This is a genomic window from Polaribacter sp. (assembly GCF_049276715.1).
Taxonomy (GTDB): domain Bacteria; phylum Bacteroidota; class Bacteroidia; order Flavobacteriales; family Flavobacteriaceae; genus Polaribacter.
The window spans coordinates 1-57671 of record NZ_JBASWY010000009.1 but is presented as its reverse complement, the minus strand read 5'-3'; the positions used below and the strand labels follow the sequence as shown (position 1 = coordinate 57671).

Here is a 57671-nt window from a genome sequence, read left to right as displayed (position 1 = left end):
AAGGCAGCATTTAGGCTAACAATAAGTTCTGGTGCAGAAGTTGCAAAAGAAACTACAGTTAAACCAATAACTGCTTTCGAAATATTTAGTTTTAATGATAAAGCAACTGCAGATTTCAAAAGCCAATTCCCTCCTAAAATCAACAAAATCAAACCTCCAATTATTAATAAATAATTCATTTATATATTTTGTGCAAAGATACGTTTTTATCAATTTAGAAATCAATAGAATGATGAAAACCGATTAAAAAGGGTTTTAAATAATGACTTTCCCTTTGCTTTTTAGAAATGATAAAAACAGGGTCTTTAATTGCTAACACAATTTAATATAAAATATAAAATAAGTTACATATAATAACATAAATTAAGATTTGTAGGTTATACATTATAACAAAAAGTATTTAATAGATTTATAATGTTAAATCAATTTAAAAAATAGGCTTTAAAGTATTTGGAAAGTAGAATTCAAAAATTATATATTCAAAAAATATTTTAAAAATGAATCTATTTATCAACCTATAAAACTAACTAATTATGATTATTATAGCTCTTAAAATCATCAAATTTATTTCAGGAATATTAGTTTTAATATTTACCTAAAAAGAAAAAAATGAACGAAATAGTGGATTCTATAAAGTTAGATTTCATTAACAAACAAAATATAAATTGATGCTAAACTTGCAGTATTAAATTTTAACCAAATAAAGAATTTAGAAGAAGGAAAAGTAGTTTTTAATAACAGCTCATTCTTAAAAGAGTGAGTTGTTATTTTTTATTAAATTTGACAAACAATCAAACTATAATGAAAAAACAATTTTTTAAAACTTTGGCAAAAATTAATAAAGTTTTACTACCTTCTTACACTAAAAAAAAGTTGGATGTTTCTAAAGCTTCTAAATATCAATTGGCAATAATTGGTTGGAAGGCTTTTGTAACTATCAATTCTCTAGACTAAAAAAAACAAAATGATGAATAACGAGTATATCAAATTATTTACTGATAGTAATATTATTATTAATGGCTTAAAAGTTCTTTTAGAAAAAGAACAAATTCATTATATAATTAAAGATCGATTTGAATCTGCAAGATTAGGAGGTTTTGGAGAGCAGTCTACTTCTGTAGAAATACATGTATTAGAAAATGATTTAGAAAAAGCTGAAGATATTTTAGCAACCTATGAAAAAGAAATAAACTCATAAAAAGGGTTATCCTCTTTCTAATTAGAAAAAATGCTATTATATTTGCAACCGCAAAAAGGCCATGTGGCGCAACTGAATAGCGCACTTGATTACGGCTCAAGAGGTTACAGGTTTGAATCCTGTCATGGTCACCAATAAAATCAGCACTTTACAACGTTTTTGTAAATGCTGGTTTTTTTATTTTCACACGATTTGCCTATTATTTCCTCATTTTTTTTCTTTTTATACTAGTATGCTCCAATCTAAAAGATTTCTCTGCAAATACGCAATGATTTACTAGTTCTCTACTATTGCAATTCCCTCTTCTGTGAACCCATACAACTTAGAAACCATAGTGTCTATTTCTTTGTCTGTTTGGTTTATTTGGGTTTAAAATAGAAGATGGCTTTGTACTATTTTATTTTTGTTACAACCGGAGAATAACATTTATTTTAAAGGATTTTGTGATGCATGTAAAAATATTTTTTTAGTAAATAGCCTAAAATAGTATCTTTAAATAAAAAATTATGTGTTTTCATATTTCATTAACTAAAGAAGAAAACGAAATAACCCAAGTTTTTGATGCAGTTTATAATTCGCCACTTTTGTTTGAATCGTATTATCATTTTAATGGTTGGGAAACTAAAAACTTATCAATTATAAAACAAGATGATGAAACCTTAATAGATTTAGCAACTTGGGGGATTTTACCAACCCATTACAACTTGTCTAAAAGAACCAATTTTTTGGCTAAAAATAACACCTTAAACGCAACTAAAGAACGTTTATTTGATAGTAATTTATTTAGTAAGTTTATAAAATTTAAAAAGTGTATTATTATTGCAGATGGTTTTTTTGAACCTTATACAGCTGCAGGAACCAATGAAAAAATCCCTTATTATTTTAAAGAGAAAAATAATAAACTATTTGCTTTTGCTGGCATCTATTCTGTTATTGAAGATAAAGTTACAAAGCCAAGGTATTCAGCTTCATTAATTACAACAGAAGCAAATTCTTTTTTTAAAGAAATACACAATAAACCAAATAAATTGGGTAGCTATAGAATGCCGCTAATTTTAGATCCGAATGATTATTGGGAATGGTTGCACACCTCAGATGAAGATTCGATTAAAACATTACTGCATACATTTACAAAGCAAGAACTAATTGCTTACCCAGTATCTAAAGATCTTTTTAAAACTTCTGTCGATACAAATACGGCTAGTATTTTACATAAGGTAGAATTTCAAAAGGGATTGTTTTAAAAATAAAAAAGAAAACATCCAATTGTTTTGTAAACGAGATGGTTACAAAAACTTATTATTTTAGGTGAGTTTTTTTTGCATTTTAATTTATTTAGCAATAATTTTAAAAAAAAAGTGAAAAAATATTTGTGAGTTAAAAATGTTATATATACTTTAGCAGAAGTAAAACAAGTATAATCCTAAATCCCCCCAAGAATGGATACTTTAAAAAATAAAGTCTTTGGACTTACCCCAAAAATCATTAGAAATCTATTTTCTAATATAAGAGTTTCTTACTTTACAGTACTTTACAAAGTAGAAATTTTAAAATTTACATCAACCTTATTTCATAAACAATTTCATAGCCAATTTAACTTGCGTTAATTTTATTTTAAATTAATTCAGTTTAAATGAATGATGATTTGCTATTTATAATAGTGAGCATTAAAAACATAGTTTTATACCCCTAAGTGTAAAATAATTTTATATCCCTAATATAAAATTGAAAGGACTCTTAACAATACTGTTAAGGGTCTTCTTCATTATAAAAAAATAGTTAGAAGTTTAGACATCAATTTTAAAAACGATATAAAATAATAAACTCGAGAATTTCTCGAGTTTAATTTAAATATTGCTTAATTAATAGTCTGTGTTCTGGGATACTTTTATCGTAATTTTTAGTAAGAAGTTCTAGTATTTCAGGTGGATTAACACCTATATCTTTTTTTTGAAGATATTTAGAAACATACAAATTGTAAGTGTTCTCAGATTTTTCAAAAATTAAATAGTGTTGGGAATTTAATTCTGAAAAAGAGATTTCATTTCCATTAAAAGTATTAGAGTTATCTTTTTTAAACCCAGAAAACTCATAGTATTTTAAAACATTTTCCATCTTTTAAACCAATTCTGCAGATAAACCTAAATGTAATAATTTAGAGCATCTTGGCTCTAAATCTTTAAATTCTCCCGATTTTACAGTACATTTTCCTTTATAATGAACTAGCATTGCACACTGTTCTGCTTGTTCTAAAGTGTGTTCGCAGACATCTATTAAAGAATCTATCACAAAATCGAAAGTGTTTACGTCATCATTATGCAAAACAATTTCATGCTGATTTGTTTCTTGTTCAAGAACGTCTATTTCTTCTTGTATTTTTTCTTTTGTGCTCATAATAACAAAATTACAATTTATTGTATTTTAATGCAACCCAATTATTTCTTTCTATAAACGATTCTAATTTTAAGTCATATTTAGAAACTTCTGCATTTATAATTGGAATATCTTGTTCGTAAAACCCACTTAATAGAAGAATTCCTTTATCATTTAAACAGTCTGTGTATATTTTCATGTCCATTAATAAAATATTTCTATTTATATTGGCAATGATAATGTCGTATTTTTTATTGATTAAAATTGAGGAGTCTCCTTCTAATACGGTTATATTTTTACAGTTATTTCTCTCTACATTTTCGATAGAATTTTCATAACACCAATTATCTATGTCTATGGCATCTATTGGGTTTGCTTTTTTCATTTCAGCAAAAATTGCTAAAATACCAGTTCCACAGCCCATATCTAAAACCTTTTTATTTTCTAATTCTAGTTTTAGTAAATGCTGAATCATCATGTGTGTAGTTTCATGATGCCCAGTACCAAAGCTCATTTTTGGTTCTATAACTATATCATATTTTAAACCAGGATTTTTATGAAAAGGAGCTCTAATACTCACTAAATCATCAACTTGAATAGGTGTGAAATTTTTTTCCCACTCTTCATTCCAATTGGTTTGTGCAACTTCTTCTAGATTGTATTTAATGGAAAATTCATTGGATTTTAAAACAAAAACATCATCAAGAATGGTAGAATACCAATCTGTTTTTTGAATGTAAGCAGTTACTCCATTTTCGTTTTCTACAAAACTCTCAAAACCTGTAAAACCTAATTCAGCAATTAGAATTTCTGTGGCAGGTTCTTTGGGCGTAATTTCGAAATTATATTCTATGTATATATTATCCTTCATAAAAAAAGCATCAAGAGTTTTAAATCTTGATGCAAATTTATTGGTTTTTATAAGAAGTTTTACAAAATAACTATTTTAAATAGCTTTTATAATTGCAGTAAAATCATTTGCTTTTAAAGATGCTCCACCAATTAAACCTCCATCTACATCTGCTTGAGAGAAGATTTCTTCTGCGTTCGAAGGTTTTACGCTTCCACCATATAAAATAGACACATTTGCGGCTAATTCTTTATTGTATTTTTTAGCAATTGCATTTCTAATAAAATAATGCATTTCTTGGGCTTGTTCTGGGCTAGCAGTTTCACCTGTACCAATTGCCCAAACTGGCTCGTAAGCAAGAATTATATTTTTCCAGTCTTTTGCTTCTAAATGAAATAAAGAGTTTTTTATTTGACTACCAACTTCTAGTAAATAGTTGTCCGTTTTTCTTTCTTCTAAATGTTCGCCAATACAAAAAATAACTTCTAAGTCGTTTGCTAAAGCTGTATCTATTTTTTTAGATAGTAATTCATCATCTTCATTAAAAAGAGATCTTCTTTCAGAATGACCTAAAATAATGGTTTTAATTCCCACAGATTTTAACATGTCTGCAGAAACTTCACCTGTAAAAGCACCACTAGTTGCTTCGTGCATGTTTTGCGCAGCAACTTCTATTTTAGAATTATCAGCATTTTTTACAGCTGAAGCTAAATTTATAAAAGACGGAGCTACAATAACTCTTGTATTTTCTAATGGTAAGTTTTGAATAGAATTCTTTATTTCTTGAATTAGTTCTGTAGATTCAACTTCATTAACATTCATTTTCCAATTTCCAGCTACTATTTTTGTTCTCATAAATTATGTATTTTGAATATGATTGTAAATTTAAGAAATGATAAGTAAATAATGTTAAGAAATATAAATAGTTACTAAAACGATGTATTAATTCGTTTTTAAAGCTTTGTAAATTTCTTTATCAGAGGTGTTTGTGGCTTTAAAAAGTGCAATTTCCCCTTCTTCATTAATAATTATATATCTAGGAATCCAATTTAAATTAATGAAATCTACAAAATCTCCATCATTCATTCCTTTTGGAAGATTATAATGTTCGCCAACTAAATTATACTTGTTAATAGCTCTTTTCCATGAAGGTTTGTCTAAATCTACCGATAAAAATAAAAATACAGCTTCAGGAAACTGTTTTTGCAATTCTTTTTCTTTCGGAAAACCTACAATACAATCTTTGCACCAAGAAGCCCAAACATTTATAAATATTTTTTTTCCTTTGTGTTGATACAAAACTTCTCTTAAAGTTATTTTAGAATTGTCTAAGCCGATTAACATTTCTAAATTTGCTTCTTCAGAAAACTGTTTTGGTTCATCTGAACAACTTATAAAAGCGAATACTACTAAAAGAATTATTTTTTTCATTTAAATTTTGTCCATTAAAAACTGAATAACTTACAAATGCAGAAAGTTAAAAATAGTACTTTTGTAAAAGTTTAAGTAAAAGTAATGACAACACAAGAATTAATATCACAAATAAATCAAAAAAAATCTTTTTTATGCATTGGTTTAGATGTAGATTTAACTAAAATTCCACCTCATTTATTAGCTTTAGAAGACCCCATTTTTGAGTTTAATAAAGCAATTATTGATGCTACTCATCACTTGTGTGTGGCTTATAAACCGAATACAGCTTTCTATGAAGCTTATGGTATTAAAGGATGGAAATCTTTAGAAAAAACGATAGAATATATCAATAAAAAGTATCCAGAAATTTTTACAATTGCAGATGCAAAAAGAGGAGATATTGGCAATACTTCTAGTATGTATGCCAAAGCTTTTTTTGAAGATTTAGGGTTTGATTCTGTTACTGTTGCTCCTTATATGGGTAAAGATTCTATTGAGCCTTTTTTGGCATTTAAAGACAAACATACTATTATGTTAGCTTTAACTTCTAATCAGGGTGCTTTTGATTTTCAAACGAAAGAAATTGGAGACAGGGAATTATATAAACACGTTTTGGAAACTTCTAAAAACTGGAGAAATTCAGAAAACTTAATGTACGTTGTTGGAGCCACGAAAGCTGAATATTTTAAAGAAATTAGAAAGATTGTACCAGATTCTTTTCTTTTAGTTCCAGGAGTTGGTGCTCAAGGTGGCAATTTAAAAGATGTTTGTAAGTATGGTTTGTCTAAAAATATTGGCTTATTGGTTAATTCTTCTAGAGGTATTATTTATGCTTCCAATTCAAATGATTTTGCTGAAAAAGCAGCTAAGAAAGCAAAAGAGTTACAATTAGAAATGAAAGAGATATTAGAGAAATTTAAAAAGTAACTTCTCTATCTAAATAACGAACTTGATTAATTTTCTCTTGTATTTTCATTGCTTTATAGGCAGCTAAATCACTTTGGGCTTCATCCTCAAATCTATAATCGTTAGATTTTTCTATAAGTTCTGAATATCTTTTAATAAGATGGTTTTTGTAAATGTTAAATTGTCTTTTGTGGTACATGTAATAAAATAAAGAAAGGTTAAGAAAGTAAATATAATAAAAAAGAGGATGCGAAAAATCTTTTTTAAAATAAAATAATCTCCTAAAATTCTTAAAACAAATAACTTACCCTTTAATTATCTTTAGAGTTTTATGGGTATTTTGAGTAGCTATTTTTAAAAAGTAAATTCCTTTTTTTAAGAAAGAAATATCGTGGTTTTTAACATTGCTATTCTGTTTAAAAATATGTATTTTCTTTCCTGTAATGTCATAGAGAGTTAAATTTGAATTTGAGTCTATATTTCCCTTAATAGTTAAATTATCTATGACTGGGTTAGGATATGCGTAAATTGAATTTGTATCTATACTTTCATCATTAACGCTTAAATTACGAGATTGTTGGTAAACTCTTACATAATCAATTTCCATAGCACTTTCTGTAAAAGAAGATGTTATGTTTGGTAAAATAGCCACATTAAAAAGTAAGTATTGTGGTGCAAAATAAGGCCAATTCTGTATGTTTTTATTTGAAGGATTGTAAACATAGTGCACAATACCATCTACACTGAAAGTCATTTTAGTAGAGTTCCAATCTAAAGTATAAATATGAAATGTACTAGAAGCATTGCTTATAGTTCTTCCTCCTTTATTTATGGTTCCACCAAAACTAGATCTGTTATGCAGTGCACTTTGAACAAAATCCTGATTATCTCCCCAATGTTCTATGATGTCTATTTCTCCACAATCTGGCCATCCTGTAGTTCCATGAGTTGCTGCCCAGTAACCACCATTTTCTGTAATGTTTTGTCCTAGCATCCATAAAGCAGGAAAGGTACCAACCCCTATAGGCATTTTAGCCCTAATTTCTACTTTACCATAGGTGAATGCATATTTAGAATTCAATCTAGCTGAGGTGTAATTCTTTAGAACTGCATAGCTAGTGTAGGCTTCTTTTTTGGCTAAAATTTTTAATGTACCATTACTTACATAAGAATTATCTGTTCTATCTGTGTAATGTTGAATTTCACCATTTGCCCAATCCACACCATTAATAATTGGTCTAGTCTGCTGAAACCATTTATCTTTATCAATCTCTCCATTTCCATCAAACTCATCAGACCAAACTAAGTTATCAAAAACTGGATCTTCTGGGTCATTGCTTTCTTCTATGGTCCCATCATATAAAAAATCATCTAAATAGGCTATAACTTTATCATTATTATCCTCACCATTAACTTGTATTAAAACTCTATTAAAATCGGTTCTTTGTGTTGCATTTGTACCTATATTCTGATAAATAATTGTATCATCTTTATAATTAAAAGTAATAGTTTGCCATTGATTTAAAACTATAGTTTTTATAATTTCAGCTTGTGTTTGCCAAGGAGCTAAACCATTAGGATTGGAATTGTCTTGTAATTTAAATGAAATCTTATTTGTTTGACTGCCTGTAATCGAATTCGAAGGAACATATATTTTTAAAGAGAAGGTGTAATTTTCAGATAAATCAAATTTTTTATTGATGTCAAATCTTAGGTTGGCATATTGAGCTCCTCCATCATCATATTTTAGAACAGTGTTAGAATTATTGCTGTCATTTTTAAATGGGTTCGAAAAATTTGTATTTATTGATGTACCATCTCCAAACCAGCTGGAAATAGTTCCATTTCCTTCGAAATCGTCTTCTACTTTGACTTGAGAATAAAATGTATATGATACTAATAAACAATAAATAAGTAAAAGATTTTTCATTTTTATAATTTTAATCTGTTAAAAATAATATGGTCAGGTTAAGCTAGATGAAAAAACACCTATATAAAAACCATACACTATGTTAAAATAGGTGGATTATTTAACATCTTGCAAAGCAAATACTTGTTTTAGTAAAGCAGTAGTTCTCAAACCTACTTTTTCTCTAATACCTTTTTCTTCGATTTCTATCATAGTAAACACTCCTTTTAGAGCCTGGTTTGTTACATAAGCTGTTAAATCTGGATTTACTTTACTTACAAAAGGAATAGAATTGTATCTAGTTATTAGGTTGCTCCAAATTTTGTCTGCACCAACTTTAGAAAAAGAATCATTAATTACAGGGCTAAAACTGGCATATAAACTTTCGTTAGTTTTAGATTGCAAATAAGAGGTTGCTGCATTCTGCTCACCTAATAAAATGTTTTTTGCATCATTAAAAGTTATTTCTTTTACAGCATTCACAAAAATAGGTGTCGCAGTTTTTACTGCATCTTCTGCTGCTCTATTTAAAACCTTAATACCTTCGTCTGCCAAATTGCCTAAACCTATACTTCTTAATCCTTTATCTACAGCTTGTAATTCTTCTGGTAATAAAATTTTAACCAATTCATTTCTATAAAAACCATCTGTTGCAGTTAATTTAGTTACCTGATTTTTTACGCCATTATCTAAAGCTTGTCTTAAACCATTGCCTATTTGCTCTTGAGTTAAACCTACATTACTTGGTAAATTATTTACAACTTTTTGTAATTCTGCACAACCAGCAAATTGAATTGCAATTACTAAAACTAAAATTCTTTTTATCATTTTATGATGTTAAAATTATTTAAAACTATCTGTTTTTTTATCATAATTATAGGGGCAGTGTTTACAGCCACTTTTGCAACAATATCCTCTTTTTAAGTGATATTTTTCTGTAAAGACTTTGTAACCTTGTTCATTTAAGTAAAAATCCTCTTTATCTAGTTCTATTCTAGGTTTAAACATATTGCAAAAATAACACTTATTTAAAGACTAATCTTTTATCTTTTACAGTATTTAGCCTTAGAACCTTATAGTCTAAAATATAGTTTTGGTATAATCTCCAAGGAAATTTATCACCTTGTTTTGGCAAAATATCTTTCGCTCTGTGAATGTAACCCGAATCTAAATTAATAAGAGGAAGTTCTCCTAAATTTTTCTCAATCACTTTTGAATGGACAGACTTAAAATTATTTTTATCTAAATATTTTAAAACTCTAGAAATATATTCACTTGTTAAATCGCTTTTTAAGGTCCAAGAGGCATTTGTATAACCAGCAAAAACAAAGAAATTTGGTAGCTCACTTAGCATTAAACCTTTATAAATAAATTGCTTTGTAATATCGAAAGGTTGGTTATTTAAAGATATTTTAGCACCACCAAAAGGCAATAGCTTTAAACCTGTAGCACTTATAATGATGTCTGCTTCTAAAATTTTTCCAGATTTTAACAAGATTCCGTTTTCAATAAAAGTGTCTATGGTGTCTGTAACCACAGTTGCTTTGCCTTTGTTAATGGCTTTAAAAAAATCGCCATCTGGTACTAAACAAAAACGCTGTTCCCAAGGTCTGTAATTTGGTGAAAAATGGGGCTCAATAGGAAAATCAGCCAACTCTTTTTTAATCCCTTTTAAAATGAATTTCTTCATCGTTTTCGGATATTTTCTGCACAGATTGTAAAAAAGCATATCTGCTAAAATATTTTTAGCTCTAACTAAAGTGTGTGCAATTTTACTTGGTAATACCTTTTTAATAAATTTCGCAATTTTATCTTTGTTTGGTAAGGCTGCAATATAAGTGGGTGTTCTTTGTAGCATAGTTACTTTAGCAACCTGTTCAGCAATTTTAGGAACAATAGTAACAGCAGTTGCTCCACTGCCAATAACCACTACTTTTTTATATTTATAGTCTAAATTTGTATCCCATTTCTGTGGATGGATAAACTTTCCCTTAAAGTTTTCAAAACCTTTAAATATAGGAGTATATCCTGTATCATAATTATAATAACCACTAGCATTAAAAATAAATTGAGAGGTGTAATATTGTACTTCTTCTGTTTTTGGATTGATGGTTTTAATCGTCCATAAATTTTGAGAAGTATCAAAATTATAAGAAATTACTTTTTGATTAAAGGTGATTTTTTCTTTCACATGATATTCTTCTGAAGCTTCATTTAAGTATTTTAAAATGGATGGAGCGTCTGCAAAAGATTTATCGTCATTCCAAGTTTTAAAAGAATAGCCAAATGTATACATATCAGAATCTGAACGAATTCCTGGGTACTTAAACAAACTCCAAGTGCCACCAATTTCTTCTCTGGCTTCTAAAATTTTATATGTTTTATCCGGATTTTTTCTTTGTAAGTGACAAGCTGCTCCAATTCCAGATAAACCAGCTCCAATTATTATAATATCAACATCCATAAATAATTACTTGTTTTTCGCTTTTACTTCTCTTTTTCTCATGGGCATTCCATCAATCATAGTAACTAATTTTTCTAAAGATAAAAGGTCGTTTTGTTTCAATTTGATGCCACCATCCAAACCAATTAAAACTACTTTAAAATCTTCTGATTTTCTTTTGTATTTTTCTGTTTTTAACGCTGATGAAAGCCAAACTGTGCTGAAATCTGTTGTAAACTGATTTTCTGAAAACTGATAAATTTTTAACTTTCTTTCTTTCAAACCTTTTTTATCTTTCGATAAAATTTCGATTTGTTGTTGTAATTTCTTGTTATTCTTTGCATCAGAAAAAATTAATAAAACTCTTTTTTCCCATTGATAGCTCTCTATTTCTTGACTAAAAGACTTCATTCCACTAAAAAAGACGCAAAACAGCATAATTTTTTTCATATTACTTCAAAACTGAAAACTCAATACTAGAATCTGTAAAAACGGTATGCGTTTGTGTTTTAAAATCTTTTTCATCGGCTTTGTAAATGTTATCTACATAGGTTTGCGGATTCAAATCGATTAAAGGAAACCAAGTACTTTGCACTTGAATTTGCAACTTGTGTCCTTTTTTAAACGTATGAAAAACATCTTGCAATTTGATGTTTACATCAGTTTTTTTATTTGGTGTAAATGGTTCTGGAAATTCGAAACTATTTCTAAATCTGCCACGCATTACTTCACTTCTCACCATTAAATGATAATTGCTCATTTTTAAATGATCCTGTAAACCATCATTACTTTCTTCTATATCTGCAGGATGTACATCAATTACTTTTACAATCCAATCTGCTGCAGTTCCTGTAGTTGACACTTTTAATTTGGCTAAAATATCACCAGCCAAAGTATAATCTTCAGTTAAAACATCGGTTTCAAAAACCAAAACATCGGGTCTTCTTGCAGCAAAACGCTGATCATCTGTCATGTATTTTCTTGGCGTAAAAACTGTTTTTATATCTTCAGAATAAGGGACAGGCCTTTTTATATCACTTATAAATTTTATTTCTGATGATGATTTCATTTCAGAGGTTAATTCTTGATTTTCAGATAAAAACCAATCTTGTTTTACGACGTTTTCTGGTGGCCAAGCATCATACGATTTCCATTCTAATTTTCCAGAATCAAAAACATAGGCTTCTGGCAAACCAGAATTTTTATCGCCTTTTCCTTTTAAGAAATGATTAAAAAACTTGGTTTCTATTTCTGACTGAAATTTTAAAGAAATAGAATCTCCAAAATAATAATTTCCAACTGTGTTTTTTACACCAGAACTTGCCCATTTTCCATGATCCCAAGGTCCAAAAACCATTGTATTGTAATTATCTTTTCCATATTTTTCGATTCCTTTATAAGTCTCTAAAGGACCATATAAATCTTCTGCATCAAACCACCCACCAACAATCATAGTAGCCACAGAACTTGGTACTTTATCCATGTGCTGAATAATTCCTTTGCTTTTCCAAACAGAATCGTAATTAGGATGTTCTACAATTTCTTTCCAGAAAAAATCATCAATTTTATCTTTTGATGCTGCAGAGTTTACATCTAATTTATCATACTGAAAATATTCGTTTAAGTTTTTTAAAGGGCCTTTATCTAAGAAAAACTGATATTGATCTTGTGTTTTCATCTCTGGAAAAGAATACCAAGCAGAATCTGTTGGAGTGTCTTTGTAAGTTCCAAAAAGTGAAATCGCTCTAAAATAGCTTAATAAAAAAGCTCCATTATGATGAAAATCATCAAAGAAAAAATCGCCAATACAAGCTTGAGGAGAAGCTGCTTTTAATGCAGGATGTGCATCTATTGTAGAAATAGTTGCATAATGTCCAGGATACGAAATTCCCCAAGTTCCAACATTACCATTGTTATTTTCTATATTTTTTACGAGCCAGTCAATGGTGTCATACGTATCTGAAACTTCATCAGATTGATATTCTTTTTTATTGGGAATATAAGCACGCATATTGTCGTAAACACCTTCACTCATCCAACGTCCACGAACATCTTGGTACACCACAATATTGCCCTCTTTCATTAAATGAATATTAGGGCTAATTTTAGATTTCATTTTCCCTTCTCCATAAGGTGCTGAACTGTAGGGAGTTCTTTGCATTAAAATGGGATATTCTTTTGATGTGTCTTTTGGAGAATAAATGGTAGTATGCAGTTTTACACCATCTCTCATTACAATGTCAACTTCTTTTTTGGTGTAATTGTCAATTACAAAAGTGTCTTTTTTTTCTTCTTTTTCAGTTTTATCAGCAGTATTTTTACAAGCTGAAAATACAAGGGTGCTTGCGAAAAACAATAAGAAAATTTTCTTCATAATCTAGTTTTAGTAGTTTTTATAAAATTACAAAACAAAAAAGAGTTATTTTAAAAAACCATTGATAAAATAATTATTTTATTGAATTTATCAATTTTAAATTGATAGGCAGAAGTTGCAGAATTATTACTAGAGGTTTTTTAATTGATTGGCATTTAGAAAATGTTTCTCATTTAAATATCGATTAATCATTGTCATTCTGATGAAGAATGAGTAAGAATTTAAAGGTTGATTTTTCTATTTTGCGATTTCTCAATCGTTCATACTTCACTCATTTCGAAATGACATTTTTAATATTTAAAAAGTATTGGCTTACTGAAAGTTGGCAGATAAGTCTAGCCCTGATTGAACGGTTTGTTTGAGCTCTTTTTTTAGTTGTCAGTTCGAGTAAATTTGCTTTTTTGCAAATTTGTATCGAGAACAAAACTAAAAAAAAGCGAGTAGTGAAAGCAGGAAATAGCTTCAAAATAAAAGAAATTTTTTACTACAAGTTCTAAATTACTTTAACGAAATATGTGATTTTATAAATAAATTTTCTCGTAAATTTGCAAACTATGCAGGAAACGAATCAACATCAATTAACAGACTGGTTACCAACTACCAACAGAGAAGTGAAAATTCGAGGTTGGGAAGAATTGGACGTGATTTTATTCAGTGGAGATGCCTATGTAGATCATCCTTCTTTTGGACCAGCAGTCATTGGAAGAATTTTAGAAAGTTATGGTTTAAGAGTCGCAATTGTGCCTCAGCCAAATGTGAATGATAATTTACAAGATTTCGAGAAATTAGGAAAACCAAGATTGTTTTTTGGTTGCACAGGTGGTTGTATGGACCCAATGGTTTCGAATTATACTGCAAGTAAAAAAAGACGAGACAAAGATGCATACACACCTAATGGAGATAAAGGTTTTAGACCAGATTATGCAACTTCTGTTTACTCGAAAATATTAAAGGAAAAATATCCTGATGTGCCTATTTTAATAGGTGGAATTGAAGCTTCCTTAAGACGTGTAACACATTATGATTATTGGTCTGATAAGTTAATGCCAACCATTTTAGAAACCTCAAAAGCAGATATGCTAGTTTACGGAATGGGTGAGCAACCTTTGCGTGAAATTGTGACTTTGTTACAGAAAGGTGTGCCTTTTTCGAGTTTAAAAAACATTAAACAAACTGCAGTTTTAATTGATACAAATAAAGAGAAAATTCCTGTTGTAAATGATTGGGAAGATGTAACTATTAATTCTCACAAAGCCTGTTTAGCTGATAAAAAAACATTTGCTTCTAACTTTAAAGTGATTGAACAAGAATCGAATAAACTAAAAGCGAGAAGAATTTTACAAGAAGTAGAAGGAAAAACGTTGGTGATTAATCCACCTTTTCCAACAATGACAGAAGCAGAAATAGATGGTTCTTTCGATTTGCCTTACACACGTTTACCACATCCAAAATATGACAAACGTGGGCCAATTCCTGCCTTTGAAATGATAAAATTCTCTATAAATATTCACAGAGGATGTTTTGGAGGATGTAGTTTTTGTACAATTTCTGCACATCAAGGTAAATTTATTGCGAGCAGAAGTAAAGAATCTGTATTAAGAGAGGTTGATAAAGTGGCAAATATGCCAGACTTTAAAGGCTATTTATCTGATATTGGTGGACCTTCTGCAAACATGTATCAGATGAAAGGGAAAGTGCAAGAAATTTGTGATAAATGTGTTGCACCAAGTTGTATTTCGCCTGTAATTTGCTCTAATTTAGATACTTCACACAAACCATTAACTGAGTTATATCAAGCAGTTGATAAGCATCCAAAGATTAAAAAATCGTTTATTGGAAGTGGAATTCGACATGACATGTTAGTGCCAGAATTTAATAAAAATGCAGATCCAAAAGAGTTAGATGCGTATACAGAAGAGGTAATGACCAAACACGTATCTGGACGTTTAAAAGTAGCTCCAGAACATACTTCAGATAATGTATTAAAATTGATGCGTAAACCATCTTTCACCTATTTTCATAAGTTTAAAGAGCGTTTTGACAGAATTAATATCAAGAAGAAATTAAACCTACAGTTAATTCCTTACTTTATCTCAAGTCACCCAGCAAGTGAAGTGGAAGATATGGCTAACTTAGCTGCAGAAACCAAAGATATGGGCTTTCAATTAGAGCAAGTTCAAGGTTTTACACCAACTCCAATGACAGTTGCAACTGTTATTTATTATTCAGGATATCATCCTTACACCATGAAAGAGGTGAAAACCCCGAAAACTAAAAAGGAAAAAGATGACCAACATAAATTTTTCTTTTGGTACAAAAAAGAAAATAAAGATTGGATTAAAAACACGTTGAATAAAGTTGGAAGACAAGATTTACTAAACGTTTTATTGCCAGAAAATAATTCTTGGAAAAAGAATAAAAAAGCGCAAGAAACCAAAAATACCTTTGATGATGCTGTTCCTTTTAATCGAAGGAAAAAGAAGGTTAGTAGAGCTCCAAAAAAGAGGAGGTAGGTTTAGTTTGGCAAAACCGTCAAATAAATTTTTAAAATACTTTCGTTTGCATATTCTGATTCTGGCGTAAAAGCTTTCACAACCAACATGTTATTTTGCCCAATTAAGCTTTCGTCAATTTTAAAATTGAAACGATTTGATTCTTGATTAATTCTTAATTTTCCAGCAAAATGAAATAATTGGTAGCTTATTTTTCTATCTTTTGGATCGTTAGCTTCAACTAATAATTCGTATTCGTCACCCACTTTTAAAACAGGATTTTGTTGCTTTTCTGGATTTGAATTCAGCCAACTTGAACCTAGATTATCGGATATTTTTGAAATATTGATAAAATAGTCGTCTACTAAATTTTTCTTATTGTTATAGATTGTAATTGAATTTTTTAAATCCATTACAATTCCAGATAATAAATCTTCTTGACTTTTAATTAAAGAGTTTCCACTACCAATAATTTTTTTGTACTGAACAACTTCATTAAAAAAGACTAAAAAACGTTCTTTATCGCTTAAAATAGATGAAAATTTTTGCCAATTATTTTCAATAATCAATACTAAATCTTCAAAATTAGCATAGAAAACAATTCTCTTTTCGAATAAAAATCCATCGTTTTTATTTTGCTGAACAGTTCTTTTTTTAAACCATTTTTCAACAATTTCTTTCGATATTTTATAATCGCTGTTATCAGCATCACCAAGAACATCGATAATTAATTTTCTTAATGTATTTTCATATTGTTTTATCATTGGTTCAGAATAAGGGTAAAAATTAATGCGATTAATTAGCGAAGTTAATTTTTTAAAAGTTTAGAAACAAATTTTACTATTTTTCAATTCTTAAAATTTAAGTATCTTTAAAAAAACTATTCAATCTTTTACATGATGAAATTATTTAAACTACTAATTTTAATTTTATTTTTTTCTTCTTTTAATGGCTATTCTCAAGATGATTATTTGGGAGAGGGTCCTTTTAATCAGTTAATAATTAGAGGAGTTATGTTAATTAATGGAGATGGTTCACCTCCAAGAGGACCTGTAGATATTATAGTTGAAAATAATATAATTACACAAATTGAAGTTGTGGGTTATCCAGGAGTTGAAATTAAAGAAAATGAACGCCCAAAACTTAAAAAAGGAGGTAAAGAATTGGATGCAAATGGTATGTATTTATTGCCTGGTTTTATAGATATGCATGGTCATATAGGAGGAGATTCTCAAGGTGCGAGTCCTGAATATGTTTTTAAATTATGGATGGCACATGGCATTACAACTGTAAGACAGCCCAGTGGAATTAATGCAAAAGAGTTAAAACAATTAAGTGCTAAAAACAAAATTGTTGCACCTAGAATTTTCGATTATGTTGGTTTTGGCTCTGGTGCTAAAAACGGAATTAATACACCTGAAGAAGCTAGAGAATGGGTAAGAGAAAATGCTAAAAATGGGGCTGATGGAATTAAATTCTTTGGAGCAGAACCTAAAATTATGGCTGCTGCTTTAGATGAAAATAAAAAATTAGGTTTGGGTTCTGCTTGTCATCATGCACAATTAAGTGTGGCAAGATGGAATGTTTTACATTCTGCAAGAGCAGGTTTAACTTCTATGGAGCATTGGTATGGATTGCCAGAAGCTTTGTTTGATGATAGAACTGTGCAAAATTATCCTTTAGATTATAATTATCAAAATGAGCAACATCGTTTTGAAGAAGCTGGAAAATTATGGGCTCAAGCTGCAAAGCCTTATTCAGAACATTGGAATAATGTAATGAATGAATTACTAGAATTAGATTTTACTTTAGATCCAACGTTTAATATTTACGAAGCTAGTAGAGATTTACACAGAGCTAGAAGAGCTGAATGGCATGAAGATTATACATTGCCTTCTTTATGGAAATTTTACGAACCCAGTAAAATTTCTCATGGTTCTTATTGGCATGATTGGGGAACAGAACAAGAGGTTTCTTGGCGTAAGAATTATGAGTTATGGATGACGTTTATAAACGAATATAAAAATAGAGGAGGTAGAGTTACAGCTGGTTCAGACTCTGGATTTATTTATCAATTGTATGGTTTTGCTTATATACGTGAGCTGGAATTGTTGCGTGAGGCAGGTTTTCATCCTTTAGAAGTGATAAGAGCTGCCACTTTAAATGGTGCTGAAGCTTTAAAAATGGATGATAAAATTGGTTCTATTCAAGTTGGTAAATTTGCAGATTTTGTAATTGTTGATGAAAATCCTTTGCAAAATTTAAAGGTATTGTATGGAACAGGAGCAATAAAACTAACCAAAGAAAATGAAGTAATTAGAGCTGGGGGTGTACAATACACCATTAAAGATGGAATTATTTACGATGCAAAACGTTTATTGGCAGATGTAAAAGCCATGGTTGATGCTGAAAAAGCAAAAACAAATTGGAAGTTAGTGCAACCTGGAATGAGAGAGTAGTTTATTTTTTCACAGCAATCATCATATGTGGACTAAAAGGCAATAAATATTCATCGTTTTGAGTCAAGTTTTGCAAGGCTTTTAAAGTTTTAGATTTCTTTTTATCTAACATATTTGCAAAATATTCGTTGTCTAACCAAATCATTCCTTCTACAGCAAAAAGATTTATCAATTCTAAATCTTGTTCTAAAAATTCTGCCTTTAAATCTTGTGGTTTGTGATAAAAAGCATCTGCTAATAAAAAAGGAAAATCTTTGGGTGCATTATGGATTCCTGTTGTTAGTTCCTCTTTGCACATATCAAAAAATGAGTTTGCGTGAATCATTCCATTCATTAAACCTACAACAGTAGAGGCTGTTGCATTGATTGCAAAACCCAAAATAATCCCATCTTTTTTTAAAACTCTTTTTGCTTCTAAAATGGCTAAAACTCTATCTTCTCTTTTTTGAAGATGATATAAAGGTCCATGAAGAATTACCAAATCAGCAACATTATCTCCATAAGGTAATTTTTTAGCTTCACCAATTTGAACCGAAAACGGATTTTTTAATTTTTTAGCTCTTTTTTCTGCTAATTTAATATGTTTTAAAACAGGTTCTACTAGATGAACTTTATGACCTTTATTAGAAAGCCATTCAGCATATTTTCCTGTTCCTCCACCAACATCAATAATTGTTGCATTCTTTTTGTTAATATGAAGTTCAATCAATTCTTTGATTCGTTCAAATTCAAAAATTCCCATTCCTTTTTCAAGGCGTGTTTCTTCTGAAGCTTTGTTGTAAAAAGTTTCTAATTCTTTACTAATAAGAGGTTTGTAATTCAATTTACTAAGCTTCTTTTAAATGGGTGTTAAAAAAAGAAATGGTTCTTTCCCAAGATAAATTAGCTGCTTCTTCATCATATCTTGGAGTTGTATTATTATGGAAACCATGGTTTACTTCTGGATAAAAATGAGCTTCATGTGTAATATTATTTTCTTTCAACACTTTTTCAAATTCAGGCCAACCTGCATTTACTCTACTATCTAAAGCTGCATATTGCAATAACAAGGGAGTTTTAATTTTAGCTGCATCTTCATTTTCTGGTTGCCTTCCATAATAAGGAACTGCAGCTCCTAAATCTGGTATTCTAACAGCCATCATATTAGAAATCCATCCACCAAAACAAAAACCAACAACTCCAACTTTACCATTGCAATCTTTATGGTTTTTAAGGTGATTGTATGCTGCAATAAAATCTTCTAACATTTCTTGCTGGCTTCTTTTTCTTTGCATTTCTCTTCCTTTATCGTCATTTCCAGGGTAACCTCCTAAAGGTGATAAAGCATCTGGAGCTAAGGTTACAAAACCTTCCAAAGCTGCTCTTCTGCCAACATCTTCTATGTAAGGATTTAGGCCTCTGTTTTCGTGAACAACTATAATTCCTGGTAATTTTTCTGAAGTATCTTTTGGTATAGAAAATAAACCTTTTATTTTTTGCCCACCTTTTGGTGAATCGTAATTTATCATTTCTGATTTTAATCTTGGATCATCTTTATGAACCACAATAAAATCTTTGTAATTTGGCGAAATAAAACTTAACAAAGCTGGCAATGTAATAGCCCCAACTGCGTATAAAGAGAGTTTTTGTAAAAATTGTTTTCTATCTATTTTGTTGTGTGCATAATCATCATATAAGTCAAAAACCTCTTGACTAATATCTTCTTTGGTAAGCTGTTTCATAAAAGTAAATTTTAGAGTTGTATCTTTTTTTGCCTAAGATAGCTAAAAATTAATTTAAACATAATCAAAAAAAAGACGTTTAAGAATTTCTTAAACGTCTTTTTAAATCCAAAAAATAATTTGATTTGTAAATTACTTTTGTCCTTTTTTAAATCCGTATAAATTTTGATCTATAAAATTTTGAGGAAATTTATCATCGCCTTTAAAGCCAATTTCGATAGTTCCACTATCTTCAGGAATGTAATTTGTTTTAAAAATATAATCCCATAAGCTTAAGCTAATTCCATAATTCATTCCATATCTTCCTTCTGGTAAAATATAAGCATGATGATATAAATGCATAACAGGATTGTTTAAAACGTATTTAAAAACACCCCATGTAATTTTAATATTTGCATGATTAAAGTGACCAATAGCAATGGTTATAAAATGAACAATATAAGCTTGTTCAGGTTCGAAACCACCTAGAATCATTACTCCAAAAGTTTTTAAGGGCTTGTAAAAAATGTTTTCCATCCAATGATATCTTAAATGTGCTGCAAAGCCCATTTCTTTTACACTGTGATGTACTTTGTGAAATTTCCACAAGAACTCGTATTTATGTAATAATACATGCGTAAACCATTGCACAAAATCAAGAATTATAAAGAAAACAAGTAATTGTAACCAAGGAGACCATTGAGAAATATCAAACAGTGCCAAACTTTTTGCAGTAATATTAAATTCGCCAAATAGCAATCCTAAAATTTTATAAACTCCGCTGATAACAATTGAGAAAATAAAGAAGTTAAAGAACATGTAAAATGCATCTAACCAAAAATCTTTTCTAAAAATAGCCTGTTGTTTTCTCCATGGGAAAGCGATTTCTAAAATCCAAACAAAAAGTGAAATGGCAATAAGACCCCAAAAATAATTGGTGTACCAAGGCACTTCAAAAATAATCGATTTCCATGTCCAATTTACAGTTCCTGTAAAAGCATTTGCAAAAGCATCTAAATATTTTTCCATTATTAATTTTTAATTTATTGTTTTTAAGCTGTCATTAGTAAAGGGTAAATCGTTAAAATAGCTCCATTCTGTCCAAGAGCCATCATAATTTTTTACATTTTTATATCCTAATAATTGAGTAAGAACAAAAGTGGTATGTGCTGAACGCACTCCACTATGACAATACAAAATTATTAAATCATTCTTTGTTACATTTAATTTTTTAGCATAAAATTCTGCTAAAGTTTCTATGGGTTTTAGTTCTTGATTTCCATGAAAATTAATGGCTTCTGACCAATCAATATGAATACTGTTTGGAATTCTACCTGCTTTAGAAGCCCCTTTTTTTTGTTTTTTTCCTGAGAATTCGTCAAAAGATCTTGTATCTACAAGTACTATTTTTTTATTGATTGCATTCAACACTTCTTCTTTAGAAATGGCATATTTCATGCTTGGTTTTTCAGAAAAGGCGAATACAGTATTTATTTTTTCAGGAATTTCTTGAGTTACTTTTCCTTGGATTGCTTTCCAACTTTCAATACCACCTTGCAGCATTTTAATGTTTTTAAAATTATAGTTTTGTAAAATCCACCAAAATCTTGCTGCTTCACACAATCCATTTTTATCATAAACAATAAGTGTATCGTTATTTGAAATGCCTAAAGAACCAAATAATTTTTCAAGTTGTTTTGTGCTTGGCATCATACCATTGTAAGGATAAGAAGTATCTTCAATATCAGTTATCCAGACATGAATAGCATCAGCTATATGTTCTTTATCGTAAAATTCTTTTTTTCTAAAATCGATAATTTTTATATTTTTTTTATTGATGGTGGTCATCAATTCATTAGCATTAATTAGATAATTTATTTGATCTGAATCATCAGTATCAATCGTTGTTTTTTTACATCCTAATGTAAATAGTACCAATAGAAGAATGCTAATTTTTAAGTTCATACCAATCGATATCTGTTAAGTTCATTCTTCTGCCTTTTTTCAGTGGAGGATAATTTGTAGCTAAATAGTTTACTATAATTTCTTGATTTGCACCTAAATCCCAAAGGTTTTGGGTTTCTTGCATCCATTTTATAGTAGCATTCCAACGTTCAACATCCATTCTATTTTGTGTTACTAATTTTGCAGAATGGCAATTGGTACAATTGTTAACCACTGTCATTAAACCTTCTGCATCAATCAAACCTGTTCTTAAGTGAATTCCGTTTTCAATTTTATCTTCATCTTCTATAACCTCTGTGTAAACAGTTGTTACCTTTTTTTTTCCAAATACCGAAAAAGTTGGGTCATAAATGGAAAAAATAAGTAAAACTGAGGCTATAACAGAAAAAGCAGTAGCTATGTATGCCGTTTTTTCTGCCTTTTTTATTTTTTTTTCAAACTCATTCATAGCATTCATCACACAATTTTTACAGCAATTCTATGACAGGCATTATTTAAATATCCTTTTGGGTTCCAACCAGGAACTAACATTGGTTGCGAAACTCCTTTTGCGTCTGTTGCTTTTGCCCAAACTTCATAATATCCAGCTTTTGGAAAATTTATGGAAGCAGAAAAATGTTGCCAAGCCAAACGATTTGCGGGTTTTTCTATAGTACAAGATTTCCATGTTGCCCCAAAATCAATAGAATAGTCCATTTTTGTAACTTCTAATTCACCAGCCCAAGCATGACCTCTAATGTTTAAAGATTTGCCTACTTTAATAATTGCTCCAGTTTTGGGATAGGTTATGATTGATTTTACAGGCATTGATTCAATAATGCACATGTCTTCATCTTTTACTTTTTCTCCTGGTGCAACTGGTTTACAAGGAACTTTATACGATGAACCTGTCATTTTTTCTCCATCATGAATAATGTTTCGAACACTAATTCTATTCACCCATTTTCCAGAAACGGATGCTGGCCAGCCACCTGCTACTAAACGTATTGGATAACCATGAATTAGTGGAATATCTTCTCCATTCATTTTAAAAGCCAAAATGGTTTCGTCTTGCAATGCTTTTGGCATTGGACAACCTCTAGAAATAGGTTCTTTTTTTGGGTCGCCACTTAAATGCTGATCTACTGCATGAAAACCAATATACATGGCATCATTTTTTATACCTGCATCTTCTAATACATCTCTCAATCTTACTCCTGTCCAAGATGCACAATGCACAGCACCAACTGTCCATTGATTTCCTTTTGCTGGCGGATCAAATTCACTTCGTCCATTTCCACCACATTCAATGGTTAATTGATAAGTATGTTGTTTAAATTTTGATTTTAAGTCAGCAAGCGAATATGTTTTTTTATTTTTTACAGATTCTCCATCAATGGTTAATGTCCATTCTTTTGGGTTAATATCTTCAGGCACCAAACCATTATTTCGAATAAACATCGATGAATTAGGCGTTATTTTATCATCTAATAAATGTGCTTGAGCTTCAATATTCCATGGTTTATCATTCAAGACAACCATTTGTTTGTTTTTACTGAATAATTTAAAAGGATCTGTTTCTTGAAGCGCCAAAGGAGTATATCCAGAAGGCATTTTAGAACCAAAAACTAATTCAGTACCAATCATAGCTGCAAACGAACCTAAAACAGCTTTTTTTACAAAAGATCTTCTTTTCAATTGATTATGGTTTTTGTAAATACGATGACAATATAATTTGGAATAATAATATTATATGTAACATAAGTTACATAAAGATAAAAGAAATACCTTTAATATTACCAAGTTATAAAAATAACTAATTAATTATGAGGATAATGAAAAAAAATTTCGAAACTAATTTTACGGGTTGGGCATTTATTTTAGCTGCAGCCTTACTTTGGTTCGGTTGGGCTTTGTCTCCACATCATATTGGAGAATATATAGTTGCTTCTGATTTTACAAAAATTGGTGAAAGTGTTTGGTATTGGATTTGGATGTATCGTATTCATATTTTTGGTTGGGTAACTATGGGAATTTCAATGTTTGCATTACTATCTATCACAACAGGCAGACCTTATAGAGTTGTGGTTCTTCCTGGAATTGGAATGGTGATTGTTGGTACTTTTACCTTGGCTATTGCAAATGCCTATTTTTATAATTTTGGAGCTTGGGGTGTTGGAAAAACTGCTGGATTATCGCCTGAAGAGTTGATTTTGTTTATTGATAACATTTTATATACCAATCAATATGTAACTTGCTTTATACGTTTTGGAAGAATTTTTTCAGGAGTTGGTTTGGTGTTATTGGGCTATGCTTTTATAAAGTGGAAATTGGTAAGCGCTTGGTTAGGGTGGTTTACATTAATACTTGGTTTTTTAGCAATGGGTATTATTTTAGCAATTGCAGATAATTTTGAAATTTACAAACCTGTTTTTCATATTAAAGTTTTATGGTTAATGTTTATGGGCGCATATCTATTAATAAACGGAATTCATTTACCAGAAGCTAAACAGTAATTTTTTTTTTTGGTAGTTAAAATAGAAAAGGCAAAGATTTTTAATTCTTTGCCTTTTTTTAGTTTTTGAAAAAGAGGAACTTAATTACAAACTTTACAATCTTCTTTTTCTTTGATTTCTCCTACCAAAATCCCTTCTGTATTCATTACAAATCCACAGCAATCCATAAAACCTTGTGCAATTAATTTACGCGCTCGTTGAATTTGAGATTTTGTTGCAGATAAACTTTGATGCAATTGAATTGCAACTTCTTGTTGTGGCAATCCTTTTATATCTGATAAAAATAAAGGGTCTCTATATTTTTTTGGTAAGCTTTTTAAAATGCCTTTTAAGCAATCTTGTTCTGTATGTGTATTTTCTTCAATAGATGTTTCTGCTTCAAAATTGGCAATTTCAAAAGTTTGGTTTTGAGCTTTCCAATAATCTAAAATTGCATTTCGAGCCACAGTAAAACACCAAGATTTTAGTTTGGTAATATCTTTTAAAGTATGCAGTTTCGTGTGAATTTTTATAAAAGTATTCTGCAAAATATCATCAGCAACTGTTTCATTTTTTACTTTGCTGATGATAAATCGTTTTAAATCTTCAGAATACGAAGTCCAAACTTGTTTTGTGGTCATAATAATTATTTTCGCTGTAATTGCGAGTTTACGAAGCAATCTCAAACTTATAAAAAAGATTGCTTCATTTTATTCGCAATCACTTTAATTAACAATTACAATTCGTACATGTACAATTTTGGCAAGTACATTGAGAGCAATCTTGGTTAATGCAAGGTGCACAACCACAAGTACAATTATTTTTATTTTTCATGATATTTGTTTTTAATGTTCAACTAATAGACAGCAAATTCGTTAAAAAGATGCATCAATTTAAAAATATTTTTTCAATTCATTTCTCATTGGCAGTATTTTTATAGGTGAAACATTTGTACCACCCGTATTTCCTTTAGGAACCCAAATGAATGTAAATAGTAGAGAAGCTACAATTCTTACAATTTGACCCAACACTTCTTTTATACTTTTCTTTTTGATGCCAAAAACCAACATCCAATAATGACTAATAGTATGCCTTAAAATATGTTTCTGACCTAAAACATGTGCATTTTCTAAATGATAAAAAGAGATTTCAAAATTATTATTTTTAAGTGCTTCCTTTCCTAAATTTAATTGATGATAATATTCAGTTTTTAATTCTTGATGATTCATCTTGTTTTTAAAAATAGACGAAAATCAATCTAAAAAGATGCAAAGTTTTCCTTTTTTTTCCTGTCACTTCGATTCTTTTTTTTGGCTGTCACTTCGAGTTTTTTTTGAAGAATGAAAAAAAAGTATCGAGAAGTCTTTTTTTGACGGTTATTCCTGCGTAGGCAGGAATCTAAAATTACTTCGACTTTTCTCCCACAAAATAATCCGACTTTACTTTAAACAACACATTAAAAGTGGTTAAACTTCCATAAATTCTGGTGATGTATTGCTGTAAATCAATTTTATCTTGGTCGTCTAAAGTTTTGCTTGCGTTTATTTTTTGTTCCATCACTCGAATTCGATCTCTTACCATCACAATCTTATGAAAAAACGTATCTATAGGTATTTCTTTATCAGCTAAATTAGAATCTGCTGCCCTTAAAATTAAGGTTCCATTTCTCCATTTATCTGCAATTGGTGCAATTTCTGTAACATCAGACCATTTTTGTAAAATCTTTTTTAATGATTTTTCTACCTCGTAAAAACTAACTGAATCTACTTCGTCTTCAACTGCTTCTATAATTTCAAATTCGCTATCAATATCAATAGTTTCTAAACCCTCTTTTATAAAAGTTACCCAATAATGTTTGCTGGTAACATTGGTTACAACTCCTAAACCAAACTCTGGATGCTCTATTCTTGAGCTAATTCCTAATATTTTCATTTATTATTTAATTTTTATGAAAGGTAAGAATACTATTAGAAAAAATAAATTATTTAACTTTCAAAAATTATTAAAAGTTTATAATTGAAAGATTAATTATGAATAGAATTCTCACAGTTTTAATTTCTACGATTTGGTTTGCAAACGGATTTTTGTGTAAAATATTAAACCTTGTTCCTAGGCATCAAGAAATTGTAGCAAGAATTTTAAATGAAGAATTTGCAAAAGAAATTACTTTTACTATTGGTGTTTTAGAAATAATTATGGTTGTTTGGATTTTATCGAGCTTTAAAACAAAATTAAATGCTATCACACAAATTATAATAGTTTTAGCAATGAATGTAATTGAGTTTTTCTTGGTAGAAAATTTATTACTTTTCGGAAAAATGAATATTATATTCGCTTTGTTTTTTTGTTTAATTATTTATTATAACCAATTTGTAATCAAAATAAAAAACCATGTTTAAATCCTTCAAAAATCATCCTTTTGCAGTTGAGGCTTTTTTCGAAAGTTCGACAGTTTTTACATTTGCAGTGCCAAAAGAACAATTAGAAAAGTTAATTCCAGAATGTTTAACTTTAGATACTTTTCAAGATAAATGGGCATTTATTGCAATTGCAATGGTGCAAACAAAAAACTTAAAGCCCAAAGGATTTCCAAATTTTATGGGTAATGATTTTTTCTTAATTGGTTATCGAGTTTTTGTAAGATACACAGATAAAAGAGGTAAAAGATTAAGAGGTTTATATATTTTAAAATCAGAAACAGATTCTCCTAAAATGTCTTTTAGAGGAAATATTTTTACCCATTATAATTATACTACAACAGATATAAACATCAATAAACAGGATGATAAAACAGAAATTTATTCAAGGAAATCAAACTTTAAAATTAGGGTAAATAATACTAATGATAAAGTTGATTTACCAGAAAACTCTCCTTTTGAAAATTGGAAAGAAGCCAGAAGATTTGCTGGACCTTTGCCATTTACGTTTACCTATAATCAAAAATCAAAAGAGGTTTTAATTATAGAAGGAGTTCGAACAAATTGGAAACCAAAACCTTTAAAAGTTGATGAATATAATTTTCAGTTTTTAGGTGATTTAAAACTAGAAAATTATGTTTTGGCAAATGCTTTTATTATTGAAAATATTCCATATCATTGGAAAAAAGGAAAAATAGAAGTATGGAAATAGAAAGAAAAAATTTTCAAGGTGTCTTAAATATTTTAAGTTTTAACAGGCATTTTTATGTGGTAGGTTTTATTGTGTTATTTGTAATTACTGCAGTTTGTTTATATTTTAATGTATCTGATTTAGTTATTTGGATAATTATTCTTGCTTTTTTATATGGATTAATTATGCCTCTTGTAATTTCTGCTTACGTGTACGATTTTTCAGGATATTATGATTTTAAATGGTTTAAAGATTTAAAAATAATAGATTCTCCAGAAACCAAAATTCTAAATATTAATGCAGGTTTTGATGAAACAAGTTTTACAATTGATCATAAATTTCCAAAATCAGATTTGCAAGTTTTCGATTTTTACAATTCAGAAAATCATACAGAACCAGCAATTATTAGAGCAAGAAAAGTAACAACTTTGTATCCAAACAATTCACAAATAAAAACAGATAATATTCCTTTAAAAGACAATTCTGTAGACGTAATTTTTATACTTTCTGCGATTCATGAGATGAGAAAAAATGAAGAAAAAGTTCAGTTTTTAAAAGAATGTAAGAGAGTTTGTAAAGAAAATGGAAAAGTAATTGTTGTGGAGCATTTAAGAGATTTGCCAAATTTCTTTGCTTTCTCTGTTGGCTTTACACATTTTTTCTCAAAAAAAACATGGTTAAAAGTTTTTAAAGAAGCTGGATTTACATCAATTTCTGAAAGAAAATTTACGCCATTTATGTCTATTTTCACCATTCAAAAATAATTAAATTATGACTTTACAGTTACAAATTATTGGAGTTTTATTAATGTTTTTAGCATTGATTCATGTAGGTTTTCCAAAATATTTTAAATGGAAAATAGAATTAAAATCATTGAGTTTAATCAATTCTCAAATGATGACAACGCATACTTTTTTTATAGCTTTAACAGTTTTCTTAATGGGATTGCTATGTGTAACTTCTGCATCAGAATTGATGGGAACTAATCTAGGAAATAAAATTTCCTTGGGTTTAGGTATTTTTTGGTTGATAAGGTTATTTTTTCAGCTTTTTGTGTATTCATCATTATTATGGAAAGGCAAAAAGTTTGAAACAGCAATGCACATAGTGTTTACTATCTTTTGGATATACATGAGTGCACTATTTTTTTATATTTATTTTCAATAATTATATAAATTAGTAAGACCTCACAGGTTTTAAAAACTTGTGAGGTCTAAACTATAATTTAGTTTTTGAGATCCCGCTAAAAAGCGGGATAAGCGATTTACACAATTTCGCTGAAAAGCGAAATCGGTTCTCTACTTACATATTCCTCCTATATTGTCCACCAACTTTAAACAACGCTTCTGTAATTTGCCCTAAAGAACAAACTTTGGTAGCTTCCATTAATTTATCAAAAAGGTTTTCATTCTGTATTGCTGCTTGTTGTAAAATGGCAATTTGCTCTTTTACTTTATTCGGATTTGCTTTGTTCAACAATTCTTTTGTTTTTATTTGAAATTGCTTCTCTTCTTCAGTGGCACGAATTACTTCTGCTGGCTGCACAGTGGGTGAGCCTTTAGAACTTAAAAAGGTGTTTACACCAATAATTGGGAATTCTCCATTGTGTTTCAACGTTTCATAATACAAGCTTTCCTCCTGAATTTTGGAACGCTGATACATCGTTTCCATCGCTCCTAAAACGCCACCTCTTTCTGTAATTCTATCGAATTCTAACAACACAGCTTCTTCAACTAAATCTGTTAATTCTTCAATAATAAATGCACCTTGAATTGGATTTTCGTTTTTAGATAAACCCAATTCTTTATTGATAATCAACTGAATTGCCATTGCTCTTCTCACAGATTCTTCTGTTGGGGTTGTAATCGCTTCATCATAAGCATTTGTGTGCAAAGAATTACAATTATCATTAATCGCATACAAAGCTTGCAACGTAGTTCTAATGTCATTAAAATCGATTTCTTGCGCATGTAAAGAGCGTCCAGAAGTCTGAATATGATACTTTAACATTTGTGCTCTTTCGTTCGCTTCGTATTTATTTTTCATCGCTTTTGCCCAAATTTTACGAGCAACTCTTCCAATCACAGAATATTCAGGATCAATTCCATTTGAAAAGAAAAAAGATAAGTTTGGTCCAAATTTATTGATGTCCATTCCACGACTTAAATAATACTCAACATACGTAAAACCATTAGACAACGTCAATGCCAATTGCGTAATTGGGTTGGCACCAGCTTCTGCAATATGATAGCCAGAAATAGAAACCGAATAAAAGTTACGCACTTGTTTTTCGATAAAATATTCTTGTACATCTCCCATTAAACGAAGTGCAAATTCTGTAGAAAAAATACAGGTATTTTGTGCTTGATCTTCTTTTAAAATATCCGCTTGTACAGTTCCTCTAACTTGTGCTAAAGTTTCTTTTTTTATTTGATGATAAACCTCAGAAGGCAAAACCAAATCTCCAGTGATTCCTAAAAGCATCAAACCTAAACCATTATTTCCTTCAGGTAAATTGCCTTGATAAACAGGTCTTTCTAAACCTTTTGAATCATAGATTTCTTTAAATTTCGCTTCAACTTGTTTTTCTAATTTGTGTTCTTTGATGTATTTCTCACAATTTTGGTCAATAGCAGCATTCATAAAGAAACCTAACAACATTGGAGCTGGCCCATTAATAGTCATAGAAACAGAGGTCATATGATGGCTTAAATCGAAACCAGAATAGAGTTTTTTAGCATCGTCTAAACAACAAATAGAAACCCCAGCGTTTCCAATTTTTCCATAAATATCAGGTCTGTGTCCAGGGTCATTTCCATACAAAGTAACCGAATCAAAAGCAGTTGATAAACGTTTGGCATCCATTCCTAAACTCACATAATGGAAACGTCTGTTGGTTCTTTCTGGGCCACCTTCACCAGCAAACATTCTTGTGGGGTCTTCTCCAGTTCTTTTAAAAGGATACAAACCTGCAGTAAATGGGAATTCTCCAGGAACATTTTCTTGTAAATTCCAGCGTAATAAATCTCCCCAAGCTTGGTATTTTGGCAACGCAACTTTCGGAATTTGTGAGTGTGATAATGACTCAGAATGGGTTTCTATCTTAATTTCTTTATCACGAACTTTAAACGTATAAATAGGATCTTTATATTTCTGAACTTTTTCTGCCCAGTTTAAAATAATTTCCCAATTTAGAGGATTAAAGTTTAGTTTTACTTTTTCGAATTGTGCGAAAAGCAATTTAACAAATTGCTTTTCGTCATCCTGAACTTGTTTCAGGATCTCATCTTCATCTAGCCCCGTTTTAATAATTTCTATGGATGAATCTGTAATAGATTCAATAGTTTGATAAATTCCATATAATTTTTGAGCAACAATAACTTGTTCATTTACATCTTTATCATAAGCTCTGTTATTCTCTGCAATTTCTGATAAGTAACGCACTCTTGCAGGCGGAATTACAAATATCTTTTCAGACATTTCTTTGGTAATTTCCATTTTTGATTTTAAATCAGCACCCGTTTTTTCAACCAATTTATCCATAACACTTTTGTACAAAGTATTCATTCCAGGATCATTAAATTGAGATGCAATTGTACCATAAACTGGCATATCATCCATATGAATATGCCACAGATTATTGTTACGTATGTACTGTTTTTTTACATCACGAATGGCATCTAAAGCACCTCTTTTATCAAATTTGTTAATAGCAACCAAATCAGCAAAATCCAACATATCAATCTTTTCTAACTGAGTTGCAGCACCAAATTCAGGTGTCATTACATATAAAGAAGTATCAGAATGTTCAATGATTTCTGTGTCAGATTGCCCAATACCTGAAGTTTCTAAAATAATTAAATCAAACTCAGCAGCTTTTAAAACTTGTATAGCTTCATTTACATATTTAGACAATGCCAAATTAGATTGACGAGTTGCTAAAGAGCGCATATAAACTCTAGAGTTGTTGATAGCATTCATGCGAATTCTATCCCCTAAAAGTGCACCACCCGTTTTTCTTTTTGATGGATCCACAGAAATTAAGCCAATTGTTTTTGTAGGAAAATCAATCAAAAAACGTCTTACTAATTCATCAACTAAAGAAGATTTTCCAGCACCACCTGTTCCTGTAATTCCTAAAACTGGAGAAGCCCCTCCCAACCTCCCCAAAGGGAAGGAGTTCCAATCTTTATTGAAAATCTTTGCAAAAGCCTCGTGGTTATTTTCAGCTAGCGAAATTAATCGTGCAATTGTATTAACTTCTTTTTTCTTTAAATTTTCTAAAACCTTCTCATTACCCAATTCCAACAACCAATCTCCATCTTCATTACATACTTTTCCAACAAAATTTGAGTCAGATTGGAGTTTCCCTCCTTTGGAGGGATTAAGGGAGGCCTTCACCAAATCATTAATCATTCCTTGCAAACCTAATGCTCTTCCATCATCAGGAGAATAAATTCTGGTAATTCCATAATCCATCAATTCTTTAATTTCTTCAGGAAGAATTACACCACCACCACCACCAAAAATTTTAATATGGTTAGCACCTTTTTCTTGTAATAAATCATACATGTATTTAAAATACTCATTATGTCCTCCTTGATAAGAAGTTATAGCAATGGCATTTACATCTTCTTGAATGGCGCAATTAACTACTTCTTCCACACTTCTATCATGTCCTAAATGAATCACTTCAACTCCAGTGGATTGTATAATTCTACGCATAATGTTTATGGCAGCATCATGTCCGTCAAAAAGTGAGGCAGCAGTTACAATTCTTACTTTATGTTGAGGTTTATAAGGTATAATTTGTTCCATTCGTAATAAATGTTTGATTTTAGGTGTGCAATTTACGGAATTTTCAAAAAATGATTACAATCTTTAACGATTTTAAAGTGTTAATAAAAGCTCAAAATAAATATATTTGTAAAACCATTAAAATAAAGCATTCGAATATGACTTTTAAAGAACAAATTCAACAAGGAATACCTTCTGTTTTACCTGCTAAAAAGGAATATAATTCAAGGATTAATCATGCCCCAAAAAGAAAAGAGATTTTAACTTCTGATGAAAAAAAACTGGCCTTAAGAAATGCTTTGCGTTATTTTAATGCCAAACATCATGCTGAATTATTACCTGAATTTAATGAAGAACTAGAAAAGTATGGCAGAATTTATATGTATCGTTTCAAGCCAGATTATAAAATATATGCAAGAGATATAACTGAATATCCAGGAAAATCTAAGCAAGCAAAAGCAATTATGTTAATGATTCAGAATAATTTAGACGATGCAGTTGCTCAACATCCAGATGAATTAATTACCTATGGTGGAAATGGAGCTGTTTTCCAGAACTGGGCACAATATTTATTAACGATGCAATATTTGTCAGAAATGACTGATAAACAAACTTTAACCATGTATTCTGGTCATCCAATGGGTTTATTCCCATCCAATAAAAACGCACCAAGAGTGGTGGTTACAAACGGAATGGTAATTCCTAATTATTCAAAACCAGATGATTGGGAAAAAATGAACGCTCTTGGAGTTTCGCAATATGGACAAATGACTGCTGGGAGTTACATGTATATTGGTCCACAAGGAATTGTGCATGGAACTACAATAACCGTTTTAAACGGATTTAGAAAAATCAAAAAAGCACCAAAAGGAAATTTATTTGTCACATCAGGTTTAGGAGGAATGTCTGGAGCACAACCAAAAGCAGGCAATATTGCAGGTTGCATTACAGTTTGTGCTGAGGTAAATCCGAAAATTACCCAAGTTCGTTTAAATCAAGGTTGGATTGACGAAAAAATTATTGATTTAGATAAATTAGTTGCACGAGTAAAATCAGCAAAAGAAAAAAAAGAAACAGTTTCAATTGCTTATTTAGGAAACGTTGTGGATGTTTGGGAAAGGTTTGATGAGGATAATATTCATATCGATTTAGGTTCAGATCAAACTTCATTGCACAATCCTTGGGCTGGAGGTTATTATCCAGTTGATATTTCTTTTGAAGACGCCAATAAAATGATGGCTGAAAATCCGAAGAAATTTAAAGAAAAAGTTCAACAAACTTTACGAAGACATGCAAAAGCAATTAATAAACATACAGAAAAAGGAACCTATTTTTTCGATTATGGAAATGCTTTTTTATTAGAAGCAAGTAGAGCTGGAGCAGATGTAATGGCTACTAATAATATTGATTTTAAGTACAATTCTTATGTACAAGATATTATGGGGCCCATGTGTTTCGATTATGGTTTTGGTCCTTTTAGGTGGGTATGTGCTTCTGGAAAGCCTGAAGATTTGGCAAAAACAGACAAAATTGCCTGTAAAATTTTAGAGAAAATTAAGAAGAATTCACCACTAGAAATTCAGCAACAAATGGCTGATAATATTCAATGGATAAAAGGTGCACAAGAAAATAAATTAGTAGTTGGTAGCCAAGCCAGAATATTATATGCAGATGCTGAAGGTAGAATTAAAATTGCAAATGCGTTTAATAAAGCCATTAAAAAAGGAAAAATTGGAGCAATTGTTTTAGGTAGAGATCATCATGATGTTTCTGGTACAGATTCTCCATACAGAGAAACTTCTAACATTTATGATGGCTCAAAATTTACGGCAGATATGGCCATACAAAACGTTATTGGCGATAGCTTTAGAGGCGCAACTTGGGTTAGTATTCATAATGGAGGAGGAGTTGGTTGGGGTGAAGTAATTAATGGTGGTTTTGGCATGCTTCTTGATGGTTCTAAAGTAGCGTCAAAGCGTTTAAAATCTATGCTTTTTTGGGATGTAAACAATGGAATTTCTAGAAGAAGTTGGGCAAGAAATAAAGAAGCAATTTTTGCAATAAAAAGAGCCATAAAATCAGAAAAAAATTTAAAAGTTACACTCCCAAATATAGTTGATGATACTTTATTTAATAACATTTAAAACCAATACCTATGAAAAAAATAGCATTTATATTATTTAGTGTAATTTTATTATCAGCTTGTAATTCTGTGAAAGTAGTTACAGATTATGACACAAAAGCAGATTTTACCAAGTACAAAACCTTTGCGTTTTATAAAACAGGAATAGATAAAGCTGATATTTCTGATTTAGATAAAAAAAGAGTTTTAAGAGCAGTTGAAACAGAATTATTGGCTCAGGGCTTTACAAAATCTGAAAATCCAGATATGTTGGTTAGTTTTTTTACGAAATCTAGAAGAAAAGTAGATATCAATCAAAATAACAATTTTGGCTATGGTTTTGGCTGGGGATGGAATCCTTGGATGTGGAATGGTATGAACAATAATATCAACGTAAGCGAATACACAGAAGGTACTTTGTTTGTAGACTTTATTGACACAGAAAAGAAAGAATTAGTTTGGCAAGGAATTGGAACTGGTGCTTTAAAATTAGAAAATGTCGAAAAAAAAGAAGCTCGAATTAATGAGTTTGTGAAAGAAATTGTTTCTAGGTTTCCACCAAATAAGTAAATTATACAAATTATAAAAGAATTACCCTTACAAGAAATTCATTTTATTATAATATTTGTCTTTTTTTTTAAATAAAAAATTATTATTTAACATTTTTTTTATGATTAATTTAATAATATTAAAAAAAAACATATAAATAATATATTTTGTTTTTTTTTTAAGATTTTTTTAAGATTTTAGCATCATTAATTTAAACCAAATTTAATGATGAAATCAAAATTAAATGGAATGTTAACGTTGTTTCTGGCGTTCATGGTGCAAACAATAGTTGCACAGAAAACTGTTACTGGTAAAGTTTCCGATAGTTCTGGAGTTCTTCCTGGAGTGTCTGTAGTGATTAAGGGAGCCAAAACAGGAACCGATACAGATTTTAATGGTAATTATACTATTAAAGCGAAAGACACAGATATCTTAGTTTTTAGATATTTAGGATTTAAAACAGTAGAAAAGCTTGTAGGTAGCGAATCAGAAATTAACGTTACTCTAGAAGAGGACTCAAGTGTTTTAGAAGAAGTTGTAGTTGTTGCCTATGGTACTACTACAAAAGAGGCTTTTACAGGTTCTGCAAGTTTTATTAGTGCTGAGCAATTACAAAATAGAAATGTAACATCACCAATAGCTGCTATTGAAGGTAGGACAACTGGTGTTCAGTTCACGTCAACAAATGGACAGCCTGGTTCTACACCATCAGTAGTTATTCGTGGTGTGGGTACTTTAAATGGTAGTACAAATCCATTATTTATTGTAGATGGAATACAATATGAAGGTAATTTAAACACAATAAATCAAGAAGATATAGCATCTTTTACAATTCTAAAAGACGCAGCATCAACCTCATTATATGGAGCAAGAGCAGCAAATGGGGTAGTTATTATTACTACAAAAAGTGGTAAAAAAGGCGATATTAAAGTGAGTGCAACAGTTCAAGGTGGTATAGTTGCAAGAGCAAATCCTCTTTACGATCAAGTTTCGCCTCAACAATATTACGAGGTAATGTGGGAAGCTTTAAAAAATTCATCTGCAGGAGCAGGTAGTGGAACTTTTGCGACAAATAATATTTACTCACAACTAGGTTACAACCCATTTAACGTTCCTAACGATCAAATTGTTGACATTAATGGTAATATAAACCCAAATGCTCAGTTAATCTATCAAACTTTAGATTGGTTCGATTTTATGGAACAAACTGGTGTTAGAAAAAATTATAATGTTAATGTTTCATCAGGTAGTGAAAATAGTAGAGTTTTCTTCTCTGCTTCTTATTTAGAAGAACAAGGTTATGTTGTGACTTCTAATTATGACAGATTTACAGCGCGACTTAATGCAGATTTTGATGTAAAAAAATGGTTAAAAATGGGGGGAAGTGCTAATATTACAGTTGCTGAAACAACAGGGCCAAGATCAGCAGGTACAGGTAGTATTGTAAACCCTTTTGGTTTTGCACAAAGTTTAGGGTCTATTTACCCAGTTTATGTAAATGATTTACAAGGAAATCTTGTTCTAGATACACAGGGTAACCCTGTTTTTGATAATGGTGAAGGATTTCCATTGTATAATATCGGAAGAAGACCTTTGGGTCAAGGGCGCCACCCTTTGCAAGAATTGTTACTAAATCAAGATCTTGATAAAGATAACACCTACGGATTTAGAATGTATGCTGATATGAAAATTTTTGATGGTCTTAATTTTAGATTAAACTATGGTAGAGATTTTAACGAAGATATACGTCAGGATTACGAAAACGCAATCATTGGTGATGCTCAACCTACAGGAAGATTTGGCGAAACTAGATCTAGAAGAGAAGTTCAAAACTTTGTACAACTACTAACCTACAATAAATCATTTGGGAATCATAATTTAGATATTACACTTGGTCATGAGAGTTACAATAGACTTTTTTCTTTTAATGATGGATTAGCTACGATACAGGCAACAACTGGTATTTTCGAATTTGCAAATTTTTCTAACCCTGTTAGTTTAGGTGGAGCATCAAGCAGAAAAGCTATTGAAGGTTATTTTGCAAGAGCTAATTATGATTTTGATGGTAAGTATTATTTGAGCGCTTCGTTTAGAAGAGATGCTTCATCTGTATTTAGTAAAGAGTCTAGATGGGGTAATTTTTATTCTGTTGGAGCTTCTTGGAATATCCATAAAGAAAAGTTTATGGAAGATGTATCCTTTATCAATAAACTAAAGATAAGATCTTCATATGGTGAAGTAGGTAATGATGATTTAAATGACTTTTTTCTTTCTCAACCACGATTTGCACTCAACTCGAATGCAGCTGATGGAGCATTTCTTTTATCGGCTTTAGGAAATACTCAATTAGTATGGGAAACCATAGAGAATTTTGACATCGCTCTGGAGTTTGGTTTATTCAATAATTTTTTAGAGGGTTCTTTTGAGTACTACAAACGTAATTCAACCGATTTATTATATAATGTACCTCTAGCTTTGAGTGTTGGTTTAAATGAACAACCTGATAATATTGCAGATATGTACAATTCTGGACTAGAAATGGCATTAACTGCACACTTATTTAACAAAAACGATTTTAAATGGGATTTAGAATTACAAGCATCGACATTTAAAAACGAAATTACCTCAATTCCAGATCCTTTTATTAATGGTTCAAAAAGATGGGCAGAAGGAAGATCTAGGTTTGATTTCTTTTTATTCAGATCTGCAGGTGTAGATCCAACAAATGGAGATCAATTGTACTTTTTAGTAGCTCCAGATCCTGTAACAGGAGAAAATGAAATTGTTTTAGATGCTAATGGAGTTCCACAAACAACAACCGACTGGAGGCTTAGCGAGAGAACTTATACTGGCGACTCCTCGATCCCAGACTTATTAGGTTCAGTATCTAATAGTTTTTCTTACAAAGGTCTTACTTTAGATTTCTTAATAACTTACGGTATAGGAGGTAAAGTTCTTGATAACGGATACTCGAGTATGATGCACACAGGTAGATTTGGTGCATCTATGCATCCAGATATTTTAAGAGCGTGGAAAAACCCAGGAGATAATACAGATGTTCCGAGATTAGAAAATGGAAGTGTTACCCAAGTTATAACTAACTTAGATAGATTTTTAACAGATGCTTCTTTTTGGTCTTTAAAAAATATTAGTATAGGTTATAATTTTGAAAGAAATATTTTAGAAAAATTAGATATTGATAATTTAAGATTGTCATTAACAGGTGAAAACTTGTATTTAAGTAGTAAGCGTAATGGATTAGATCCTCAATTTAACATTGCAGGTACGCCATCTGGAAACGATTTTAATCCTGCAAGAATTATATCTTTAGGTGTAAATGTATCATTTTAATAAATAAAAAATTTAAATTATGTATAATAGAATAAAAATTCTGATTCTTTTTACTTTAGTTTCAGTATTATCATCTTGCGAAGAAGAGTTCTTAGATACTTCGCCAACAGATGCTGTAACTCCAACAGTTGCTCTTCAAGACGTGGAGAATATGAAAAAAGTTTTGAATGGAATACATAGAACCTTGTATTCTCAATCTCAAACTGTATTTCCAGGTGGGAATACATCAAGAGCTAATGACCACTACTGGGTTCCATTAGGTGATAATTTAGCGGGTGGTTTAATACATTCCGCAGATGCAAATAACTTGGGTTGGAGAACAGAAATGCAATGGAATTCTCATACTGTGCCAACTTCTTTAACAAACGAAATTTTATGGTATCATCGATATAATATTATTTTGCATGCAAATTTTATATTAGAAAGAATTGGTAGAGGAGATTTACCTGTTACACCCGAACTCAAAGAAGTAGAAGGGCAAGCTTATACTTATAGAGCTTTTGCTTACTTATCTTTAGTTCAACATTATGCAAAAGGTTATCTAATTGGAAATCCATCTACAGATAAAGGAGTACCAATTAATTTAATACCAGAAACTACAGGACCTAGAAAGACAGTAGAGGAAGTCTATGTGCAAATTGGTAAAGATTTAGATGCTGCAATTGCTGCGTTTGGTGGTGCAACATCAAGACCTTCTGGGGATCCAAAACTTAAATCTCAATTAAACATTAATGTTGCTCATGGTATAAAAGCAAGATGGGCTTTATCTAAAGGTGATTGGGCAACAGCTGCAACATCTGCAATTGCTGCAAGACAAGGTTTTCCAATAATGGGGAAAGCTGATTGGTTATCTGGTTTTAATACCAATAATTTACCTGAAGTAATTTGGGGAAGTAATGTAATAGGGACAGAAACTACCTTTTTCCGTTCTTATTTTTATTTAGCCAGTAATACTTTTAACGGTTCTCAAATTAGATCAAACCCTAAAATAGCGGATAGAAGATTAGTTGACGCAATTCCAAATACAGACTATAGAAAGGAAGTATTTATAATTGATGCTCCTAACACCAACAGTTCTGCTTCGAATGGGCAAGGAGGTGTTTCTGGTGGGCAACCAAGAGATCCCAGATACGCTGGTAATTTAGCCGGTTATAATGCAAAAAGAGCAGAAATTAATTCGAAGTACGGAATTTCTAATTCTTTTAATCAGCATCCATATATGCATTTTAAATTGAAAAATGCAAATCCAGGTTCTATTGATCCAGATGATATTATTTATATGAGAAGTTCTGAAATGTATTTAATTGAAGCGGAAGCAAAAACTATGCTAAATGATTTACCTGGTGCTAGAGCCGCACTAAATCCATTAGGTAGTGCAAGAGATAGCAACTATAATGTAAATCAGTATACAACACAATCGAGTTTAATGGCACATATCAAATTTCAAAGAGGTGTAGAATTGTGGGGTGAAGGATTTGGTTATACTGATAAAATTCGATGGGATGAAGAAATAGACCATGAAGCAAATGGTGGGTCTGGAGCATCTCAAGTTTTATATCAAGCTGCTTGGAAAGTGGCTAAACCATCTATAAATAATGATTGGATTTTTAAAATCCCTCAAAAAGAGATTGATGCCAATCCAGATATTGGTCCTGGAGATCAAAATTAATTTTAAGTATAACCAATAAATCTTCTAGTTTGTCTTCATAAAAGAATTATAGATTTAAGGTTATTTATTAAGCCAAAACTGCCTATGCAGTTTTGGCTTTTTTATTTTTTGAATTATTCCAATATTCAATTACAACGAAACCTGTAAACCTAGCATCAAATTAAAAAAAAAATTATTTTCGTTAAAAAAAACACTAAATTCTAATATTAACTGTCGATAATTGTAAAAGAGATTTAGCAGGGTTTGTTTTTTGATTCTTTAGAAAAGTTTCAGGTTTAAAATTCTTTTTCGTTACGAGTTTGATAAGAAAAAGTGATAATCATGATTCATCTTCTTCATTACTATCTGTAAATTCAAAACACGCAAAAAAAAACCTTAATTTATAGTCATTACTATACCCTATAATGTTAGAGGTAAAAGAAATATTATTATAGAAAGTATTTTCTGAATTTTAATGCAAATTAAAATAATACAGCTTTATAAATTAAAAAGGAAGCTCTCAAAGTTCAATACAAGTGTCTATTAATTTTAGATCTCAATTGTCTAATTTTATCAATACACCTAGTCAAATGGAGAAAGAAGCTAAAAGCTTTAAAAAGAAAATCTTTTAAAAAAGAAAAAGGCAGTGACAAAAAATCACTACCTTTTATTTAATAATTCTGTAAAGCTATTTCAGAACAATAAAATATTCAAAATCTACTTAATATTTGCAGACTTAACCGTTTTAATAATTCTACCTGCAATCTTGTATGGATCACCATTAGAAGCTGGTCTTCTATCTTCTAACCAACCTTTCCAACCTTTCTGTACAGTAATAATTGGAATTCTAATTGAAGCACCTCTATCTGAAACTCCATAAGAGAAATCATGAATAGAAGCAGTTTCGTGCAATCCTGTTAAACGTTGGTCATTAAACTCACCATAAACAGCAATATGCTCTTTTACTACAGGTCTAAATGCCTCACATATTTTCTCATAAGTTTCTTTAGAACCACAAGTTCTTAATACTGAGTTAGAGAAATTTGCATGCATTCCAGAGCCATTCCAATCCATATCTTTACCTAATGGTTTTGGGTGATATTCAATATAATACCCATATTGTTCAGTTAGTCTATCTAATAAATAACGAGCAACCCAAATTTCATCACCCGCTTTTTTAGCGCCTTTTGCAAACAATTGGAATTCCCATTGCCCAGAAGCAACTTCTTGATTAATACCCTCGAAGTTTAAACCAGCAGCAATGCATAAATCTGCATGCTCTTCAACTAAATCTCTTCCATGAGTGTTTTTACCACCAACAGAACAATAGTACATGCCTTGTGGAGCAGGATAACCACCAATAGGGAAACCTAAAGGTAATTGTGTTTTAGTATCCATAATAAAGTATTCTTGCTCAAAACCAAACCAGAAATCATCATCTTCATCCTCTATAGTAGCTCTACCATTAGAAGCGTGTGGAGTACCATCTGCACTTAAAACTTCTGTCATTACTAAATAACCGTTTATTCTAGTTGGATCTGGATAGATTGCAACTGGTTTTAATAAACAATCAGAAGAACCTCCTGAAGCTTGTCTTGTAGATGAACCATCAAAAGACCAGTTTCCTAATTCTTCAATTGTTCCTTTAAAATCTTCATGCTCCTCAACTTTGGTTTTACTTCTCATATTTTGAGTTGGAAAATATCCATCTAACCAAATGTATTCTAATTTAATTTTTGCCATAATAAATAATTATAAATGTGATTTTAATCATACAAAAATGAAATATTTTAGTTGAATATCAAAAAAATGAGGGGTTAAATTTATAATATTAATTAAAAATAATTTTATCCCTAATTTTTATAGGGTATATTTGTGTTTCTTTTAAAATAATCCTTATATAATCCTATTATGTCAACAATTAGATTTGCTGCATTACAAGAAACTCGCAATAGAACTCCTATAAAAGTCGAAGAGAAAGAAAAAAGATCTGTTTTATTTGGTAATAATGTCTTTAATAAATACGCCATGCAGCAGTATTTAACAAGAGCTGCCTATGAAAGCGTGATGAATGCAATAGATAAAGGAACTAAAATTGATCGTAAAATAGCAGATCAAGTTGCTGTTAGTATGAAAGATTGGGCAATTTCCAAAGGCGCAACACATTACACACATTGGTTTCAGCCATTAACTGGAGCAACTGCAGAAAAACACGATGCTTTTTTCGAATCTATAAATGGTAGTTTGGCCATGGAAAAGTTTGATGGTGAGCAGTTAGTGCAACAAGAACCAGATGCTTCTAGTTTTCCAAATGGCGGAATTCGAAATACGTTCGAAGCCAGAGGATATACTGCTTGGGATCCAACATCACCTGCATTTGTGTATGAAACAACTTTGTGTATTCCAACAATTTTTGTGGCTTACACAGGCGAAGCTTTAGACAATAAAACACCTTTATTAAGAGCTTTGCAGGCAATAGACACGCACGCAACAGCTGTTTGTAAATATTTTGATAAAAATGCATCGAAAGTAAATGCAACTTTAGGTTGGGAACAAGAATATTTTTTAATTGACGATGCTTTGGCTTTCTCTAGGCCAGATATTATTTTAACTGGTAGAACTTTATTAGGGCATACACCAGCAAAAGGTCAGCAATTAGATGATCATTATTTTGGAAGTATCCCTGCAAGAGCGATGAGTTTTATGCAAGATTTAGAGCAAGAGTGTATGTTGTTAGGCATTCCAGTAAAAACACGACATAATGAAGTTGCTCCAAATCAGTTTGAATTGGCACCTATTTTTGAGGAGGCAAATTTAGCAGTTGACCATAATTCTTTGTTGATGGATGTGATGGAAAAAATATCGAAACGTCATCATTTTAAAGTCTTATTTCATGAAAAACCATTTGCAGGAATTAACGGTTCTGGAAAACATAATAATTGGTCTTTATCAACTCCAGAAGGCACAAATTTGTTAAGTCCTGGAAAAACACCAATGAAGAACTTACAATTTTTAACCTTTTTTGTAAACACGATAAAAGCAGTTTATAAATACGAAGAATTGGTAAGAGCTTCTGTAGCTTCTGCGAGTAACGATCATCGATTGGGAGCTAATGAAGCACCACCAGCTATTATTTCTGTTTTTATTGGCAGCCAATTGTCTGCAGTTTTAGATGAACTAGAAAACGTAACAAAAGGAAAATTATCACCAGAAGAAAAAACCGATTTAAAACTAAACATTATTGGTAAAATTCCTGAAATTTTATTAGACAATACAGATAGAAATAGAACATCACCATTTGCTTTTACAGGTAATAAATTCGAGTTTAGAGCAGTAGGTTCTTGGTCTAATTGTGCAGGTCCAATGACCGTTTTAAATACGATTGTTGCGAAACAATTAAAAGAATTTAAATTAGAAGTAGACGAATTAATAGAAACTAAAAATCTTAAAAAAGATGAAGCCGTTTTCAATGTTTTAAGAGAGTATATTAAAGATTCTAAAAAGATTCGTTTTGAAGGCGATGGTTATGGAGAAGCATGGGAAAAAGAAGCGAAAAAGAGAGGCTTAAGTAATAACAAAACCACACCAGAAGCTTTAAAAGTAAAAATTTCTAAAGAGGTTATCGATCTTTATCAAGAAATGGAAGTAATGGGTAGAGTGGAGGTCGAAGCTCGTTATGAAATTAAATTAGAAGAATATACCAAAAAACTTCAGATAGAAAGTAGAGTTTTGGGAGATATAGCAAGAAATCATGTAATTCCAACTGCTGTAAAATATCAAAATACATTGCTAGAAAACACCAAGAATTTAAAAGAAATTTTTGGAGAAGAGTATAAGAAAATAGCAAAAGAACAGATAGAATTAATCATGACCATCTCAAATCATATCACAGAAATTAACGCTTTATCTTTAAAAATGATAGATGAACGCAGAAAAGCAAATATGCTTTCTGGGCAAAAATCTGCAGAGGCATATTGTAATAAAGTGAAACCATTTTTTGAGCAAATACGTTATCATTGTGACAAATTAGAGACCATGGTTGATGATAATTTATGGCCACTTACAAAATATAGAGAATTGTTGTTTACAAGATAAAATAAATCATCCTACTTTTCAGTAGGATTTTTTTTCGAAAAGCCTAAATTTGCATCACAATACAACAAGATGAGTCAAGAAGTTTCAAAACGTTACGCACAAAGAGGAGTATCAGCATCAAAAGAAGATGTACATAATGCCATTAAGAATATCGATAAAGGATTATTCCCAAAAGCATTTTGTAAAATTGTACCAGATTATTTAACAAATGATGATGATTATTGTTTAATAATGCACGCAGATGGAGCAGGAACAAAATCTTCTTTGGCATACATGTATTGGAAAGAAACTGGCGACATTTCTGTTTGGAAAGGCATTGCACAAGATGCTTTAATTATGAATATTGATGATTTGTTGTGTGTTGGAGCAACAAATAACATACTACTTTCTTCCACTATTGGTCGTAATAAAAATAAAATTCCTGGCGAAGTTTTATCAGCGATTATAAACGGAACAGAGGAATTAATTGAAGATTTAAAAAAATTCGGAGTTACGATTCATTCAACTGGAGGAGAAACTGCAGATGTTGGAGATTTGGTAAGAACCATTATTGTAGATTCTACTGTTACTGCAAGAATGAAACGTTCTGATGTGATTGACAATGCAAACATAAAAGCTGGTGATGTAATTGTTGGTTTAGAATCTTTTGGACAAGCAACTTACGAAACCAAATATAATGGAGGTATGGGTTCGAATGGATTAACTTCTGCAAGACATGATGTTTTTCACAACTATTTAGCAACCAAATATCCAGAAAGTTTTGATGCTGCTGTACCAGAAGAATTAGTCTATTCTGGGAATATTAAATTAACTGACAAAGTTGATGATTCTCCTATAGATGCTGGTAAACTAGTGTTATCGCCAACAAGAACGTATGCACCAATTATCAAAGAAATTTTATCGAAATTCAACTCAGAGAATGTGCATGGAATGATTCATTGTTCTGGAGGTGCACAAACCAAAATTTTACATTTTGTCGATAATTTACATATTGTAAAAGATAACATGTTTCCAATTCCACCTTTATTCAAATTGATACAAGAACAATCAAAAACCGATTGGAAAGAAATGTATCAAGTTTTTAACTGTGGACACAGAATGGAAATTTATGTGTCACCAGAAATTGCAAAAGATATTATTGCAATTTCTAAATCTTTTAATGTGGATGCTAAAATTGTTGGTAGAGTAGAGGTATCATCAACAAAAAAACTCACCATTAAAAGTGAGTTTGGAGTTTTTGAGTATTAAATTATAATTCTACTATTCTTTTATAAATTTAGAAGTTTTTATTTGTCCGTTTATATTACTTACTAACAAGTACAACCCTCTACTATAATTAGAAATATCAATATTTGTTTCGCTAGTAGTTATGTTTGAAGTGTAAATTTGTTTTCCAGTAACATTATAAATTTGGAATTTATCATCTGTAGAAAATATAGTTTTTTTAGCAGAAAGTATAATACTTGAAGTAGCTGGATTTGGGTATATTTCTATTGAATTTTCAATTAACTCTTCTCTTAGTAAAGATAAAGTTGTACCATAACATTGGTTAATATAAGCTGTGCTTAACTCTGTGCTTACAAGTAAACTTGTACTTCCGTTCATAATAATACACCTACCATCATTATGATTATACGTCATATATTCTCCATCATTTTCAAAAGCTTTAAAAGTACATTGTTCAAAGCTTAATGGATTACTTACGGTTTGTGTAGCATGTGTCCAATTAGAAAATAAGGTAGTACCTCCAGCCCATCTGTTGTAACCAGATTCCTGATTAAAATCACAAGGTTTAAAGAATAAAAGGTACAAGGTTCCTGTTCCTCCAGGACCAACTCCACCACCAAAATTTACAGCTATAGAGCCATCACCTCGTAAATCTCCGACAAAAGAAATTGATCGTGAAAAACGTTCACCAGCATTAAAAGTAAAATCGAAACCACCTTCAGCTTCATCAATTTTTGTATAGGATTTTACGGTTTTATCAGCATTTAAATACAAGATATACCCTTCTCCTTCATTTTGTTGATTTGCTCCTGTTATTAAATCAGGAATTCCATCTCCATTTAAATCTCCAGGTGCACACATTGCGTGTCCAAATTGAGCTCCAAAGCTTCCATTAGGATTTTCTCCATCCGTTAAAACATCATTAAATCCACCTTGGTTTTCAGTTATTTTTATTTTAGAAACCACGTTAAAAGTAGTAGCATCTAAAGAAAGAATCCAAACTGCACCTTTACCACCATCAGTCATAAAGGCTCCAACAGCCATTTCTAAAGTGCCATCTTCATCAATATCACCCAACATTGCAACTTCTCTTCCTCCAAAATTATCATCATTTTCTAAACCAGTTCCAAAACCTCCAGAAGTAGAATTAATAGTAACAGATTCATTGGTAATTACTTGTGATGAACTATCGAAAAATAAAATTTCTATAGAACCTCTATTGCTTCCACCAGCATCTGAATTTGGATCGCAAGCAACTAAATCTATTTTTCCATCATTATTAATATCGCCAATTGCAGATAAACCTTGCGCAATTATATTAGAATTTTTCACAAAACTTTTTACAGTTCCATCTCTATTTAAATGAATAATATATAAGGCAATGTTTGTTGAATTTGGCGCAGAAACTGCAATATCAGGTATGTTATCACCATTATAATCGCCAATACCTGCAACACCATAACCAAAATAATTTCTTTCTAATAAGGTTTCGTTAAAATTGCCTTCTAAAGCAGATATTTTTTGGTTGTCTTTTACAGTACCATCTGCATTCATAAATAAAATATAAGCAGCACCAGCATCTGTTGCACTATCATCATCAGATCTTGCACCAACTACCAAATCTATAATACCATCTCCATCTATGTCTCCTGCTTGATCGTGATCTCTACTAAAACGATCTCCAGAATCTAAATCTGCAAAAAAGCCACCTGAACCTTCTTCAATTTTAACAAAACCATCTGGACCAAATTGAGTTATTACTTGTCCATAAGTTTCTTTTGTGAAAGTAATTAAAAATAATAATAGTAATACTTTGTTTAATTTTAAACACATCTTTAGGATATTTTTTGTTAGTTTTTCTTTAGACCCGTTTTTTTTAGAAAAGTTTAATTTTAAACAAATTTTTTTAAATTATTCAAGAATAATTGAATTTGTACCAAGTTTTTAACTGTGGACACAGAATGGAAATTTATGTTTCACCAGAAATTGCAGAAGACATTATTGCTATTTCTAAATCTTTTAATGTGGATGCTAAAATTGTGGGTAGGGTAGAGGCTTTAGGTTCTAACCTTCATCAGAATAAAACAAAAAAACTCACTATAAAAAGCGAGTTTGGCGTTTTTGAGTATTAGAAAATAGACTGTCGTTATCGTGTTTGTAAGTGGTTTTTTTTAGGTCTTCTGTTACAATAGATTATTGTAAGAAAAAAAAGAAGGAAGTTCCAATTTTGATTTTGTCCTCATTTCGTTTTCCACTAATTTTCATAATAGATTGACCATTCAAATTCAATAAATCGTTGTTGTCAACTTTTCCGATAACTTTTTCTTGAAGGTTAAATATTTCATTTCTAATATAAGAACCTATTTTCTGATTGATTGAGTTGTAAAGGATGTTGTCTTTAAAATAGCCAAGTTCTTGTCCTGAACTGTTCATAATTTTATCTTCTTTGAAAAACAATAATTCTTGTCCCTTAGAATTTATAAGAATTGCATCATTTTCTGTATTCATCTTTTATGTGTTTTAAGTTTTAGTTAATTTTATATTACTTTCAACATATTAGTATTCAATACATTTAAAATGTTACAGTAGAGTTCTTTAAATTTAAAAACAAGCCCAATTAAGCAACTTCTCCTCTTTGTGGTTTTAAAGCATCTCTGTAAATTTTCATATCTTTTTCATCCACAGTTATAAAAGCAGAGACCAACATTTCATTTTTTTCTAGAATATCGATTTCATAAAAGTTCAAATTCTCAAGAGTTGCAAATTCTTTTAAATGAATGGTATGATGTTTTGCAGTTTCTTTGGCATCTGGGCCTCTAAAATCCCATAATAATTTTATTTTTCTACTCATATTTTTTTTATTTATGATTGATGAAAATAAATAAATTTCCAGTTTTAAAAGTAATTTTAATAGCATCTTGAACACCTCTATTTCTTGTTCCAATTCTTTCTCCGAAAGTTAAATCTTCATTAATTAAAGGATATTCCAAACCCTCTGTAACAATATTGGTTGCTTTCGGAAAAGGAATTAGAGAAACAATTTTGTTTTTACAATTGGCTAATTCTGTGCTATTATCAGCTAAAAAATAACGATTATAATTGTCAAAAAAAGTAAGTGTTAATTTTTCTTTCCATTGAATAGCTGTGTGCAAATTACCTAAAAAATGATCTTGTTCTTTTCCACTTGCTCCATAAATATCAATCTTGGTGAAGCCTTTATCAAAAAGAATCTGAAGTATTTTATCAAAATCTGTAAAATCTTGATTTGGCGTATCAAAAACTTCAATTTCTTTTGGAATATTTTTTAAAGAATCGAAATCTCCAGCAATAAAATTTGGAATAATATTGTTTTTTTCTAAATATTGATAAGCGCCATCTGTTGCGCAAATAATATCGTATTCAGATACATTTGGAATTTTAATTGGAGTTTCTCCATTTAATAATAAAAAAACTTTTGTGTTTTTCATTATTACAAAAATACGAACAAAAAAAGCATCATTTCTAATTTTGAAAACGGTGCTTTTAGAATTCTAAAATGAAACGCTATTCCTTAATCTTAATTTCTAAAGATGGATATTTTTCCTTCAATTTTAATAAGTCGATATTTTTATTCTTTAATTCATTATCAAAAAAAGAAATTATGGTTTCATTTATAGTTTTATAACCTTCTTTTGGGTTGATGGTTCCAGCTTCATTCAGTTTAGGAATATTAATCATCAATGGAATATCCATAAAAGTGGCATGTCCCGAATTTTTAATTTTGGCCTCATAAAAAATATCAGAACCACCATTTCTATATGCATATTTGTTGTAATTTGGGTGAGGCTCTTTCCAATCTGAAGAAATAAATAAAAATGGTTTTGTAACTAAAGTATCTATTATATTACCCCATTGAACTCCATCTAAATTTACACCAGCATTAACTCTACTATCATTTAATATAGATTGAGCAACAGAAGTTCCACCTTGTGAATGTCCGAAAACTCCAATTTTAGAAACATCTAAATGATTTGCTAGAAAAGAATTTTTATTCCAGTTTTCTAATTCATCAATTATAGTAGAAATATCTTTAGACCATCTCTTAGAGATAACACCAGGAATATAGTTTTTTAATGCGGAATAAGATGCTTTAAAACGCTCTTGTTCTGTTGTTGCATTTACATAATCTTGTTGCATTTTCCATGCTAATTCTGCTGTTTGTTGGTTGCTGATGAATTTTTGATCATATTCTTGATTGTAGAGTTTTAGAGTTCCATCAGGAAACAAAGTTCCAGTACTTTCATAGGTATGATTTATGTTTAAAACAATATAGCCATGACTTACAATTTCTTCTATAATTGAATAGTAGCCAGAAGCTTTAGAATAAGAGCCATGAGAAAAAATTAATATAGGAAACTTCTCATTTGCCACTTCTGGTTTTACATAAGTATTTGTTTCTACATGGTTTAAATAGGTAAAAGTGCGTTTTGGTAAACCATATTTTTTAGCAAAACTAAATCGATCTCCATCATTTAAATAGGGTTCTTTATTTTCATTTTTTATGATGGCAGGATACCAAATTTTAATCATTAATTCTCTTTTATCATCTGGATTTTCTGTGATGGTTTCTTCTTTATCTGTTTTTAAATGAATGTATTGAGAGCCAATTTTATATTTTCCTGTAGTTTTTGGTAATTCGAAAATGGGTAATGCAGTAGGTATCCCAAAGCCCAAGAAAAGTAAAATGAGTAGAAATACTATTTTAATAATTTTAAAAAACCAGTTTCCTTTTAAAATTGAATATCCTTTATATATGCAAAAAGCAATAATTAATAATAAAACATAAATAGGAATCATTTGCCATCTAAAGCCTTCTAAAATAAAGTGACTAGCTAAAGAACCTAAAACAATTGCTAGTTCAATTTTTTTGTAAGTTTTAACTTTTCTGATGGATAAATAAATGATGAATGCAAAACAAAGTAATAATAAAAAGATTTCTAATGTTCTCATAAATGGTTTAATTTATAGATGGTACAAAAGAAATTAAATAGTTTTTGAAATCAAAGAAAAGGCAATAGACAAAGAATGGACAGTATCTTAAGTCTTTGTAAATTAAATATTTAAAATAAAATTAGATAAATCTTCTTTTGCTGATAAGTTTAGCTTTTTTCGCAATCTATATCTTGCCTTGTTTACACTTTCTGTTGTAATATTTAAAAGGTTACTAATTTCTTTAGAACTTAAATTTAGGCGTAAAAAGGCGACTAGTTTTAATTCGTTTGCTGTTAAATTTGGAGCGATTTTATACACAGAATTTTTAAAGTTCGGATATAGTTTTTCGAAATTTAAAAAAAAGGTTTCTATATATGCATCATTATAATTGTTATTTAGAATTTTAGATAAGTCTTGCTCTAAAGTTGTTTGCAGTTTTATATTGCTATTTTCTAAATCTTTAATTTTATGTTTATTTTCTATGCGTTCAAAATTATTCAATCTTCTAGAAAGCCTGTTTTGTCTTCTTTTGGTGTTTCTTTTTCGAGTTCTAAAAGGTATTAGGATATACAAGAAAATAAATAGGGATAAGATTCCTATAAATACGATGCAAATAATAAACCAAGTATCTGTATTTATTCTAAAATTCAATTTGAGATGAGTTTTATTAGCAAAATTTAGCCATTTAAATAGGATTCAAATTTATAATAATTTAAAAAAGGAATAGTTTTATCTTTACACAAAATTTTTAGACCTTGAATACAGATCAGTTTTTAGTAAAATCAGATTTAAAATATATTGATAAAGCCAGTTTTACTTGGCAAACTCCCAGCAATATTGCCTTAATAAAATATTGGGGAAAGAGCAATCCTCAAATTCCAAAAAATGCTTCTATCAGTTTTACTTTAAATAATTGTCATACAATTACAACTATTAATTTTGAGCGCAAACTTCATTCTGAACTTGTTTCAGAATCACATCAAAATATAGATTTTGATTTATTGTTCGAAGGAAAACCAAAAGAAGAATTCAAACCAAAAATTGCAGAATTTTTTAAAAGAGTTCAAGAATATTGTCCCTATATTTTTAATTATAAGATGATTATTAATTCAGAAAATTCTTTTCCACATTCAAGTGGAATCGCTTCATCTGCAAGTGGTTTGTCTGCAATTGCCATGTGTTTAATGAGTTTAGAGAAAGAAATTAATGTTGATTTATCACAAGAATTCATCAATAAAAAAGCGTCTTTTTTAGCAAGATTAGGTTCTGGAAGTGCAAGCAGAAGTATTGAAGGACCTTTGGTTGTTTGGGGAAATCATCCAGAAATAGAAGGAAGTTCAGATTTATTTGGAGTACAATTTCCACATAAAGTTAATGCTATTTTTGAAAACTATCAAGATGTAATTTTATTAGTAGATAAAGGCGAAAAGCAAGTTTCAAGTACAATTGGTCATAATTTAATGATTAACCATCCTTATGCAGAGAATAGATTTACGCAAGCTAATGAAAACTTGACTAAAATGTCTAAAATTCTGCAACATGGAAATATAAAGGAGTTCATCAATTTAGTAGAAAGAGAAGCTTTAACACTGCACGCAATGATGATGACTAGCAATCCTTATTTTATTCTAATGAAACCCAATACATTAGAAATTATCAATAAAATTTGGGAATATCGTCAAGAGAAAAATAGTAATATTTGTTTTACACTAGATGCTGGTGCAAATGTGCATGTGTTGTTTCCTGAAAATGAGAAAGAAAATGTATTGCAATTTATTGATAGTGAGCTCTCTATCTTCTGTCAAAAAAAACAGTATATTTGTGATAACATTGGTTTAGGAGCTAAAATACTTACACCTTAAAAACCTATTTATTTATACTTTATGAATTTCAAATTTGTAACAATTTTTGTGATAATCTCTTTTTTATCAATTTCTGTGTACTCGCAAGATAAAGTATATTTTGATGAAAATTGGAATGTAACTGATAAACAGAACGCTTCTTATTATAGGCTTGTAGCCAATACTAAAAGTGAAAAAGAATGGATTATAGATTATTATATTTCTGGTAAAAAGGCCCAAGAAGCAAAATACATTAATGGAAAACCTGAGGGCAAATTTTCTGTATATTATGACTCTGGAGAACTAAAAGTAGAAGGTATTTACGAAAAAGGTTTAAAGGTAGGTGTTTGGAAAACGTATTATAAAAACGGAAAAATAAAGGAAAAAGGAAAATATGATAACGATGAAAAAGTAGGTGTCTGGAAAATGTTTTATAAAAATGATTAATAATTTATTCGTATTTTTGTAGTATAATTTGGAAAAAGAAATGAAAGGACCACTTTTTTATGCTAAGATTCTTCTTTTTGGAGAATATGGAATTATTAAAGATTCTAAAGGGTTAGCAATTCCTTTTAACGCATACAGAGGCGCATTAAAATCAACAGATGTTTTCGACGAAAATTCTAAAAAATCTAATGATAACTTAAAAAGATTTTACACGCACCTTTTACAATTAAACTCAGATAAAGTTTCTTTTAATTTAGATGCTTTTAAAGAAGATATCCAAGATGGATTGTATTTCGATTCTTCTATTCCACAAGGATATGGTATTGGAAGTTCTGGAGCATTAGTTGCATCAATTTACGATAAATATGCAAACAATAAAATTACGGTTTTAGAGAATTTAACTAGAGATAAACTGATAAAATTAAAAGAAATATTTTCTTTAATGGAATCTTTTTTTCATGGTAAAAGCTCTGGTTTAGATCCATTAAATTCTTACTTAAGTCTGCCAATTTTAATCAATTCTAAAGAGAATATAGAACCAGCTGGAATTCCATCTCAAAAAGAAGGAAAAGGGGCTGTTTTCTTGTTAGATTCAGAGCAAATTGGAGAAACTGAGCCAATGGTTAACATTTTTATGAATAAAATGAAAAACGAGGGCTTTAGAAAAATGTTGAGTGAAGAATTTTCTCTTCATACAGATGCATGTATAGAAGATTTTTTAAACGGAAACGTAAAATCTTTATTTGGTAATGTTAAAAAGTTATCAAAAATTGTGCTTAAAAACTTTAAACCAATGATTCCTGTTGCTTTTCATAAAGTTTGGGCAAATGGTATTAAATCTAACGATTACTATCTAAAACTTTGTGGTTCTGGGGGTGGAGGTTATATTTTAGGCTTTGCAGAAGATTATGAAAAGGCTCAAAAAAGCTTGAAAAATTATAAATTAGAATTGGTATATAGGTTCTAGTTTATGTCTTATGAATGCTCCCAAAACAAGAACACTCTTCTATAAATTTTTTAGTTTGCTCTCTGTAGTAAGAGGTTACAATATTTTAGTTTTAATTCTTGCTCAGTATTTAGCTTCTATTTTTATTTTTTCGCCAGAAAAATCTGCAAAACACGTTATTTTAGATTTACACTTATTATTTATTGTTTTGGCAACAGTTTGTGTTGTGGCAGCAGGTTATATTATTAATAATTTTTACGATGTAAAGGTTGATAGAATTAATAGACCTTTAAAAACGGGTTTAGATAATTTTGTAAAACAAGAAACGAAGCTTTCTCTCTATTTTTTATTGAATTTCATAGGCTTCATTTTTGCCTTTTTTGTTTCTTGGAAAGCTGCTTTATTTTTTTCTATCTATATTTTCGCAATTTGGTTTTACTCTCATAAACTTAAAAAACATCCTTTACTAGGATTAATTTCTGCAACAGTTCTTACAATTTTACCATTTTTCGCAATTTTTGTGTATTATAAAAATTTTTCAAAAATCATATTTTTATATGCTGTTTTTTTATTTTTAGTTATAATGATTAGAGAATTAATAAAAGATTTAGAAAATTTAAAAGGAGCCATTGCAAATAACTATAAGACTTTCACGGTTACTTATGGTGAGAATAAAACCAAAAAACTATCTATTTTTTTATTGATTTTAAGTTTGTTTCCAATTACGGTTTTATTCAGTTTTCCTGCTTTGAGCTACATGCGATATTACTTTTATGTAGCCTTAATAACTCTGGTTTTTGTTGGTTTCTATCTTCAAAAAGCCACAAGAAAAAATCAATACAGATTACTTCACAATACACTTAAAATTTTGCTTTTAATAGGTGTTTTTTGCCTGGTTTTTATAGATACATCTTTGCTTTTAGAAAAATTTATAGATAAATTGAATTAGCAATCAATTTAAGTACCTTTGCAAAAATTTTAATAAAATGAATTCAGATAAAAACTCGTCGCGAAGACGACAAGAAGGTAATAAAAGCAAGCCTCTAAATAGAAAAACTGCAAAACCTTTAAGCAGAAAACCTGTAAAGAAGGAATTTAAAAAAATAACTCCAGCTAAGAAATCAGACGAATCTTCAGGAATTCGTTTAAACAAATATATTGCAAACTCTGGCGTTTGTTCGCGCAGAGAAGCAGATACTTACATAGAGCATGGAAGTGTAGTGGTTAATGGTAAACTAGTTACAGAAATGGGCTATAAAGTTCAGCCAGAAGACATTGTAACTTTCGATGGAACATCTATTACACCAGAGCAAAAAAAATATGTATTACTAAATAAGCCAAAGAATTATATTACAACTATGGATGATGATCGTGGTCGAAAAACGGTTATGGAGTTGATTGCAAATGCATCTAAAGAAAGAATTTATCCTGTAGGTAGATTGGATAGAAATACAACAGGGTTGTTGCTGTTTACAAATGATGGAGATTTAGCAAAAAAATTAACACATCCTAAACATAATGTTCGTAAATTATATCATGCATCTTTGGATAAAAAACTAGATTTAAGTGATTTAGAAAAATTGAGAGGAGAGGTTGTTATAGAAGGGAAAAAAGTATTTATTGATGCTATTTCTTATGTAAATGGAGAACCAAAAACAGAGATTGGTATAGAAATTCATTCAGGTAGAAATAGAATTGTTCGTAAAATATTTGAACATGTTGGTTATAAAGTAAATAAACTAGATAGAGTCGTTTTTGCGGAACTAACCAAGAAAAATTTACCAAGAGGAAGATGGAGAGAGTTAACCAATTTAGAGGTTACAAATCTTAAAATGATGAAATAAAAATTTGAATCCAGCCAAAAGCTGGATTTTTTTTAAATTTAAATAGTAAAAAAAAACAGCAACATGTTACTGAAAGAATTCAGCTTTATTAAAGAATCAATAAAGTTCAAAGAAAAGGAAAATTTAAAAATATCCAAAGCAAATGTTGGTTGGCATTTAGATCATTCGTTAAAAGTAATAAATAGTGTTTATGATGCTTTAAAAATATCAAATCCGAAAGATTACAAAAAAGAATTCGTTACATTACGTCTTATTACTTTTGCTTTAGGAAGATTTCCTAGAGGTAGAGTAAAATCACCAAAAAGAGTTTTGCCTCCAGAATTAATCTTAAAAGAAGATTTAGAAAGCCAGCTAGAGTTGGTAATTAAAAATTTAGATTCTTTAAAACAGTTTAACAAGAACCAGTATTTTACGCACCCGTTGTTTAAACATTTAAATAAAAAACAAACAGTCAAGTTTTTAAAACTGCATACGAAGCATCATTTAAAGATTGTAAAAGATATTTTGAAGTAAAAAATGAGGATAAAAAAAACCCAAACAAAATGTTTGGGTTTTTTGTGGTACCTCCAGTACTTTGGATTACTTTATTAAAACATCTTAATTTATAACAAAACCTTTGTAAATCTTTTATTTATAAGGGTTTTGTTGTTTTTTGTAAGTAAGTAAATTATCTTCTATTTTATATCAAAAAACTCTTATTAGCACCCTAATTAGCACCCTTTTTTTTGTATCTTTACTAAAAATAAAACACTATGAATAAGGGGGTTGAAAGAACAAAGGGCACAATTCGATATGCTTTTAAAGTATCAAAGACAAAATTAGAAGAAAATAAGAGTTTACAAAGTGTAATCTTTTTATTTTTCAGTTATGGTAAAAACCGCTTTAAATACTCTACAGGATACAAGGCGTGTTTTAATGATTGGGATTTCAAAAAACAGCGTATTAAGAACAAAGTTGGTATTGAAGATAAAGACAAGATTAACGAGGTTTTAAGCGATTTAGAAAACTATTTAAACAAAGAGTATTCTAATCTAATTAACGACTCTAAAAACGTATCTAATGAGCTTTTAAAATACAAATTAGATGTGTTCACAGGTAAGATTATTCCAAATCAAGAAATCGATACAAATCTCTCTTTTTTTGATGTCATAGATAAGTATATTGAGCAAAAAGAAGGTAATATTTCTATCATTACTGTGAGGTCTTATAAGCAAACTAAAAAGAGGTTAGAAGGCTATGAAAAGCACTTCAATAAAAAATTGATGTTCGATTATATTAATATGAATTTTTATAATGAATTCAATACGTTTATGGAAAGTAAAAAATATGCTTTAAACACAATAGGTAAGCATATAAAGAACTTAAAAACCTTTTTAAACTATGCATTAGCAGAAGGCTATACAAACAACCAAAAGTTTAAAAGCAACGATTTTAAAGTATTAAAAGAAATTACTACAGAAATTTATTTAACCGATGCAGAGATAAAAGAAATGTTTGAAAAAGATTTATCTAAATATCCAGAGGTAGAATTGGCAAGAGATGTTTTTCTAATGGGATGTTATACAGGTCAGAGAATAAGCGATTACAATGGTTTATCCGAAAATGATATTGTAGAAATTGATGGATTTCAATATTTCAAAATTAAGCAGCAAAAAAATAAGAAATATCACAGGGAGGTTTTATGCCCTATAACAAAAGAAATGCGTGAAATTATGTCTAAAAGGCATAACAATAAACCTCCAAGAAGGATTGCAGAAGCTATTTTAAACGACTATATAAAACAAGTAGGGCAGATGCTTAAATGGGATACTTTAGTAAAATGCGAGTACACAAAAGGCGGTATAGAAAAAACGGAAATGATTGCAAAATACGACCTAATTAAAAGCCATACAGCCAGAAGAAGTTTTTGCACTAATAAATACAAAGCAGGTATGAGTGTTTTTGATATTATGTTGTTTTCTGGGCATACTACAGAGAAAGAATTTTATAAGTATATCCGAATTAAAGACCAAGAAAGAGCTTCACACATTGTAAAAAGTGGTTTTTTTAATGTTTAATTAAATTGTTTTTTTCTTATAATTTGCGTTGTTTATATTAGCAAAAAAAATACTATGTTAAACGATTCTTCTTTAATAAGTTTTTGCGAATTTTTATCAAACGATCATATTT

Annotated in this window: 55 protein-coding genes, 1 tRNA gene and 1 pseudogene (1 of these 57 running past the window's edge); 26 read left to right on the top strand and 31 right to left on the bottom strand. The window is 30.0% G+C overall.

Features of this window, described 5'->3' with window-relative positions; translation table 11 throughout:
* A protein-coding gene (locus tag WAO74_RS02425; RefSeq protein WP_422159373.1) for a calcium/sodium antiporter crosses the window boundary here: on the bottom strand, positions 1–179 show its 5' end (the start). 754 nt of this gene lie to the left of the window's left edge; 179 of the gene's 933 nt are visible here — the first part of the coding sequence; the start codon lies at positions 177–179; its stop codon lies off the left edge, out of view.
* A 622-nt stretch (positions 180–801) separates the two neighbouring features.
* Between WAO74_RS02425 and WAO74_RS02420 the strand changes: the two genes are divergently transcribed.
* The 4 genes from WAO74_RS02420 to WAO74_RS02405 all read left to right on the top strand — a co-directional run bounded on the left by WAO74_RS02420 (position 802) and on the right by WAO74_RS02405 (position 2442).
* Positions 802–954, top strand: coding sequence for an SsrA-binding protein (locus tag WAO74_RS02420; RefSeq protein ID WP_422159371.1), 153 nt, complete (start codon positions 802–804; stop codon positions 952–954).
* A gap of 10 nt (positions 955–964) precedes the next feature.
* Positions 965–1198 (top strand): DUF2007 domain-containing protein, encoded by a 234-nt coding sequence (locus WAO74_RS02415; RefSeq protein WP_422159370.1) that lies wholly within the window; start codon positions 965–967, stop codon positions 1196–1198.
* Between the two features lie 57 nt (positions 1199–1255).
* A tRNA-Arg gene (locus tag WAO74_RS02410) sits at positions 1256–1332 on the top strand.
* Positions 1333–1704: 372 nt separating this feature from the next.
* The gene (locus WAO74_RS02405; RefSeq protein WP_422159368.1) at positions 1705–2442 is read left to right on the top strand and encodes an SOS response-associated peptidase; all 738 of its coding nucleotides are present in this window, start codon (positions 1705–1707) and stop codon (positions 2440–2442) included.
* A gap of 598 nt (positions 2443–3040) precedes the next feature.
* Here WAO74_RS02405 and WAO74_RS02400 read toward each other — a convergent pair.
* The 5 genes from WAO74_RS02400 to WAO74_RS02380 all read right to left on the bottom strand — a co-directional run bounded on the left by WAO74_RS02400 (position 3041) and on the right by WAO74_RS02380 (position 5852).
* Entirely contained in the window at positions 3041–3313 is a 273-nt protein-coding gene (locus WAO74_RS02400) for a hypothetical protein (RefSeq protein WP_422159366.1), read from the bottom strand.
* Between the two features lie 3 nt (positions 3314–3316).
* Complete coding sequence (locus WAO74_RS02395) at positions 3317–3592, bottom strand: ATP-dependent Clp protease adaptor ClpS (RefSeq protein ID WP_422159364.1); 276 nt, start codon at positions 3590–3592, stop codon at positions 3317–3319.
* Positions 3593–3602: 10 nt separating this feature from the next.
* Complete coding sequence (prmA, locus tag WAO74_RS02390; protein WP_422159362.1) at positions 3603–4442, bottom strand: 50S ribosomal protein L11 methyltransferase; 840 nt, start codon at positions 4440–4442, stop codon at positions 3603–3605.
* A 75-nt stretch (positions 4443–4517) separates the two neighbouring features.
* On the bottom strand, positions 4518–5276 hold the full coding sequence (gene tpiA, locus WAO74_RS02385) for a triose-phosphate isomerase (protein WP_422159361.1): 759 nt from the start codon (positions 5274–5276) through the stop codon (positions 4518–4520).
* An 87-nt stretch (positions 5277–5363) separates the two neighbouring features.
* Positions 5364–5852, bottom strand: coding sequence for a TlpA family protein disulfide reductase (locus WAO74_RS02380; protein ID WP_422159359.1), 489 nt, complete (start codon positions 5850–5852; stop codon positions 5364–5366).
* An 84-nt stretch (positions 5853–5936) separates the two neighbouring features.
* On the opposite strand from WAO74_RS02380, the gene pyrF reads away from it, so the two are divergent.
* Positions 5937–6761 carry an orotidine-5'-phosphate decarboxylase gene (gene pyrF / locus WAO74_RS02375; protein ID WP_422159358.1) on the top strand — a complete coding sequence of 275 codons (825 nt, stop codon included), beginning with the start codon at positions 5937–5939 and terminating at the stop codon, positions 6759–6761.
* On the opposite strand, the gene WAO74_RS02370 is transcribed toward pyrF, so the two are convergent.
* From WAO74_RS02370 to WAO74_RS02340, 7 genes are all read right to left on the bottom strand, one after another.
* Positions 6751–6939, bottom strand: coding sequence for a hypothetical protein (locus WAO74_RS02370; RefSeq protein ID WP_422159357.1), 189 nt, complete (start codon positions 6937–6939; stop codon positions 6751–6753). The two genes, pyrF and WAO74_RS02370, sit on opposite strands and share 11 nt — an antisense overlap.
* Positions 6940–7044: 105 nt before the next feature.
* Positions 7045–8670, bottom strand: coding sequence for a family 16 glycosylhydrolase (locus WAO74_RS02365; RefSeq protein ID WP_422159355.1), 1626 nt, complete (start codon positions 8668–8670; stop codon positions 7045–7047).
* 96 nt (positions 8671–8766) lie between these two features.
* Positions 8767–9477, bottom strand: a complete 711-nt coding sequence (locus WAO74_RS02360) for a DUF4197 domain-containing protein (protein ID WP_422159354.1) — start codon at positions 9475–9477, stop codon at positions 8767–8769.
* 15 nt (positions 9478–9492) lie between these two features.
* Positions 9493–9657 carry a DUF5522 domain-containing protein gene (locus tag WAO74_RS02355; protein WP_422159353.1) on the bottom strand — a complete coding sequence of 55 codons (165 nt, stop codon included), beginning with the start codon at positions 9655–9657 and terminating at the stop codon, positions 9493–9495.
* Positions 9658–9673: 16 nt separating this feature from the next.
* Entirely contained in the window at positions 9674–11113 is a 1440-nt protein-coding gene (locus tag WAO74_RS02350; RefSeq protein WP_422159351.1) for a flavin-containing monooxygenase, read from the bottom strand.
* Between the two features lie 6 nt (positions 11114–11119).
* Entirely contained in the window at positions 11120–11503 is a 384-nt protein-coding gene (locus WAO74_RS02345) for a DUF4174 domain-containing protein (RefSeq protein WP_422159349.1), read from the bottom strand.
* Positions 11504–11543: 40 nt separating this feature from the next.
* Positions 11544–13466, bottom strand: coding sequence for a CocE/NonD family hydrolase (locus WAO74_RS02340; RefSeq protein ID WP_422159347.1), 1923 nt, complete (start codon positions 13464–13466; stop codon positions 11544–11546).
* 554 nt (positions 13467–14020) lie between these two features.
* Between WAO74_RS02340 and WAO74_RS02335 the strand changes: the two genes are divergently transcribed.
* On the top strand, positions 14021–15979 hold the full coding sequence (locus tag WAO74_RS02335) for a YgiQ family radical SAM protein (RefSeq protein WP_422159346.1): 1959 nt from the start codon (positions 14021–14023) through the stop codon (positions 15977–15979).
* Between the two features lie 2 nt (positions 15980–15981).
* Here the strand turns inward: WAO74_RS02335 and WAO74_RS02330 are convergent, their stop codons facing one another.
* Positions 15982–16722, bottom strand: a complete 741-nt coding sequence (locus WAO74_RS02330) for a hypothetical protein (protein ID WP_422159345.1) — start codon at positions 16720–16722, stop codon at positions 15982–15984.
* Positions 16723–16857: 135 nt separating this feature from the next.
* On the opposite strand from WAO74_RS02330, the gene WAO74_RS02325 reads away from it, so the two are divergent.
* Positions 16858–18417, top strand: a complete 1560-nt coding sequence (locus WAO74_RS02325; protein WP_422159567.1) for an amidohydrolase family protein — start codon at positions 16858–16860, stop codon at positions 18415–18417.
* Position 18418: 1 nt separating this feature from the next.
* Here the strand turns inward: WAO74_RS02325 and WAO74_RS02320 are convergent, their stop codons facing one another.
* From WAO74_RS02320 to WAO74_RS02295, 6 genes are all read right to left on the bottom strand, one after another.
* Positions 18419–19240: a class I SAM-dependent methyltransferase gene (locus tag WAO74_RS02320; RefSeq protein WP_422159344.1), complete on the bottom strand. Its 822-nt coding sequence runs from the start codon at positions 19238–19240 to the stop codon at positions 18419–18421.
* A 4-nt stretch (positions 19241–19244) separates the two neighbouring features.
* Positions 19245–20138: a dienelactone hydrolase family protein gene (locus tag WAO74_RS02315; protein WP_422159342.1), complete on the bottom strand. Its 894-nt coding sequence runs from the start codon at positions 20136–20138 to the stop codon at positions 19245–19247.
* A gap of 132 nt (positions 20139–20270) precedes the next feature.
* Complete coding sequence (locus tag WAO74_RS02310; protein WP_422159341.1) at positions 20271–21146, bottom strand: sterol desaturase family protein; 876 nt, start codon at positions 21144–21146, stop codon at positions 20271–20273.
* 9 nt (positions 21147–21155) lie between these two features.
* Positions 21156–22082, bottom strand: a complete 927-nt coding sequence (locus WAO74_RS02305) for a sulfurtransferase (RefSeq protein ID WP_422159339.1) — start codon at positions 22080–22082, stop codon at positions 21156–21158.
* Positions 22066–22539 carry a monoheme cytochrome C gene (locus tag WAO74_RS02300; protein WP_422159337.1) on the bottom strand — a complete coding sequence of 158 codons (474 nt, stop codon included), beginning with the start codon at positions 22537–22539 and terminating at the stop codon, positions 22066–22068. The genes WAO74_RS02305 and WAO74_RS02300 overlap by 17 nt, the downstream gene beginning before the upstream one ends.
* Positions 22539–23759, bottom strand: coding sequence for a sulfite oxidase (locus WAO74_RS02295; protein ID WP_422159335.1), 1221 nt, complete (start codon positions 23757–23759; stop codon positions 22539–22541). Before WAO74_RS02295 ends, WAO74_RS02300 begins: the two co-directional genes overlap by 1 nt.
* Positions 23760–23896: 137 nt before the next feature.
* Between WAO74_RS02295 and WAO74_RS02290 the strand changes: the two genes are divergently transcribed.
* The gene (locus WAO74_RS02290) at positions 23897–24577 is read left to right on the top strand and encodes a hypothetical protein (protein WP_422159333.1); all 681 of its coding nucleotides are present in this window, start codon (positions 23897–23899) and stop codon (positions 24575–24577) included.
* Between the two features lie 80 nt (positions 24578–24657).
* Here WAO74_RS02290 and WAO74_RS02285 read toward each other — a convergent pair whose 3' ends face one another.
* From WAO74_RS02285 to WAO74_RS02275, 3 genes are all read right to left on the bottom strand, one after another.
* Complete coding sequence (locus WAO74_RS02285; protein ID WP_422159332.1) at positions 24658–25197, bottom strand: sigma-70 family RNA polymerase sigma factor; 540 nt, start codon at positions 25195–25197, stop codon at positions 24658–24660.
* 252 nt (positions 25198–25449) lie between these two features.
* Complete coding sequence (locus tag WAO74_RS02280) at positions 25450–25785, bottom strand: DUF3703 domain-containing protein (RefSeq protein WP_422159331.1); 336 nt, start codon at positions 25783–25785, stop codon at positions 25450–25452.
* 175 nt (positions 25786–25960) lie between these two features.
* Positions 25961–26488, bottom strand: a complete 528-nt coding sequence (locus WAO74_RS02275; RefSeq protein WP_422159329.1) for a hypothetical protein — start codon at positions 26486–26488, stop codon at positions 25961–25963.
* A 98-nt stretch (positions 26489–26586) separates the two neighbouring features.
* Here WAO74_RS02275 and WAO74_RS02270 point away from each other — a divergent pair, with 98 nt between their 5' ends.
* Genes WAO74_RS02270 through WAO74_RS02255 form a run of 4 tightly spaced genes read left to right on the top strand, consistent with a single transcriptional unit; the run spans position 26587 to position 28831 of the window.
* Positions 26587–26955: a DoxX-like family protein gene (locus WAO74_RS02270; RefSeq protein WP_422159327.1), complete on the top strand. Its 369-nt coding sequence runs from the start codon at positions 26587–26589 to the stop codon at positions 26953–26955.
* Positions 26948–27685, top strand: coding sequence for a DUF2071 domain-containing protein (locus tag WAO74_RS02265; RefSeq protein WP_422159325.1), 738 nt, complete (start codon positions 26948–26950; stop codon positions 27683–27685). Before WAO74_RS02270 ends, WAO74_RS02265 begins: the two co-directional genes overlap by 8 nt.
* Complete coding sequence (locus WAO74_RS02260; RefSeq protein ID WP_422159323.1) at positions 27676–28428, top strand: class I SAM-dependent methyltransferase; 753 nt, start codon at positions 27676–27678, stop codon at positions 28426–28428. Before WAO74_RS02265 ends, WAO74_RS02260 begins: the two co-directional genes overlap by 10 nt.
* Positions 28429–28435: 7 nt before the next feature.
* The gene (locus WAO74_RS02255; protein WP_422159321.1) at positions 28436–28831 is read left to right on the top strand and encodes a hypothetical protein; all 396 of its coding nucleotides are present in this window, start codon (positions 28436–28438) and stop codon (positions 28829–28831) included.
* 135 nt (positions 28832–28966) lie between these two features.
* Here WAO74_RS02255 and WAO74_RS02250 read toward each other — a convergent pair whose 3' ends face one another.
* Positions 28967–32482, bottom strand: a complete 3516-nt coding sequence (locus tag WAO74_RS02250; protein WP_422159319.1) for a methylmalonyl-CoA mutase family protein — start codon at positions 32480–32482, stop codon at positions 28967–28969.
* 137 nt (positions 32483–32619) lie between these two features.
* Between WAO74_RS02250 and WAO74_RS02245 the strand changes: the two genes are divergently transcribed.
* The 4 genes from WAO74_RS02245 to WAO74_RS02230 all read left to right on the top strand — a co-directional run bounded on the left by WAO74_RS02245 (position 32620) and on the right by WAO74_RS02230 (position 40152).
* On the top strand, positions 32620–34605 hold the full coding sequence (locus tag WAO74_RS02245) for a urocanate hydratase (RefSeq protein WP_422159566.1): 1986 nt from the start codon (positions 32620–32622) through the stop codon (positions 34603–34605).
* Positions 34606–34616: 11 nt separating this feature from the next.
* Positions 34617–35153 (top strand): DUF4136 domain-containing protein, encoded by a 537-nt coding sequence (locus WAO74_RS02240; protein ID WP_422159317.1) that lies wholly within the window; start codon positions 34617–34619, stop codon positions 35151–35153.
* A 207-nt stretch (positions 35154–35360) separates the two neighbouring features.
* On the top strand, positions 35361–38483 hold the full coding sequence (locus WAO74_RS02235) for a SusC/RagA family TonB-linked outer membrane protein (protein ID WP_422159565.1): 3123 nt from the start codon (positions 35361–35363) through the stop codon (positions 38481–38483).
* A gap of 19 nt (positions 38484–38502) precedes the next feature.
* Entirely contained in the window at positions 38503–40152 is a 1650-nt protein-coding gene (locus tag WAO74_RS02230) for a RagB/SusD family nutrient uptake outer membrane protein (RefSeq protein WP_422159315.1), read from the top strand.
* A 696-nt stretch (positions 40153–40848) separates the two neighbouring features.
* Here WAO74_RS02230 and WAO74_RS02225 read toward each other — a convergent pair.
* Complete coding sequence (locus WAO74_RS02225; protein ID WP_422159314.1) at positions 40849–41874, bottom strand: glutamine synthetase beta-grasp domain-containing protein; 1026 nt, start codon at positions 41872–41874, stop codon at positions 40849–40851.
* Between the two features lie 168 nt (positions 41875–42042).
* Between WAO74_RS02225 and WAO74_RS02220 the strand changes: the two genes are divergently transcribed.
* Positions 42043–44226, top strand: a complete 2184-nt coding sequence (locus WAO74_RS02220; protein WP_422159312.1) for a glutamine synthetase III — start codon at positions 42043–42045, stop codon at positions 44224–44226.
* 69 nt (positions 44227–44295) lie between these two features.
* Entirely contained in the window at positions 44296–45474 is a 1179-nt protein-coding gene (locus WAO74_RS02215) for an AIR synthase related protein (protein WP_422159310.1), read from the top strand.
* A gap of 12 nt (positions 45475–45486) precedes the next feature.
* On the opposite strand, the gene WAO74_RS02210 is transcribed toward WAO74_RS02215, so the two are convergent.
* Positions 45487–47286, bottom strand: coding sequence for an FG-GAP-like repeat-containing protein (locus tag WAO74_RS02210; RefSeq protein WP_422159308.1), 1800 nt, complete (start codon positions 47284–47286; stop codon positions 45487–45489).
* A gap of 98 nt (positions 47287–47384) precedes the next feature.
* Between WAO74_RS02210 and WAO74_RS02205 the strand changes: the two are divergent.
* Positions 47385–47585, top strand: a pseudogene (locus WAO74_RS02205) (phosphoribosylformylglycinamidine cyclo-ligase); the annotation flags it as partial.
* 61 nt (positions 47586–47646) lie between these two features.
* On the opposite strand, the gene WAO74_RS02200 reads toward WAO74_RS02205, so the two are convergent.
* The 5 genes from WAO74_RS02200 to WAO74_RS02180 all read right to left on the bottom strand — a co-directional run bounded on the left by WAO74_RS02200 (position 47647) and on the right by WAO74_RS02180 (position 51075).
* Positions 47647–47961 (bottom strand): 5-fold beta-flower protein, encoded by a 315-nt coding sequence (locus tag WAO74_RS02200; protein ID WP_422159306.1) that lies wholly within the window; start codon positions 47959–47961, stop codon positions 47647–47649.
* Between the two features lie 109 nt (positions 47962–48070).
* Positions 48071–48304, bottom strand: coding sequence for a hypothetical protein (locus tag WAO74_RS02195; RefSeq protein ID WP_422159305.1), 234 nt, complete (start codon positions 48302–48304; stop codon positions 48071–48073).
* Positions 48305–48311: 7 nt separating this feature from the next.
* A complete protein-coding gene (locus WAO74_RS02190) occupies positions 48312–48920 on the bottom strand; it encodes a thiamine diphosphokinase (RefSeq protein ID WP_422159304.1) in 609 nt (202 codons plus the stop codon).
* Between the two features lie 76 nt (positions 48921–48996).
* On the bottom strand, positions 48997–50442 hold the full coding sequence (locus WAO74_RS02185; protein ID WP_422159302.1) for an alpha/beta hydrolase family protein: 1446 nt from the start codon (positions 50440–50442) through the stop codon (positions 48997–48999).
* Between the two features lie 102 nt (positions 50443–50544).
* Entirely contained in the window at positions 50545–51075 is a 531-nt protein-coding gene (locus WAO74_RS02180) for a helix-turn-helix transcriptional regulator (RefSeq protein ID WP_422159301.1), read from the bottom strand.
* Positions 51076–51179: 104 nt separating this feature from the next.
* Here WAO74_RS02180 and WAO74_RS02175 point away from each other — a divergent pair, with 104 nt between their 5' ends.
* The 7 genes from WAO74_RS02175 (at position 51180) to WAO74_RS02145 (ending at position 57559) form a co-directional block, all read left to right on the top strand.
* The gene (locus WAO74_RS02175; protein WP_422159299.1) at positions 51180–52286 is read left to right on the top strand and encodes a diphosphomevalonate/mevalonate 3,5-bisphosphate decarboxylase family protein; all 1107 of its coding nucleotides are present in this window, start codon (positions 51180–51182) and stop codon (positions 52284–52286) included.
* A gap of 21 nt (positions 52287–52307) precedes the next feature.
* Positions 52308–52712, top strand: coding sequence for a toxin-antitoxin system YwqK family antitoxin (locus tag WAO74_RS02170; protein ID WP_422159298.1), 405 nt, complete (start codon positions 52308–52310; stop codon positions 52710–52712).
* A gap of 40 nt (positions 52713–52752) precedes the next feature.
* Positions 52753–53679, top strand: coding sequence for a mevalonate kinase family protein (locus WAO74_RS02165; RefSeq protein ID WP_422159296.1), 927 nt, complete (start codon positions 52753–52755; stop codon positions 53677–53679).
* A gap of 10 nt (positions 53680–53689) precedes the next feature.
* Entirely contained in the window at positions 53690–54607 is a 918-nt protein-coding gene (locus WAO74_RS02160) for a geranylgeranylglycerol-phosphate geranylgeranyltransferase (protein ID WP_422159294.1), read from the top strand.
* A 37-nt stretch (positions 54608–54644) separates the two neighbouring features.
* The gene (locus WAO74_RS02155; protein ID WP_422159293.1) at positions 54645–55502 is read left to right on the top strand and encodes a pseudouridine synthase; all 858 of its coding nucleotides are present in this window, start codon (positions 54645–54647) and stop codon (positions 55500–55502) included.
* A gap of 63 nt (positions 55503–55565) precedes the next feature.
* Positions 55566–56015 (top strand): DUF1569 domain-containing protein, encoded by a 450-nt coding sequence (locus tag WAO74_RS02150; RefSeq protein WP_422159292.1) that lies wholly within the window; start codon positions 55566–55568, stop codon positions 56013–56015.
* A 239-nt stretch (positions 56016–56254) separates the two neighbouring features.
* Positions 56255–57559 carry a tyrosine-type recombinase/integrase gene (locus WAO74_RS02145; RefSeq protein WP_422159291.1) on the top strand — a complete coding sequence of 435 codons (1305 nt, stop codon included), beginning with the start codon at positions 56255–56257 and terminating at the stop codon, positions 57557–57559.
* Positions 57560–57671: the final 112 nt, after the last annotated feature.

What these genes read in the sequence shown, in the direction of transcription:
- WAO74_RS02420 (WP_422159371.1), top strand. Translation starts at nt 802, where the DNA reads ATGAAAAAACAATTTTTTAAAACTTTGGCAAAAATTAATAAAGTTTTA.
- WAO74_RS02415 (WP_422159370.1), top strand. Translation starts at nt 965, where the DNA reads ATGATGAATAACGAGTATATCAAATTATTTACTGATAGTAATATTATT.
- WAO74_RS02405 (WP_422159368.1), top strand. Translation starts at nt 1,705, where the DNA reads ATGTGTTTTCATATTTCATTAACTAAAGAAGAAAACGAAATAACCCAA.
- WAO74_RS02400 (WP_422159366.1), bottom strand. Translation starts at nt 3,313, where the DNA reads ATGGAAAATGTTTTAAAATACTATGAGTTTTCTGGGTTTAAAAAAGAT.
- WAO74_RS02395 (WP_422159364.1), bottom strand. Translation starts at nt 3,592, where the DNA reads ATGAGCACAAAAGAAAAAATACAAGAAGAAATAGACGTTCTTGAACAA.
- prmA (WP_422159362.1), bottom strand. Translation starts at nt 4,442, where the DNA reads ATGAAGGATAATATATACATAGAATATAATTTCGAAATTACGCCCAAA.
- tpiA (WP_422159361.1), bottom strand. Translation starts at nt 5,276, where the DNA reads ATGAGAACAAAAATAGTAGCTGGAAATTGGAAAATGAATGTTAATGAA.
- WAO74_RS02380 (WP_422159359.1), bottom strand. Translation starts at nt 5,852, where the DNA reads ATGAAAAAAATAATTCTTTTAGTAGTATTCGCTTTTATAAGTTGTTCA.
- pyrF (WP_422159358.1), top strand. Translation starts at nt 5,937, where the DNA reads ATGACAACACAAGAATTAATATCACAAATAAATCAAAAAAAATCTTTT.
- WAO74_RS02370 (WP_422159357.1), bottom strand. Translation starts at nt 6,939, where the DNA reads ATGTACCACAAAAGACAATTTAACATTTACAAAAACCATCTTATTAAA.
- WAO74_RS02365 (WP_422159355.1), bottom strand. Translation starts at nt 8,670, where the DNA reads ATGAAAAATCTTTTACTTATTTATTGTTTATTAGTATCATATACATTT.
- WAO74_RS02360 (WP_422159354.1), bottom strand. Translation starts at nt 9,477, where the DNA reads ATGATAAAAAGAATTTTAGTTTTAGTAATTGCAATTCAATTTGCTGGT.
- WAO74_RS02355 (WP_422159353.1), bottom strand. Translation starts at nt 9,657, where the DNA reads ATGTTTAAACCTAGAATAGAACTAGATAAAGAGGATTTTTACTTAAAT.
- WAO74_RS02350 (WP_422159351.1), bottom strand. Translation starts at nt 11,113, where the DNA reads ATGGATGTTGATATTATAATAATTGGAGCTGGTTTATCTGGAATTGGA.
- WAO74_RS02345 (WP_422159349.1), bottom strand. Translation starts at nt 11,503, where the DNA reads ATGAAGTCTTTTAGTCAAGAAATAGAGAGCTATCAATGGGAAAAAAGA.
- WAO74_RS02340 (WP_422159347.1), bottom strand. Translation starts at nt 13,466, where the DNA reads ATGAAGAAAATTTTCTTATTGTTTTTCGCAAGCACCCTTGTATTTTCA.
- WAO74_RS02335 (WP_422159346.1), top strand. Translation starts at nt 14,021, where the DNA reads ATGCAGGAAACGAATCAACATCAATTAACAGACTGGTTACCAACTACC.
- WAO74_RS02330 (WP_422159345.1), bottom strand. Translation starts at nt 16,722, where the DNA reads ATGATAAAACAATATGAAAATACATTAAGAAAATTAATTATCGATGTT.
- WAO74_RS02325 (WP_422159567.1), top strand. Translation starts at nt 16,858, where the DNA reads ATGAAATTATTTAAACTACTAATTTTAATTTTATTTTTTTCTTCTTTT.
- WAO74_RS02315 (WP_422159342.1), bottom strand. Translation starts at nt 20,138, where the DNA reads ATGAAACAGCTTACCAAAGAAGATATTAGTCAAGAGGTTTTTGACTTA.
- WAO74_RS02310 (WP_422159341.1), bottom strand. Translation starts at nt 21,146, where the DNA reads ATGGAAAAATATTTAGATGCTTTTGCAAATGCTTTTACAGGAACTGTA.
- WAO74_RS02305 (WP_422159339.1), bottom strand. Translation starts at nt 22,082, where the DNA reads ATGAACTTAAAAATTAGCATTCTTCTATTGGTACTATTTACATTAGGA.
- WAO74_RS02300 (WP_422159337.1), bottom strand. Translation starts at nt 22,539, where the DNA reads ATGAATGCTATGAATGAGTTTGAAAAAAAAATAAAAAAGGCAGAAAAA.
- WAO74_RS02290 (WP_422159333.1), top strand. Translation starts at nt 23,897, where the DNA reads ATGAAAAAAAATTTCGAAACTAATTTTACGGGTTGGGCATTTATTTTA.
- WAO74_RS02285 (WP_422159332.1), bottom strand. Translation starts at nt 25,197, where the DNA reads ATGACCACAAAACAAGTTTGGACTTCGTATTCTGAAGATTTAAAACGA.
- WAO74_RS02280 (WP_422159331.1), bottom strand. Translation starts at nt 25,785, where the DNA reads ATGAATCATCAAGAATTAAAAACTGAATATTATCATCAATTAAATTTA.
- WAO74_RS02275 (WP_422159329.1), bottom strand. Translation starts at nt 26,488, where the DNA reads ATGAAAATATTAGGAATTAGCTCAAGAATAGAGCATCCAGAGTTTGGT.
- WAO74_RS02270 (WP_422159327.1), top strand. Translation starts at nt 26,587, where the DNA reads ATGAATAGAATTCTCACAGTTTTAATTTCTACGATTTGGTTTGCAAAC.
- WAO74_RS02265 (WP_422159325.1), top strand. Translation starts at nt 26,948, where the DNA reads ATGTTTAAATCCTTCAAAAATCATCCTTTTGCAGTTGAGGCTTTTTTC.
- WAO74_RS02260 (WP_422159323.1), top strand. Translation starts at nt 27,676, where the DNA reads ATGGAAATAGAAAGAAAAAATTTTCAAGGTGTCTTAAATATTTTAAGT.
- WAO74_RS02255 (WP_422159321.1), top strand. Translation starts at nt 28,436, where the DNA reads ATGACTTTACAGTTACAAATTATTGGAGTTTTATTAATGTTTTTAGCA.
- WAO74_RS02250 (WP_422159319.1), bottom strand. Translation starts at nt 32,482, where the DNA reads ATGGAACAAATTATACCTTATAAACCTCAACATAAAGTAAGAATTGTA.
- WAO74_RS02245 (WP_422159566.1), top strand. Translation starts at nt 32,620, where the DNA reads ATGACTTTTAAAGAACAAATTCAACAAGGAATACCTTCTGTTTTACCT.
- WAO74_RS02240 (WP_422159317.1), top strand. Translation starts at nt 34,617, where the DNA reads ATGAAAAAAATAGCATTTATATTATTTAGTGTAATTTTATTATCAGCT.
- WAO74_RS02235 (WP_422159565.1), top strand. Translation starts at nt 35,361, where the DNA reads ATGAAATCAAAATTAAATGGAATGTTAACGTTGTTTCTGGCGTTCATG.
- WAO74_RS02230 (WP_422159315.1), top strand. Translation starts at nt 38,503, where the DNA reads ATGTATAATAGAATAAAAATTCTGATTCTTTTTACTTTAGTTTCAGTA.
- WAO74_RS02225 (WP_422159314.1), bottom strand. Translation starts at nt 41,874, where the DNA reads ATGGCAAAAATTAAATTAGAATACATTTGGTTAGATGGATATTTTCCA.
- WAO74_RS02220 (WP_422159312.1), top strand. Translation starts at nt 42,043, where the DNA reads ATGTCAACAATTAGATTTGCTGCATTACAAGAAACTCGCAATAGAACT.
- WAO74_RS02215 (WP_422159310.1), top strand. Translation starts at nt 44,296, where the DNA reads ATGAGTCAAGAAGTTTCAAAACGTTACGCACAAAGAGGAGTATCAGCA.
- WAO74_RS02210 (WP_422159308.1), bottom strand. Translation starts at nt 47,286, where the DNA reads ATGTGTTTAAAATTAAACAAAGTATTACTATTATTATTTTTAATTACT.
- WAO74_RS02200 (WP_422159306.1), bottom strand. Translation starts at nt 47,961, where the DNA reads ATGAATACAGAAAATGATGCAATTCTTATAAATTCTAAGGGACAAGAA.
- WAO74_RS02195 (WP_422159305.1), bottom strand. Translation starts at nt 48,304, where the DNA reads ATGAGTAGAAAAATAAAATTATTATGGGATTTTAGAGGCCCAGATGCC.
- WAO74_RS02190 (WP_422159304.1), bottom strand. Translation starts at nt 48,920, where the DNA reads ATGAAAAACACAAAAGTTTTTTTATTATTAAATGGAGAAACTCCAATT.
- WAO74_RS02185 (WP_422159302.1), bottom strand. Translation starts at nt 50,442, where the DNA reads ATGAGAACATTAGAAATCTTTTTATTATTACTTTGTTTTGCATTCATC.
- WAO74_RS02170 (WP_422159298.1), top strand. Translation starts at nt 52,308, where the DNA reads ATGAATTTCAAATTTGTAACAATTTTTGTGATAATCTCTTTTTTATCA.
- WAO74_RS02165 (WP_422159296.1), top strand. Translation starts at nt 52,753, where the DNA reads ATGAAAGGACCACTTTTTTATGCTAAGATTCTTCTTTTTGGAGAATAT.
- WAO74_RS02160 (WP_422159294.1), top strand. Translation starts at nt 53,690, where the DNA reads ATGAATGCTCCCAAAACAAGAACACTCTTCTATAAATTTTTTAGTTTG.
- WAO74_RS02155 (WP_422159293.1), top strand. Translation starts at nt 54,645, where the DNA reads ATGAATTCAGATAAAAACTCGTCGCGAAGACGACAAGAAGGTAATAAA.
- WAO74_RS02150 (WP_422159292.1), top strand. Translation starts at nt 55,566, where the DNA reads ATGTTACTGAAAGAATTCAGCTTTATTAAAGAATCAATAAAGTTCAAA.
- WAO74_RS02145 (WP_422159291.1), top strand. Translation starts at nt 56,255, where the DNA reads ATGAATAAGGGGGTTGAAAGAACAAAGGGCACAATTCGATATGCTTTT.